At 73.3% G+C, this 57,671-nt stretch carries 23 protein-coding genes (1 of these 23 running past the window's edge); 22 read left to right on the top strand and 1 reads right to left on the bottom strand.

Annotated elements, in window-relative coordinates:
- Window positions 1-120 carry the start of a threonine ammonia-lyase gene (ilvA, locus tag VM242_07270; GenBank protein HVM04953.1) on the bottom strand. 1,080 nt of this gene lie to the left of the window's left edge, so the window shows 120 of its 1,200 coding nt (coding positions 1-120); it begins with the start codon at window positions 118-120; its stop codon lies beyond the left edge, outside the window.
- Window positions 121-234: 114 nt separating this feature from the next.
- On the opposite strand from ilvA, the gene rplM reads away from it, so the two are divergent.
- The 22 genes from rplM (at window position 235) to VM242_07160 (ending at window position 57,653) form a co-directional block, all read left to right on the top strand.
- Complete coding sequence (gene rplM / locus VM242_07265) at window positions 235-696, top strand: 50S ribosomal protein L13 (GenBank protein HVM04952.1); 462 nt, start codon at window positions 235-237, stop codon at window positions 694-696.
- Between the two features lie 9 nt (window positions 697-705).
- A complete protein-coding gene (gene rpsI / locus VM242_07260; protein HVM04951.1) occupies window positions 706-1,098 on the top strand; it encodes a 30S ribosomal protein S9 in 393 nt (130 codons plus the stop codon).
- 6 nt (window positions 1,099-1,104) lie between these two features.
- Window positions 1,105-2,445, top strand: coding sequence for a phosphoglucosamine mutase (gene glmM, locus VM242_07255; GenBank protein HVM04950.1), 1,341 nt, complete (start codon window positions 1,105-1,107; stop codon window positions 2,443-2,445).
- Window positions 2,446-2,460: 15 nt separating this feature from the next.
- Window positions 2,461-5,862, top strand: a complete 3,402-nt coding sequence (locus VM242_07250; protein ID HVM04949.1) for an SIS domain-containing protein — start codon at window positions 2,461-2,463, stop codon at window positions 5,860-5,862.
- Complete coding sequence (locus VM242_07245) at window positions 5,859-6,224, top strand: holo-ACP synthase (protein ID HVM04948.1); 366 nt, start codon at window positions 5,859-5,861, stop codon at window positions 6,222-6,224. Before VM242_07250 ends, VM242_07245 begins: the two co-directional genes overlap by 4 nt.
- Window positions 6,221-7,567 (top strand): NAD(P)H-hydrate dehydratase, encoded by a 1,347-nt coding sequence (locus VM242_07240; protein ID HVM04947.1) that lies wholly within the window; start codon window positions 6,221-6,223, stop codon window positions 7,565-7,567. Before VM242_07245 ends, VM242_07240 begins: the two co-directional genes overlap by 4 nt.
- Window positions 7,568-7,569: 2 nt before the next feature.
- The gene (gene alr / locus VM242_07235; GenBank protein HVM04946.1) at window positions 7,570-8,757 is read left to right on the top strand and encodes an alanine racemase; all 1,188 of its coding nucleotides are present in this window, start codon (window positions 7,570-7,572) and stop codon (window positions 8,755-8,757) included.
- A 331-nt stretch (window positions 8,758-9,088) separates the two neighbouring features.
- Entirely contained in the window at window positions 9,089-46,882 is a 37,794-nt protein-coding gene (locus VM242_07230; GenBank protein ID HVM04945.1) for a Calx-beta domain-containing protein, read from the top strand.
- Window positions 46,883-46,953: 71 nt separating this feature from the next.
- Window positions 46,954-47,520: a uracil-DNA glycosylase gene (locus tag VM242_07225; GenBank protein HVM04944.1), complete on the top strand. Its 567-nt coding sequence runs from the start codon at window positions 46,954-46,956 to the stop codon at window positions 47,518-47,520.
- Window positions 47,517-47,996 (top strand): tRNA (adenosine(37)-N6)-threonylcarbamoyltransferase complex ATPase subunit type 1 TsaE, encoded by a 480-nt coding sequence (tsaE, locus tag VM242_07220; protein HVM04943.1) that lies wholly within the window; start codon window positions 47,517-47,519, stop codon window positions 47,994-47,996. Before VM242_07225 ends, tsaE begins: the two co-directional genes overlap by 4 nt.
- Entirely contained in the window at window positions 47,984-48,691 is a 708-nt protein-coding gene (gene tsaB, locus VM242_07215) for a tRNA (adenosine(37)-N6)-threonylcarbamoyltransferase complex dimerization subunit type 1 TsaB (GenBank protein ID HVM04942.1), read from the top strand. Before tsaE ends, tsaB begins: the two co-directional genes overlap by 13 nt.
- 54 nt (window positions 48,692-48,745) lie before the next feature.
- On the top strand, window positions 48,746-49,324 hold the full coding sequence (gene rimI, locus VM242_07210; protein ID HVM04941.1) for a ribosomal protein S18-alanine N-acetyltransferase: 579 nt from the start codon (window positions 48,746-48,748) through the stop codon (window positions 49,322-49,324).
- Window positions 49,321-50,364: a tRNA (adenosine(37)-N6)-threonylcarbamoyltransferase complex transferase subunit TsaD gene (gene tsaD, locus VM242_07205; protein ID HVM04940.1), complete on the top strand. Its 1,044-nt coding sequence runs from the start codon at window positions 49,321-49,323 to the stop codon at window positions 50,362-50,364. The genes rimI and tsaD overlap by 4 nt, the downstream gene beginning before the upstream one ends.
- 104 nt (window positions 50,365-50,468) lie before the next feature.
- The gene (groES, locus tag VM242_07200; protein HVM04939.1) at window positions 50,469-50,762 is read left to right on the top strand and encodes a co-chaperone GroES; all 294 of its coding nucleotides are present in this window, start codon (window positions 50,469-50,471) and stop codon (window positions 50,760-50,762) included.
- On the top strand, window positions 50,762-52,435 hold the full coding sequence (groL, locus tag VM242_07195) for a chaperonin GroEL (GenBank protein ID HVM04938.1): 1,674 nt from the start codon (window positions 50,762-50,764) through the stop codon (window positions 52,433-52,435). Before groES ends, groL begins: the two co-directional genes overlap by 1 nt.
- Before the next feature lie 4 nt (window positions 52,436-52,439).
- The gene (locus VM242_07190; protein ID HVM04937.1) at window positions 52,440-52,607 is read left to right on the top strand and encodes a hypothetical protein; all 168 of its coding nucleotides are present in this window, start codon (window positions 52,440-52,442) and stop codon (window positions 52,605-52,607) included.
- Between the two features lie 140 nt (window positions 52,608-52,747).
- On the top strand, window positions 52,748-53,260 hold the full coding sequence (locus tag VM242_07185) for a GAF domain-containing protein (GenBank protein HVM04936.1): 513 nt from the start codon (window positions 52,748-52,750) through the stop codon (window positions 53,258-53,260).
- Between the two features lie 41 nt (window positions 53,261-53,301).
- Window positions 53,302-53,838 carry a hypothetical protein gene (locus tag VM242_07180; protein HVM04935.1) on the top strand — a complete coding sequence of 179 codons (537 nt, stop codon included), beginning with the start codon at window positions 53,302-53,304 and terminating at the stop codon, window positions 53,836-53,838.
- Between the two features lie 97 nt (window positions 53,839-53,935).
- Entirely contained in the window at window positions 53,936-55,099 is a 1,164-nt protein-coding gene (locus tag VM242_07175) for a GuaB3 family IMP dehydrogenase-related protein (GenBank protein HVM04934.1), read from the top strand.
- An 8-nt stretch (window positions 55,100-55,107) separates the two neighbouring features.
- Window positions 55,108-56,724 (top strand): glutamine-hydrolyzing GMP synthase, encoded by a 1,617-nt coding sequence (gene guaA / locus VM242_07170; GenBank protein HVM04933.1) that lies wholly within the window; start codon window positions 55,108-55,110, stop codon window positions 56,722-56,724.
- A gap of 53 nt (window positions 56,725-56,777) precedes the next feature.
- Window positions 56,778-57,104 carry a metalloregulator ArsR/SmtB family transcription factor gene (locus VM242_07165; GenBank protein ID HVM04932.1) on the top strand — a complete coding sequence of 109 codons (327 nt, stop codon included), beginning with the start codon at window positions 56,778-56,780 and terminating at the stop codon, window positions 57,102-57,104.
- 75 nt (window positions 57,105-57,179) lie between these two features.
- A complete protein-coding gene (locus VM242_07160; GenBank protein HVM04931.1) occupies window positions 57,180-57,653 on the top strand; it encodes a VOC family protein in 474 nt (157 codons plus the stop codon).
- Window positions 57,654-57,671: the final 18 nt, after the last annotated feature.

The raw sequence follows: 57,671 nt of genomic DNA, 5'->3' as shown, positions 1-57,671 counted from the left end.
CTTGAGGAGCACGGGGCGCCCGGCCAGCCCGGAGAGGGAGGTGGACGGGACCACGGGGGTCGGCCGGATGACGGCGGCGAGGCGGCGGCGGGCCTCCTCCACGTCCGCCAGGCCGATCACGGGCGGAGGCTACCGGGGCGCAATCGGGCGGCGGTTGGCGACGGCCCCGTCGGCGCCCTATCCTTGGATGTTCGCCCGAGCGGCGGTCGACGCCCCGATCCAAAGGCGCTCCAGTTGCGTACGTACTCTCCGAAGCCCTCCGACATCCAGCGCGCCTGGCACGTCGTCGACGCCGACGGCCTGGTCCTCGGCCGCCTGGCCACCGAGGTGGCGCGCCTCCTGCGGGGCAAGCACAAGCCGATCTTCGCCCCCCACCTGGACACGGGCGACCACGTGATCGTGGTGAACGCGGCCAAGATCGTGTTGACGTCCGACAAGGCGTCCACCAAGCAGGTCCACCGCCACACCGGCTACCCCGGCGGCCTCCGCACCAGGAGCGTGCAGGACGTGCTCGACACCCGGCCGGAAGAGGTCGTCCGCCGGGCGGTCAAGGGGATGCTGCCCAAGGGCCCGCTCGGTCGCTCCATGATCAAGAAGCTGAAGATCCACGCCGGACCCACCCACCCGCACTCGGCCCAGCGGCCCCGGCCCGTCGAGTTCGCCTCGGCCCGCCGCGTCGCCGCCGGCGAGAGCTAGGAACGCCCGATGCCGAAGCCGCTCGTCCAGTCCACCGGCCGTCGCAAGCGGGCGGTCGCCCGGGTCCGGGTCCGCCCCGGCACCGGCACCGTCATCATCAACAAGCGCCCGGTGGACCAGTACTTCCCGTCGGCCGTGCAGGTCACCCTGGCCACCGAGCCGCTGCGGGTCACCAACACCGCCGAGGTCTACGACGTGGACGCCACCATCGACGGCGGCGGCACGTCCGGCCAGGCCGGCGCCCTCCGCCTCGGGCTGGCCCGGGCGCTGGCCGAGCTGGACCCCGACCAGCGCACGTCGCTCAAGAAGGCCGGGTTCCTCACCCGCGACGCACGCGAGAAGGAGAGCAAGAAGTACGGGCTGAAGAAGGCCCGCAAGGCGCCGCAGTACTCCAAGCGGTAGCTCCCCGTGCCGCTGGAGTTCGGCACCGACGGCATCCGTGGGCTGGCCAACGACGAGCTGACCCCCGAGCTGGTGCTCGCCCTGGGCCGGGCCGCGGCACGGGTGCTGGGCGGCCCCTTCGTGGTCGGCCGCGACACCCGGCGGTCGGGCCCCATGCTCCAGGCCGCCTTCGCCGCCGGGGTGGCGTCGGAGGGGATGGCCGTGGTCGACCTGGGCGTGATCCCCACGCCGGGCGTGGCCTTCGCCTCGGCCGGCTGGCGGGCGCCCGGCGCCGTCGTCTCGGCGTCGCACAACCCGTTCCCGGACAACGGGGTGAAGCTGTTCGCCCCCGGCGGGCGCAAGCTCACCGACGACGAGGAGGCGACGCTGGAGGCCGAGTTCGCCCGCATCGCCGCCGGCGACCCGTCGGCGCGGCCGACGGGGGCCGGGGTGGGGGCGTTGGAGAGCGACCCGGCGGCCGTGGACGCCTACGCCGCCCACCTCGTGGCGTCGCTGGAGGGGCGCACGCTGGAGGACCTGTTCGTGGTCCTCGACTGCGGCCACGGCGCCGCCTCCGTGGTGGCGCCGGCCGTGGTGCGGGAGACGGGCGCCCGGGTGGAGGTGCTGGGCGACCGCCCGGACGGCACCAACGTGAACGACGGCTGCGGGTCGACCGACCTCACCGCCCTGCGCAAGGCCGTGGCCGAGCACGGCGCCGACGCCGGCCTGGCCTTCGACGGCGACGCCGACCGGGTGCTGGCGGTGGACGGCACCGGCGAGGTCGTCGACGGCGACCACCTCATCGCCCTGTGCGCCCTCGACCTGCGCAGCCGGGGCCGGCTCGACGGCGGCACCGTCGTCGTCACCGTGATGACCAACCTCGGGTTCCGACTGGCCATGGAGGAGGCGGGCATCGCCGTCCACGAGACGCCCGTGGGCGACCGCCACGTGCTGGAGGCGCTGGACGCCAACGGCTGGTCGCTCGGGGGCGAGCAGTCGGGCCACCTGATCTTCCGGCGCCTGGCGACGACGGGCGACGGGATCCTCACCGGGCTCCAGCTCCTCGACCTGATCGCCCGCCGCCGCCGCCCCCTCGCCGACCTGGCGGCCGAGGCCATGACCCGGCTGCCCCAGGTGCTGCGCAACGTCCGCCTGGCGGTGCGCCGGGACGCGGCGGCGGTCAACGACGCGGTGGCGCCGGCGGTGGCGGCCGAGAGCGACCGCCTGGGCGCCCACGGCCGGGTGCTGGTGCGGCCCAGCGGCACCGAGCCCCTGGTCCGGGTGATGGTGGAGGCGCCCACCGAGGCGCAGGCCGACGCCTCCGCCGCCCGGCTGGTGGCGGAGGTGGAGCGGCTCCTCGGCCCGTAGACTGGCGGACGGCCCATGTGCGGAATCGTCGCCATCCTCCGGCGCCCCAGCGGGCGGCCTGCGCCGCCGGCGTCGGAGGTCATCTCCGACCTGGCCGTCGCCTCCGCCGCCCTCGGCTCGACCGCAACCCTGGGGGACGCCGCCGAGGCGCTCGAGCGCGTCCAGCGGGCGCTGAGCGGGACCCCCGGGATCCGGGCCCTCCTCGCCGACGACGGCCTGGTCGCCGCCGTGGCCTCGGGCCTGGCCGAGGTCGACGCCGCCGTCGCCCGGCTGGAGGCCGCCCTCGACGCCGGTGACCTGGCGCTGTCCATCGCCGACCTGGAGGCGGTCAACGCCACGCTCGTGCGGGTGAAGGACGCGTCGTGGTCGGTGGGCCGCGACCGGCTCCCGGCCGCCCGGGCGGTGGCGGCGCTGGCCGGGCCGGGGGCGGGCGAGGCCACCGTCGACGCCTACGCGTCCGTGCACTCGGCCCTGTCGAGCATCGACCGCCTGGAGGTCCGGGGCCGGGACTCCGCCGGCCTCCACCTGCTGGTCACCGGGCACGGGCTCGACCTCGACGACCCGGCGGTACGGGCGCAGCTGGACGAGCGCATGGCCGACCCGCTGTTCACGTCGCTCGCCGTGCGGGTGCCGGGCGGCCACCTGTCGTTCGTGTACAAGGCGGCGGCCGAGATCGGCGAGCTGGGCGACAACACCCGGGCGCTGCGGCGCGCCGTCGCCGACGACGCCCTGCTCCGGCGCGCCCTCGACGCTCCCGGCGCCCGGGCCGCCGTCCTCGGGCACACCCGGTGGGCCAGCGTCGGCATCATCTCCCAGGCCAACGCCCACCCCCTCAACCAGGAGGAGGACGGCGATGCCGGCGGCCCGTACGTGGCGGCCGCCCTCAACGGCGATGTCGACAACTATGCCGACCTCATCGCCGAGGCCGGCCTGCGCATCCCCGCCGCGTTCACCACCGACGCCAAGGTGATCCCCGCCCTGGTGTCCCGCCGTCTCCGCCAGGGCGACGCGGTGAGCGAGGCGTTCCGGGCGACCGTGTCGTCGTTCGAGGGATCGACCGCCGTCGCCGCGGTGGCGGCCGACGCGCCCGACCGCCTGCTCCTCGCCCTGCGGGGGAGCGGCCAGGCCCTCTACGTGGGGCTGGCCGAGGACGCCTTCGTGGTCGCCAGCGAGCCGTACGGGCTGGTGGAGGAGACGAGCCGCTACGTGCGCATGGACGGCGAGACGCCCCCCGACGGCGGGGGTCCCGCCGGCCAGGTGCTGGTGCTGGACGCCGGCGGCGCCGGCACGGTCGACGGCATCGAGCGCCTCTCGTACGGAGGAGCGGTGCTGCCGGTGACGCCCGACGAGGTGCGGCGGGCCGAGATCACCACCCGCGACATCGACCGGGGCGGGTTCGCCCACTTCCTCCTCAAGGAGGTGACGGAGGCGCCGTCGTCGTTCCGCAAGACGCTCCGGGGCAAGATCGCAGGAGAAGGCGGCGACCTGCGGGTCGTCCTGGGCGACGACACCCTGCCCCCGGCGCTGCGGGCCGGGCTGCGCGACGGCGCCATCCGCCGGGTGCGGGTGATCGGGCAGGGGACGGCGGTCGTCGCCGGGCACAGCCTGGCCGCCGCGCTGGCGCCGTGGCTGGCGAGGGCCGGCATCGTGGTCGACGCCCTGCCCGCCACCGAGCTGTCGGGCTTCGGGCTGGACGACGACATGGGGGACACCCTGGTGGTCGCCATCAGCCAGTCGGGCACCACCACGGACACCAACCGCACCGTCGACCTGGTCCGGGCCCGGGGCGCCGCCGTGGTCGCCATCGTGAACCGGCGGGACAGCGACCTCACCCAGCGGGCCGACGGCGTCCTCTACACCTCCGACGGGCGCGACGTGGAGATGGCGGTGCCGTCCACCAAGGCGTTCTACGCCCAGGTGGCGGCCGGCTTCCTGCTCGCCCTCGCCGTGGCCGACGAGGCGGGGTGCGGCGACCGGCGGCGGGCGTCGGAGCTGCTGGCCGGCCTGCGCGACCTGCCGGCGGCCATGGAGGCGGTGCTGGCCCGGCGCCCGGCCATCGCCGCCGCCGCCGCCCGCCACGCGCCCGCCCGCCGCCACTGGGCGATCGTGGGCAACGGGGCCAACCGGGTGGCCGCCGCCGAGGTCCGGATCAAGCTGTCGGAGCTCTGCTACAAGTCGATCGCCTGCGACGCCACGGAGGACAAGAAGCACATCGACCTCTCCTCCGAGCCTCTGATCCTGGTGTGCGCCGCCGGCCTGACCGGCCCCAACGCCGACGACGTGGCCAAGGAGGTGGCGATCTACCGGGCCCACAAGGCGGCGCCGGTGGTGATCGCCACCGAGGGGGCCCGCTACCCGGCCGCCCTCGACGTGCTGGAGGTGCCGCCCGCCCACCCCATGCTGTCGTTCGTGCTGTCGGCCATGGCCGGGCACCTGTTCGGGTACGAGGCCGCCCTCACCATCGACGCCCAGGCGGTGCCGTTCCGCGAGGCGCGGGCAGCCGTCGAGGCGGTGGTGTCGACGGCCGCCGGGCCGGACGAGCTGCTGCCCGCCCTGGCCGCCCGCATCGACGGCCCCGCCTCCCGCTTCCTGGAGGCCCTCCGGGGCGGCGCCTACGACGGCACCCTCGACGCCGGCGCGGCGGTGCGGGTGGCGTCGCTGCTGCGCTACGCCCGGGGGCTGTCCCCCCTCGAGGGGTACGAGCTGGAGTTCGGCAAGGTTGGGACGCCGAGCGTCGTCATCCAGGACCTTACCGACGCCCTCACCCGCGCCATCGAGGCGCTCACCCGCCCGGTGGACGCCATCAAGCACCAGGCCAAGACGGTGACCGTGGGCATCTCCCGCTCCGAGGAGGCGCTGTTCCGGGTGCCGCTGGTGGGCGAGCTGCTCGCCGCGGGCGCCGCGCGCGACCACCTCGGCTACCGCGCCCTGCGCACGCTGGCCGCCCTCGACGCCGCCGTCGAGGAGGTCACCGGGTTCACCCGTTACCGCATCGACGGGTCGGTGGCCGACGGGGCGGCGCGCATCGCGGTGGTCGACCGGGGCGGCGTGGCCCGCCAGCTCACGTCGCGGGCCGACACCGACCCGAGGCTCCTCGGCACCAAGCACCGGGCCGCCACCGAGCGCGAGGTCACCGTGGCCCGGGGCCGGCGCGACGGGCGCACCATCGTCCTCGTCCCCGAGACCAAGGACGCCCAGGTGACCGGGATGACCCTTCTCCACGTCCGCTTCGCCGACCGCCTGGCCCCCGCCGACGCCAAGGCGGTCCTCCAGGGGTACCGGGACCGCTGGGACGCCCTGGTCGACGCCGTCACGGAGACCGAGCCGGTGTTCGGCGAGGACGTGCTGGGCGAGGTCGGCATCGTCGACCTCCTCACCCAGCCCGTCCACGTCCTGGCCGACCGCTGGCGCGGATGATCGGCCTGGGCATCGACGCCGTGGAGGTGGGCCGCTTCCGGCGGGCGCTGGCCCGGACCCCGCGCATGGCCGAGCGGCTGTTCACCGAGGGGGAACTGGCCTACGGGGCCCGCTTCGTCGACCCGGCGCCCCGCCTGGCCGCCCGCTTCGCAGCGAAGGAGGCGACCATGAAGGCGCTCGGCGTCGGGCTCGGCGCCGTCGACTTCCGGGACGTGGAGGTGTGCACGGCGGCCAGCGGTGCGCCGTCGCTGCGGCTGAGCGGCCGGGCCGCCGCCCTCGCCGGGCAGCAGGGCGTCACGACCCTCCACCTCTCCATCACCCACACCGACGCCGTCGCCGAAGCCGTCGTCGCCGCGCTGTGATCCCGGTCCTCGCGCCCGAGGAGATGAAGGCGGTCGACGAGGCGGCGCCGGAGCCCGTCGAGGTGCTGATCGGGCGGGCCGGCGCGGTCGTCGCCCGGGCGGCCGTGCGTTTGATGGGCGGGGCGTACGGCAGGCGGGTGGTGGTCGTGGCCGGGAAGGGGAACAACGGCGCCGACGGGCGGTGGGCGGCGGCCCGCCTCCGGCGGGCCGGCGTGCGCGTCGCCGTCATCGAGGCGGCCGGCGCCCCGGCGTCGCTGCCGGTGTGCGACCTGGTGATCGACGCCGCCTACGGCACCGGCTTCCGCGGCGAGTACCACGCTCCCGCGCCGCCCCTCGGGACGCCGGTGCTGGCCGTGGACATCCCCTCGGGGGTGGACGGGCTCACCGGCGAGGCGGGCGCCGGAGCCGTGCGGGCCGACGCCACCGTCACCTTCGCCGCCCTGAAACCCGGCCTGCTCCTGGGCCAGGGTCGGGAGCGGGCCGGCCGGGTGGAGGTCGCCGACATCGGGCTGGACGTGTCCAGCGCGAGGGTGCACCTGGTCGAGGACGCCGACGTGCGCATCCCGCCCCGCGGGCGGGACGCGCACAAGTGGCAGAGCGCGGTGTTCGTGGCGGCGGGGTCGCCCGGGATGACGGGAGCCGCCGTCCTCGCCGGGCGCTCGGCGCTGCGGGCGGGCGCCGGCAACGTGCGCCTGGGGGTGCCGGGAGCCGACGTGGCGCTCCTGCCGCTGGCCGAGATGGTGGGCATCACCCTGCCCCGTGAAGGGTGGGCCGACGGCGTGCTCGACGCCTCGTCCCGGTGCCGCGCCCTGGTCGTGGGGCCCGGGCTGGGCCGCCACCCGGAGGCGGCGGCCCAGGTGCGCCGGGTGCTGGAAGGGGCCGACCTGCCGGCGGTGGTGGACGCCGACGGCCTGGTGGCCGCCGAGGAAGGCCGAGTGCCCGGTGGCCCCGTCCGCGTCCTCACGCCCCACGATGGCGAGTACGAGCGACTGTGCGGCTCCCGGCCGGGCGCCGACCGGGTCGACGCGGCACGTCGCCTGGCGCGGCGGGCGGGGGCGGTGGTGCTGCTGAAGGGGTCGACCACCGTGGTGGCGTCGCCCGACGGCGCCGTCCGCCTCACGACGTCCGGCAGCTCCCGGCTCGCCACCGCCGGCAGCGGCGACGTCCTCTCCGGCATCATCGGCGCCTTCCTGGCCCGCGGCCTGGGCGGCGCCGACGCCGCCTCGTTCGGGGCCCACGTCCACGGCGCGGCCGCCGCCCTCGGCCCCGCCGAGGGGCTGGTCGCCGGCGACATCGCCGACCTCTACCTGCCGCGCTGGCTGTCGTCCCGGGCCGGCCGCTGACGGTGGCCGGCCCCGTCCAGCCGGCGCTCGGCGGGCCGCCTCCGCCGGCGTGGCGGCCCGCTTGGGCGGAGGTCGACCTGGGCGCCGTCGCCACCAACGTCGCCTTCCTGGCCGAGCGCTCCGCTCCGGCGGCCGTGTGCGCCGTCGTCAAGGCGGACGGCTACGGGCACGGGGCCACGGCCGTGGCCCGCGCCGCCCTCGGCGCCGGCGCCACGTGGCTGGCGGTGGCCCTGGTGGAGGAGGGGCTGGCCCTGCGCGACGACGGGATCGACGCCCCCGTCCTCCTGCTGTCCGAGCCCCCGGCCGGCGCCATGGGCGCGGTCGCCGCCGCCCGGCTGACCCCCACGCTGTACACCGAGGCCGGGGTGGCGGCGGCCGCCGACGCCGTCGGCACGCGACGCGCCCCGATGGGAGCCCACCTCAAGGTCGACACGGGGATGCACCGGGTGGGCGCCGACCCGGGCGACGTGCCGGCGCTGGCCAAGGCCGTCCGCGCCGCGCCGGGGCTGCGCCTGGACGGGTTGTGGACCCACCTGGCGGTGGCCGACGACCCCGGCGAGGATGCCTTCACCACCGCCCAGCTGGCCCGCTTCGAGGAGGTGCGCGACGCCCTGGCCGCCGACGGGTCGGTGCCCGGGCTGCTGCACGCCGCCAACTCGGCCGGCGCCCTGGCCCACCCCGGCGCCCGCTACGACCTCGTCCGCTGCGGCATCGCGGTGTACGGGCACTCGCCCCGGCCGGGCGCCGTCCGGGCCGGTGACCTCCGCCCCGCCCTCAGCCTGCGGGCCCGGGTCAGCCTGGTGCGCACGCTCGACGCCGGGGAGCGGCTGTCGTACGGCCGGCGCTACGCCGTGCCGGCACCGCGCAGCGTCGTGGCCACCGTCCCCCTCGGGTACGCCGACGGCGTCACCCGCCGCCTGGGCGAGCTGGGCGCCGAGGTCCTGGTGGGTGGCCGGCGCCGCCCCGTGGCCGGGACCGTCACCATGGACCAGCTCATGGTCGACTGCGGCCCCGACGCCCCGGTGGCCCCCGGCGACGAGGTGGTGCTCCTCGGCCGCCAGGGCGACGAGGAGATCCGCGCCGACGAGTGGGCCGGCCGCCTCGGCACCATCACGTACGAGGTGCTCTGCGGGATCGGGCCCCGGGTGCCCAGAGTGGTGATACCCGCCTCTGGCGCCGACGCTCCGTAGCGGTCACCGGCGCCGACCCGCAGGTCGAGGTCGAGGGTCCGCCCCGAAAGGCTCGACCGACCGTCGAGATCGGCGCGGCGGCGGGTTCCGGTCATGCTGCCCGGCGCTCATCACGGTGACCAGCCCCGCCGAAGAGGCACGACCAGGCGATTTCGGCAATTTCCACCAAGACCCTTGACATCCCGGGGCCCGCCTGCTGCCTATAAGGGTCGCAGCTCTTGAGGGGGAGGTCCGTGCAGTCCGCTTCGACGACACGCGCCGTGGGCGCTGGGATGCGTCGCGCTGCGCCGGCTGGAGCCGGCACGGCGCGCCCATCCGGGAACGCCGCCGCGTGACGCGGGCCGCGGCTCGACGGTTCGCGCTGGCCCTGGCCCTGGCCGCCAGCGTCGTCCCGCCCGTCGGTCGCGCCCTGCCGGCGACCGCCCAACTGCTCGTGTCGGCCACCGCGCCACCGGCCGCCGCCGACGCCCGCCCACTCACGCAGGCGGCGCTGGACGCCGCCCTGGCCGCCGCCAAGGGCGACTGGCTCTCGGCGAGGCCGGACGCCGACCTGGCGGCGGTCACCGCCACCGTCGCCGACCTGGCCGACGCCGAGCTGGGCCGGTCCACCGGCGCCACCATCACCGTCGATCCCGTGGCCGCCGGCCACGGCTGGTCGGTGATGCACCTCGAGGACGCCGCGTCTCGGATGGACCTCGCCACCGTGCTGCGCCACGAGCTCGGCCACGTCCTCGGCCTGGGCCACGGCGACGGCGTCATGAGCCCGACGCTGGCACCCGGGCACAGCGCCGGCGTGCCACTCGCCGCCGCGCCGACGCCGCCGCCCGGCGAGGTCGTGCCGCTGCCGTCGCCCACCACCACGACCGACCCCACCACGACCGCCCCCACCACGACCGAGCCGGCCCCGAAGCCCACCACGACCGCCGCCGCCCCCACCCCGTCGGCGGCGACCGCCACCACGACCGGCGACCTGGCGACGACCACGTCGACGGAGCCGGCGGCGGTCACCACCGCCGCCACCGCGGACCCCGCCACCAACCCGGGCGCGCCGGCCCCGTGGAACATCACCTTGTCCGACGGCCCGGCCACGCTCGTCTTCTCGGCCGACGGGCACGTGACGATCGGCGGCCGGTCCCGACCGCTGGCCATGGTCTCCGACATACTGGTGAACGGCACCAACGGCGACGACGACCTCGCCGTCGAGGTGGCCGTCGGTGCCGGCACGGTGGGCGTCACCTTCGCCGGCGGCGCGGGCACGGACACCCTCCGGGCCCCGGCCGTCGACAGCACGTGGAGCATCACCGGTCCCGACCGCGGCGCCGTCGGCTTCATCGCCTTCTCCGGCGTCGAGCGCCTGGTCGGGGCGTCCGACACCGAGGACACCTTCGTGGTGGAGGAGGGCGGGTCCCTCACCGGCACCGTCGACGGCGGGGACCGGGGCTTCGACGTGCTCGACGTCCGCGCGCGCCACGAGACCGCCGTCTACCGGGCCACCGGACCGGACTCGGGCGTGGTGACGCTCGACGGCGTGGAGTTCTCCTACGCCGGCCTCGAGCCGGTGATCATCGGCGACGCGACCAACCTGACACTGGTCGGCAGCAGCGGCGACGACGTCGTCGAGCTCAAGGTCAGCGGCACCGATCTGCTCCTCGAGTCGATGAACGACCTGTTCGAGGATCACACCTTCGCCGCACCGAGCGGCTCGCTCACCATCGACCTCGGCTCCGGGGGCGACACGCTCACCGTCAAGGGCGTGGGGACGCTGGCCGTCAAGCTCGTCCTGAAGGGCGGTGCCGACTCGGCCGACGACGACACCGACGCCCTGGTCTTCGACTCCGCGGTCGCCTTCGCCGGCGACGTCGAGGCGCGCGAGTGGGACACGGTGAGCGTGGACGACGGCGTGTCGCTCACCGACGGCGGCGCCACGGTCAAGCTCGACCTGGAGGCCATCCGCACCCTCACCGTCGGCGCGGGCTCCACCCTGAACGTCGACGGCGACCTCCGCCTGGCTGTCGTCAACGTGTACGACCAGCGCCTCACGACCTCCGTCACCGACTTCAGCGGGAGCGACCTGGTGTCGACCCTGGAGGTGAAGGCGGGCGCCACCCTCCACGGCGCCAACGTGGTCCTCCTCGTCGACTCCCAGCTCCACAAGCTGGCGGACATCAACCTGGACGTCATCACCCTCTTCGACGCCGAGGAGGAGGAGAAGGCCACCTTCACCGGCACGGTCGACTTCGTGGACGGCGGCACCGGGGCTGACTCCATCACCCGCGCCTCGGGCAGCTTCGTGGACGACGGGTTCAAGGCGGGCCAGATCGTCCGCATCACCGGGAGCACGGCCAACGACGGCGAGTTCCACGTCCTCACCGTCGAGGCCACCAAGATCACCATCGTCGCCACGGAGACGCTGTCCCCCACCACCGGCGACACCGACGTCACCATCAAGGCCTTCGAGGTCACCGCCCCTCCCATCGTGGCCCTCGACCCCGAGGTGGCGGCCAAGGACTTCAAGAAGCTCACCTTCGCCGCATCCGGGCGCACCATCACCCGCGAGGAGGGCGACTGGACGGCCGAGGGCTTCGCCGCCGGCAACGAGATCTACGTGCTGGGCACCGGCTCCAACAACGGCATGTACCAGATCGACTCGCTCACCGCGACCGTGCTCACCCTCACGACCGAGGCCACCCTGACCGACGAGACCAGCGACCCGTTCGTCGAGGTGCGCAAGGTCCACCGCATCCTCCAGTCGGGCCAGCAGCTCACCACCCTCGACCTGCTGGCGAGCCTCCTCGGGTTCGAGATCCCGAGCCTCGTCGAGTCGGGTCTCGACCTGATCGGCGCCCAGGACCCGCTGCTCGACATCTCCGGCGTGCGGGCCCAAGGCGTGTTCGGCCGCTCGGAGAGCACGCTCACGCTGCGGGACCTGGTGACCATCACCTCGACCGGCGACACCACCATCGAGGCCAAGGCCCTCTCCGACGTCTTCCTCCACACGGTGGCCCTGAAGACCAAGCCGGAGACGCCCAACGCCGGTGACAACTGGAGCGCCGAGGACTACGGCTTCACCGTCGCCGTCTCCAAGGGCACGGCCACGGTGGTGCTCGAGGGCACCGTCACCGTCAACGCCACCGGCGACCTCGCCATCCTGGCCGGGGTCGTCAACGAGCTCGACGCCAAGACGTGGGTGGTCGGCGGCGTCGAGAACCAGAGCACCACGGCCAACGCCTCCGCCCCGAAGAAGCAGGCCAGCGGCCCCTCGCTGGCCGTCACCTACGGACGCCCGGTCTCGAACGCCGACATCGCCATGGCCACGCCCAGCCTCACCGGGCGCAACGTCACCGTGCGGGCGGCGGTCGAGAACACCTTCAAGGTGGCCACCGAGAGCCTGGTCATCAAGCCGACCAGCAGGGGGATCGCCGCCGGCATTGCCATCAGCCAGGCCGACTCCAACGCCCGGGCCGTCCTCGACGGCACCACGTCGTCCACCACGGCGAACCACGGCAAGGTGACGGTGGAGGCCCGCTCGGTGAACAAGGAGAACGAGACCCGGGCCCGCTCGCTGGTGCGGGGCGGTCAGCAGTCGACCCCGGCCAGCCAGAACACCCAGCAGACGTCGCAGGCCCAGGGAACCAACCCCCAGACCGGCGCCAACAACCAGCTCAGCCTGGAGTTCGCCGCCGCGCTGGTGCTGGCCTTCAGCGGCAACTCCGCCGTGGCCGAGATCGCCGACGGCGCCGTGGTGAACGCCGACGTCGTGCTCGTGCTGGCCCGTACCGAGGACACCTTCTCCACCATCGCCATCGGCGGGTCGAGCGCGGGCGGGCAGACCGCCCTGGCCGGCGGCATCGCCTTCGCCACCTACGACAACGACGCCGACGCCTCCATCGGCGCGGCCAGCGTCACCGCGACCAAGGACGTCAACGTGGTGGCCGAGGCCACCATGCCCAAGGCCCTGGCCGTCGACGCCGACCTGGCCAAGTTGCTCGACGTCAGCCTCAACGTCCCCGACATCGACGACGATCCCTGGTACGACGCCATCAAGGACATCTGGGACTTCGTGTCGAAGGACCCGGCCACGGACCTCGAGCAGGACCTGGCCGACACCGTCGCCAAGCTCGACTTCCTCCAGGGCTTCATCGACCGCAACTCGGCGGTGGCGGGCGGCAAGGCCAACACCTACGTGGGGGCCAGTGCCGCCAAGGAGTCGGCCACCACCCAGCAGAGCAACACCGGGACGGGTGGCCAACAGCAGGCGCAGACGAAGTTCGCCTTCGGCGGCAGCTTCCTGTTCCTCACCGTCGCCAACGCCGCCGCCGCCCACGTGGACAGCGGCGCCGACGTCACCGCCGGGCCCGTGGTCCAGAAGACGTTCGCGGGCACCTCGGCGGTCAACGAGACCACCGACGAGCTCACTCTCACGGCCCACGGGTTCGAGACGGGCGACGCGGTGACCTACCGCAAGGACGCGACCACGACCGCCGTCCACGGCCTGGTGGACGGCGAGACCTACTACGTGATCAAGGTGGACGCCGACAAGGTCAAGCTGGCCAGGACCCGCGAGCTCGCCCGGCGCGGCACCGGCCTGGACCTCAAGACGGCCGACCTGCCGGCCGTCGCCGGGACCCATGCCGTGCGCCGGCCGAGCATCCACGTCGACGCCCAGGCTCTCTCCGAGACGGTGGACCTCGGCGGGTTCGCCTCGGTGCTCTCGTTCTTCGGCACGGTCGACAGCGACAAGGACCAGAACACCAAGATCCAGATCAGCGCCAAGAGCGACGGCAGCGCGGTGGGCGTCACCTTCCTCAAGACGTCCAAGGCCAATACGGCCAGCGCCGTCGTCGACGACGGGGCGACGCTCTCCGCTCCCGGCGGCGACGTGCTGGTGAGCGCCGATGCCCGCACGCTCACCGTCACGGTGGCCGAGGCGGGCGCGGCGGCCAAGGACTTCGGCATCGCCGGCACCATCGTCCTCTCCGGCGCCACCAACGCGGCCACCGCGGTGCTGGAGGACGGCGCCACCGTCACCGCCGTGCACCTCACGCTGGACGCCACCAGCGACGTGATCGCCGTCGTGTTCGCCGGCAGCATCCAGAAGGACCCGGCCACCGGCGAGACCAGCCTCGGCGCCGGCATCTCCATCGCCGTCAACGACGTCGACGCGACGGCCAGGGCGATCCGGGGGAACGTCAACGGCGGGGCCACGCCGGCGGGGAACGTCACGACCACGGGTGACGTGGTGATCCTCGCCTCTACCGGCACCCGCCTCTACGCCATCGCCATCGCCGGCGAGGCCCTCGGCGGCCAGGTGAAGCCGGCCGGCACCAACACCGGTGGCACCCAGCAGAACGCCAGCAGCACCAACACCACCCAGCAGGGTGCCAAGAGCGCCGGCGGCATGGACATCTCGGGCGTCGTCTCCTGGAACGACGTGGCCACCGTCACCGACGCCGTCCTCGACGGCGGCGGCACCATCACCATCGGCGGCGACCTGCGCATCAAGGCGGCAGCCAACGGCATGATCGTGGCCATCTCGGCGCCCTACGCCCTCGACCGGGCCAGCACCAAGAACTCCAGCACCACCAGCAGCCAGGGCAACCAGCCGCCCGCCAACCAGTCCAACACCTCGGTGGGCATCGCCGGCAGCTTCACGAACAACGTGGTGAACCAGATCACCACCGCCCGCACCGGCGACGTCACCGTCGCCGACGTGCAGAACGTCAGCATCATCGCCACCACCGACACCCGCCTGATCTCCACGTCGGCCAGCGCGGCGGGCGGCATCCGCGGGCCACCGGCTGGGCAGCAACAGCAACCGTCAAGCGGCACCGCAGCCGTGGCCGGAGCGGTCAACCTCAACCAGGTCACCAACACGACCGAGGCGAGCGTCGGGAGCGCCACGGTCATCACCGACCCCGACAGCATCAGGGTCGAGGCGAAGGACGTCATCCAGCTCACGTCTGACGCCGGCGGCTACGCCCGCCAGACGAAGTTCGGCTTCGGCGCCGGGATCGACGTCAACCTCTTCGACGTCACCGTGCGAGCCTTCGTCGCCGGCACCGTCAACGGCACGGTCCCGGGTGACGTCTCCGTCAAGGCCTCATCCGAGGTGAAGGGAATCTCCGTCGCCGCCGCCTCCGAGAAGGGCGCCGAGGAGTTCGGGCTGGCCGGCTCGGCCGCCGCCGTCTCCCTCACCAAGGTCGTCGAGGTCCGCCTCGACGCCGGGTCGCCGCTCACGATCGGGGGCACGCTCACCGTCGACGCCGCGGACCGCAACGACGTCACGATCATCGCCGGCTCGGCCGCCGGCGGCGTGAAGATCGGCGTGGGCGTGGCCTTCGGCTGGTTCGACGTCGACCGCAGCGTCCTGGCCACGATCGGCGCCCGCACCGTGACCGCCAAGAAGGTCGTGGTCGACGCCACCGCCGACGACAAGGTGCGGCTGGTGGCGGCGGCCGGCGCCAACGTCGACAACACGGCCGCCATCGCCGGCTCCATCACCTGGCTGGACGTGGCCGGCACCATCGAGGCGCTGGTCGACGGGGCCACGATCACCACCGGCGACGGCACCGACCCGGCGGACGTCGCCCTGGACGTGCGGGCCGCCTACGCCTCCGACGCCGACTTCAGCGAGCTGCTGGTGATCGCCGGCGCCTTCGCCGTCAACCTGCGGGACCAGACGCAGCAGAACGGCCAGAACCAGAACCCGGGCCAGGGCGGCGGCGGCGCCAACAGCATCGACGCCTCGGTCGGCGCCTCCGCCGCCATCACCACGCTCTCCCAGACGGTGGTCGCCCACCTCGTGAACACGACGGTCGACGCCGCCGGCGACGTGAAAGTCGTGGCCAGCTCGGCGGCCGAGATCCTGATCATCGCGGTGGCCGGTGCGCTGGTGAACGAGTCGCAGAGCGCCTCCGGCGGCAGCGGCAGCGGCGGCGCCCCGTTCGCCCTGGCCGGGGCGGCGGCCGGCTCGGTGAACCACATCACGTCGGTCGTGAAGGCCGAGGTCGTGGGCGGCGCCGTCACGACGACCGACGGCGGCGGCGTCCTCGTGCGGGCGACCGACTCCTCGGACGTCACCGCCGACAGCGGCGGCGTGTCCATCGCCCGGGTGGCCGGCGGCACCAAGGGCGGGACGTCGCTGTCCTTCGGCATCTCCTTCGCCTTCAACGACATCTCGGCCGCGGTGTCGGCGCTGGTGGACGACACCGACCTCGTCGTCGCCGGCGACCTCGACGTCCAGGCCGTCTCGGACCTCTCGATCTTCGCCCTGACCATCGGCGGGGCGGCGTCGCTGGCCTCGAGCAGCGGCGGCAGCGGCGGCCCGTTCGTCGGCGCCGCGGCCGGCACGTGGTCGCTCAACGAGGTGGTCGCCACCACCACCGCCTCGGTGGGCAACGCCAGCAGCCTGAGGGCGGCCTCGATCACCGTGAAGGCGGACGACACCACCCGTATCGAGGCCATCGCCGGCGCCCTGTCCCTGACCCAGGCCAGCGGCTCGGGGCAGGCGGCCAACGGGTTCAGCCTCGGCGTGGCCCTCGCCTTCAACGACGTCGACAACGTGGTCCGCGCCCTGGTCGAGGCGTCCTCGCTGGCCGCCACCGGGGCCGTCGACGTCCTCGCCACCGAGGACGCCGGGATCTTCGCCCTCACCATCGCCATCGGCGGCGCCCTCTCCTCCGGCGGCGGGGGCAGCAGCGGCGGTGGGTTCAACTTCACCGGTGCGGGCGCCGGGAGCGGCAACTCGATCGCCACCGTGGTGGAGGCCATCGTGCGGACCGGCTCCACGGTGCTCACCGGCGGCACCGGGGACGTCACCGTCCGGGCGTCCGACACCTCCGACATCGACGCCGACGCCGGCGCCGCCGCCCTGGCCCGGACCGGCGGAACGGCCGTGACCCTGGGCGCCTCGGTGGCCATCAACTCCATCGCCAACGACGTGAACGCCCTCGTCGACTCGTCCGACGTGGCCGCCGGCGGCGACGTGCTCGTCGAGGGCCTGGAGTCGGCGACCATCTTCTCCCTCGCCATCGCCGGCGCCGCCACCAACGGGACGCAGAGCTCCAGCGGCGGCGGCTCGATCGCCTTCAACGGCGCCGGGGCCGTCACCAAGAACGAGATCGACAACGACGTGTCCGCCCGGATCACCAACGCGGCCGCCCCGAACGGCGTCTCCGCCGCCGGCCAGGTGAAGGTGTCGGCGTCCGACAGCAGCGAGATCGACGCCATCGCCGGCGTCGCCACCCTCGTGCTGTTCCCGAGCGGCAGCAGCGTGAACGTGGGCGCCGCCATCGCCGTCAACACCACCGACGGCGACGCCGAGGCCACCGTGGTGGGGTCGGACGTCGACGCGGCCGGCGACGTGGTGATCGAGGCCGGCACCGAGGCCGACGTCTACGCCTTGGCCATCGGCCTGGCCGCCACCATCTCCGGGAGCCAGCAGCGCAGCGGCGGCACGCCCTGGAGCTTCGACCTGGCCGGCAGCGTGGTCTTCAACGGCGTGGCCAACACCGCCCGCGCCGGGCTCGACGGCTCGGACGTGAGCGCCGGCGGTTCGGTCACCGTCGCCGCCTCCGACGCCACCGTGGTCACGGCCGACGCCGGTGCCGCCGCCGTGGCCGTCACAAGCGGCAACACGCTGGCCTTCGGCGCCTCCGTCGCCATCAACGACGTGGCCAACACCGTCGAGGCGCTGGTGGACGACTCCACGGTGACGGCAGCCCAGGACGTCGCCATCTCGGCTACCTCCTCCTCCACCATCGACGCCCTGGCGGTGGCCGGGGCGGGTGCCGTGCAGACCAACAGCAGCGGCTCGGGCAACGGCCGGTTCTCGGCCGTGGGCGCCGGCGCCGTCACCGTCAACAGCGTCGCCAACGTCGTGCGGGCCGCCGTGCGGGGCACGTCGTCGGTCACGGCCACCGCCGGCTCGGTGTCCATCACGGCCACCGACACCTCCACGATCGACGCCGACACGGCGGCCGCCGCGGTCGCCGTTAAGACGTCGGGCAGCGGCAACAGCCTCACCGTGGCGGCCGGCCTCGGCTTCAACGACGTGGCCAACGACGTCTTCGCCTCCATCGAGCCGGGCACCTCGGTCCTGGCCGGTTCGCTGGTGTCGGTGCAGGCGTCCTCCCTGGCCGCCATCGCCGTGCTGGCCCTCGGCATCGCCGGCAGCGCTTCGACCGGCGGCGGCAGCGGCGGCGGTGGCAGCGGCGGCGTTTCGTTCGCCGGTGCCGGCAGCGGCGGCGCCAACGGCATCGCCAACCGCACCAAGGCGTCCGTCTCGGGGGCCACGGTGGTCGCCGGCGGGGACCTGTCGGTGACGGCCGTGAACGACGCGTCGATCAAGGTCGACGCCGGCGCCGTCGCCGTGGTGCTGAACAAGGGCCCACCCGGCGCCGTCGCCCTCGGTGCGTCCATCGCGTTCAACGGCGTCGACACCGAGACCACGGCGACCGTCGAGTCGAGCACCGTCACCGCCGCCGGGGCCACCGTCTCGGCCACGGCCAACGCCACCATCGACGCCCTCACGTTCGCCGGCGGGCTCACGGCGACGCATGGCGGCAGCGGCGGCGGGTCCGGGTTCTCCCTGGCCGGCGCCGGCGCCGCCTCCAAGAACACGGTCGACAGCGACGTCGAGGCCGCCGTCCGCACGGGTGCCGTCGTGAACGTCACCGGCGACGCCGCCGTGTCGGCCTCCGACACCTCCACGATCAACGCCGACGCCGGCGGGGCCGCCGTCGGGCTGTCATCCCGCCAGAGCGGTGGCGCCGACGTCACGGTCGGTGCCGCGCTCGCCGTCAACGAGATCAACGCCGACGTGCTCGCCACCGTCGCCTCGGCGTCGGTCACCGTCGGCGGGAACCTCACGGTCTCCGCCACGTCCGACGCCACCATCGACGCCTTCACCTTCGGCATCGCCGGCACCGTCACCAGCACCAGCCAGGGCGGCGGGATCAACTTCACCGGTGCCGGCTCCGGCTCGGGCAACACCGTCACCGGCTCCACCGTCGCCCTCGTCACGGCCACCCCGGTGCTCAGCGTGGGCGGCGCGCTCGCCATCACCGCCCTCGACGAGTCGACCATCACGGCCGACGCCGGCGCCGCCACGCTGGCCGTGAGCAAGAGCCAGGGCGGCGTGTTCAACGTATCGGTCGCCATCTCGGCCTCGTCGAACTCGATCACCCGCACGGTGCAGGCGGCCATCACCTCGGTGCCCGCCGTCCAGGCCCAGTCGGTCACCGTGACGGCGACGGCCCGCGCCACCGTCGACGCCCTGAGCCTGGCCGGTACGGGCAGCTTCTCGCAGAGCCAGCAGGGCGGCATCGGGGGCACCGGCGCCGGGGCCGGCTCCGGCAACACCGTCCGCCTGACCGTCGAGGCTCTGATCACCGACTCGCCCGTCACCACCACCGGCGGGGCGGTCACCGTCGCCGCCGTCGACGAGTCCGACATCGACGCCGACGCCGGCGGGCTGGCCGCCTCGCTGAACGTCACCGGCAGCGGCTTCGGCGGGTCGGTCACCGTCGGTGCCGCCGTGGTGGTCAACGACGTGGCCGATGTCGTCACCGCCGCCGTCACCGACTCGCCCGTCACGGCCGCCGCCGGCGTGTCGGTCACCTCGTCCTCCACCGCCACCGTGTCGGCCGTCGCCATCGGCATCGCCGGCTCGGTGAGCACGGGCCAGGGCTCCACGGCCGGCCTGGCCGGTGCCGGCTCGGGCATCTCGAACACGGTCGCCAACACCACCACGGCCGTCATCCAGTCCGGTGCCATCACCACGGCGGGCCCCGTGACCGTCGCCGCTTCCGACGCCTCCTCGACCAGCGCCACAGCCGGGGCGATCGCCATCCAGATCGCCAACGGCGGCCAGGGCTTCGGCGGCGGCGCCGCCATCGGCGCCGGGGTCGTCGTCGCCTCCGTCACCAACACCGTCCGGGCCATCGTCGACGCCTCGCCCCTCGGGACGACGGCGGCGAAGACGGGCTCCGTGTCGGTGACGGCCACGTCCGGCGCCACCGTCTCCAGCACCGCCTTCGCCGGTGCCGTGGGTGCCTCGAACAGCGGCGGCGGTGGCTCGCTGGCCTTCGGCCTGGCCGCCGCCGTGGCCGTCAACACGGTGGCCAACACGGTCGAGGCCCTGGTCCGGGACAACAGCTCGATCGCCTCCGCCGGCGCCGTCACCGTCGCCGCCTCGGACACCTCGGACATCGACGCCGTCATGGTGGCGGGCGCCCTGGTCGGCTCCAACGGCTCCGACGTCAGCGCCTCGGTGGCCGGCTCGGCCGGCGTCGGCTCCAACACCATCGCCAACACCGTCACGGCGTCGGTGGCCGTCCCGTCGGTCGTGGCCGGCGCCGGCGGGGTCAGCGTGACCGCCACCTCCACCTCGTCGATCACCGCCTCGGCCGTCTCCATCGGCGGCGCCCTGTCCAGCGGCACCACCGCCGGCTTCGCCCTGGCCGGCAGCGGCGCGGTGGCCATCAACAAGGTCGACAACACCGTCTCGGCCTCGATCACCGGCACCACGGCGGTCACTCCCGGCGGCGTCACCGTCTCCGCCTCGGACGGCTCCACCATCTCGGCCACCGTCACCGCCGTGGCCCTCGCCCTCGCCACCGGCGACGTGGGCGTGGCCGGTGCCGTCGGCGCCTCGGTGGCGATCGACGACATCACCAACTCCGTGTCCGCCACCGTCACCGGCTCGACCATCACGGCCGGCGGCGCCGTCGCCGTCACCGCCTCGGAGACGGCGAACATCGACTCGGTCGCCGTGGGCGTGGCCGTGTCGGGCGCCTGGTCGCAGAACGGCGCCAGCGCCGGCGTCGCCCTGGGCGGCGCGTTCGCCCGCAACACGATCGACGACACCGTCTCGGCCCTCGTCACCGGCAGCTCGGTGTCGGGGTCGACGGTGACGGTCTCGGCGACCGACGGCTCGTTCATCGACGCCACGCCGGTGGCCGCCAGCCTCGCCGTGTCGGTCGGCAGCACGGCGGTCGGCCTGGCCATCAGCGGCGCCGTGGCCGTCAACGAGATCGCCAACACGGTCAGCGCCGTCGTCGACGGGTCGACCGTGAACGCCGGCGGCGACGTGGCGGTGTCGGCCACCGAGGCGGCGGCCATCACCGCCACGCCGACGGCGGCGTCGGTGGCGGTGGGCGTCGGCCTCCAGGTCGCCGCCGTCACGGTCTCCGCCGCCGTTCCCGTCGCCACCAACACGATCGGCAACACCGTCGAGGCGCGGGTGCGCAACGCCAGCACGGTCACGGGGGCGGACGTGGCCGTCACGGCCACCGACTCGGCGAAGATCACCGCCACCGCGGTGGGCGTGGCCGTCTCGGCGTCGGTCGCGCCCTCCGGCCTGGCCTTCGCCGCCGCCGCCGCGGTGTCCGTGGCCGTCAACGAGATCACCGACTCGGTCACCGCCGCCGTCCAGTCCTCCACCGTCACGGCCACCGGTGCGGTCACCGTCTCCGCCTCGAGCACCGCCGAGGTCGTCGCCACCGCCGTCGGCGTGGCCATCGCCATCGCCGGCTCGGGCAGCGGCGGTGCCGGTGCCCTGGCCCTCGGCGGCGCGGCGACCACGAACACCGTCACCATGACGGTCGCCGCCCTGGTGAACCCGAGCACGATCACGGCGGCGTCCATCACCGTCAGCGCCACGGACACCTCCACGATCACCGCGACGCCCACCGTCGCCAGCCTCAGCGTGGCGATCGGCGACGTCGCCGTGGCCATCAGCCTCGGGGCGGCGGTGGCGGTCAACACCGTCGCCAACACGGTCAGCGCGCTGGTCGCCGGCTCGACGCTCACGTCCACCACCGGCAGCGTCACCGTCAGCGCCTCCGAGTCCTCGACGATCACGGCCACCGCCACGGCGGCCTCGGTGAGCGTGGCCGCCGGCATCTCCGCCGCCTCGGTGGCGCTGTCCGGTGCCGCCACCTCGGCCACCAACACCACCACCACCGCGGTGTCCGCCACGGCCGTCGACTCCACGATCCTCTCCGCCGACGACGTGACGGTGTCCGCCACCGACTCCGCCACCATCAACGCCGTGACCGTGGCGGTGTCGGTCTCGGCCTCGGCCGCTCCCGGCTTCGCCCTGGCCGGCTCGCTCGCCGTGTCGGTGGCGGTCAACGCCATCAGCGACACCGTCGGCGCCGAGGTCGAGCGCACCAAGGTGACCGCCACCGACGCCGTCACCGTGTCGGCATCGACGACGCCGACGATCACCGCCACTCCGGTCGGCGTCGCCGTCGCCGTGGCCGGCTCGGGCGGCGTCACCGGCGCCGTGGCCCTGGGCGGGGCCGTCGCCACCAACACCATGGCCACCACCGCCTCGGCGTCCGTCGTCGACAGCACGGTGGCCGACGGCCGGGGCGTCAGCGCCGGCAGCGACGTCTCGGTCACGGCCACCGACGCCGCCACCATCACCGCCACGCCGACGGTCGCCAGCCTGAGCGCGGCCATCGGCGGGGGCGGCGCCGTCGCCGTGAGCCTCGGCGCGGCGGTGGCCGTCAACGACGTCTCGAGCGCCGTGGGCGCCCTGGTCTCCGACGCCACGGTCACCTCCACCGGCGCCGACGTGGTGGTGGAGGCTGACGAGTCGTCCGCCATCACCGCCACCGCCACGGCGGCGTCGATCGGCGTGGCCGCCGACGTGGCCGCCGTCTCGGTGGCGCTGTCGGTGGCGGCCACCGCGGCGACCAACACCACCAGCACGGCCGTCTCCGCCGTCGTCGCCGACGCCACCGTGTCGGGTACCGACGTGACCGTCGAGGCCACCGACTCGGCCACGATCACCGCCACGACGGTCGCCGTCTCGGTGGCGGCCTCGGCCAGCCCCGGCTTCGCCCTGGGCGGCACGGTGGCCGTGTCCGTCGCCGTCAACGAGATCAGCGACACGGTCAGCGCCCGCGTCGAGCGCTCCAAGGTCACCGCCGCCGACGCCGTCGTCGTGTCGGCCTCCACCACACCGACCATCACGGCCACCCCCGTCGGCGTGGCCGTGGCCGTGGCCGGCTCGGGCGGCGCGGCGGGCGCCGTGGCCCTGGGCGGGGCGGCGGCCACCAACACCATCTCGACGTCGGCCTCGGCGTCGATCCTCGACAGCGCCGTGGCCGACGGCCGCGGCGTGGTCGCCGGTGGCGACGTCTCGGTCACCGCCACCGATTCGGCCACCATCACCGCCACGCCGACCGTGGCCAGCCTCAGCGTCGCGGTGAGCGGCGGGCCCGGCGTGGCCGTCTCGCTGGGCGGCGCCGTGGCCGTCAACACGATCACCGACACGGCGACGGCCACCATCGACGGCTCCAGCGTCACGGCCACGGGCGACGACGTGTTCGTCACCGCCACCGAGACGTCGTCCATCCTCGCCACGCCGGTCGCCGCCTCGATCAGCGTGGCCGTGTCCGCCCTCTCGGTCGCCGCCGCCGGTGCCGGCACCGTGGCCACCAACACCATCGACAACATGGTCTCGGCCACCATCGCCGGCGGCAGCTTCGTGAGCGCCGGCAACGTGTCGGTGTCGGGCAGCGACACCTCCACCATCGAGACGGCGGCCGTGGCCGTCACCGTTTCGGTGGCCGCCGGTGCCAGCTTCAGCCTGGGCGTGTCCGTCAGCGCGTCGGTGGCCGTCAACACCGTCACCGGGTCGGTCACCGCCGCCATCGACGACGCCACCGTCAACGCGTCCGGCTCCGTCACCGTCTCGGCGTCCACCACCCCCACCATCACCGCCCTCGCCGTGGGCGTGGCCGTGGCCATCGCCGCCGACGCCACCTTCGCCGGGGCCGCCGCCCTGGGCGGGGCCGCCACCACCAACACCATCGGGACCACCGCCGAGGCGCTGGTGCGCAACGGCTCGTCGGTGACGGCGTCCGGCCCCGTGTCGGTGACCGCCACCGACACCGCCACCATCACCTCCAACCCGGTGGTGGCCAGCCTCAGCGTCGCCCTCAGCGGCGGTGCCGGCGTGGCCGTGTCGCTGGGCGGCGCGGTGGCCGTGAACACGGTCACCAACACGGCCAGGGCGTCGGTCGACGGCTCCGCGGTCACCTCGACGGGAGGCAACGTCACCGTCACCGCCACCGAGAGCTCGACCATCATGGCGACGCCGGTGTCCGCCTCGATCAGCGTGGCCGTCTCCGCCATCTCGGTGTCGGTGGCCGGCGCCGTCTCGTCGGCCACGAACACCGTGGCCGACACGGCCGAGGCGTCGGTCGTCGGCGCCAGCACGGTCAGCGGCGCCGACGTCTCGGTCACCGCCACCGACACCGCCACCATCAAGACCGTCGCCACCGCCGTCACCGTGTCGGTGGCCGCCGCCGCCGCCTTCGCCGGCGGTGTGAGTCTCAGCGCCGCAGTGGCCGTCAACGACGTCGACGACCGGGCCACGGCCAAGGTCGACGGCTCGACGGTGACGGCCACCGGAGGCGTCACCGTGTCGGCGAGCACCACGCCCACCATCACGGCCACCACGGTCGGCGTGGCCGTGGCCGTGGCCGCCGGCGCCGTGGCGGGCGCCGTCGCCCTGGGCGGAGCCGCGACCACGAACGCCGTCAACACCACGGCGGAAGCCCTGGTGCAGGGCGTCTCGACTCTCACCGCCACGGGCAGCGGCAACGTCCTCGTCTCCGCCGCCGACGGCTCGGTCATCACCTCCAACCCGATCGTGGCCAGCATCAGCGTGGGCGTCGACCTCGGTGGCGGCGCCGGCGTCGCCGTCTCGCTGGGTGGCGCGGTCGCCGTCAACACCGTGGGCAACACGGTCAGGGCCAAGGTCGCCTACTCGTCCGTGACCTCGGACAGCGGCGACGTCGGCGTCACCGGCACGGAGAGCTCGACCATCACGGCGACCCCCGTGGCGGCGTCCATCGCGGCGGCCGTGAGCGTGACCGCCGTGTCCATCGCGGTGGCGGGCGCCGCGTCGGTGGGGACCAACACCATCTCGAACGCGGTCGAGGCGTCGGTCGTCGGCGCCACCTCGGTGGTCGACGGCGACAACGTGAGCGTCACGGCCGCCGACACGGCGAAGATCAAGACGACGGCCACCGCAGTGAGCGTCGCCGTCTCCGTCGCCCCCGGCTTCTCGGGCGGCGCAGCGGTCAGCGCCTCCATCGCCACCAACACCGTCACCGACACCGTGACGGCGAAGATCGACGACGCCACGGTCACCGCCTCGGGCACGGTGACGGTGGACGCCGACACGACCCAGACCATCACCGCCACCACGGTCGGCATCGCCGTCGCCGTCGCGGCCTCCGCGGCGGTGGCCGGTGCGGTCGCCCTCGGGGGCGCCGCCACCACCAATACGATCGGGACGACGGCTCAGGCGCTCGTGCAGAACAACGCCACGGTCACCGCCGGCGGGGCGGTGACGGTCGGTGCCAGCGACCTCGCCACCATCACGTCCACCCCGATCGTGGCCAGCCTCAGCGTGGGCGTCGGCGGCGCGGCCGGCGTCGCCGTCGCCATCGGTGGGGCCGTCGCCGTCAACAACATCACCAGCGCCACGGCGGCGAAGATCCTGGGGTCGACCGTCACCTCGACGGGCGGAGACGTCTCCGTCGGGGCGTCGGAGACCTCGTCGATCACGGCCACGCCGGTGTCGGCCTCGATCAGCGTGGCCGTCAGCGCCATCTCGATCAGCGTGGCCGGCGCGGTGGCCGTGGCGACCAACACCACCGACGCCGTGGTCACCGCCTCCATCGCCGGCGGCTCGACCGTCTCGGGCGGCGACGTCACCGTCACGGCCTCCGACACCGCCACCGACACCACCACCGTGACCGCCGTGTCCCTGGCCATCTCCGCCGCCGCGGGCTTCGCCGGCGGCGTGGCCGTGTCGGACTCCGTGTCCACCAACGACATCGGCGACGTCGTCCTGGCCACCGTCGACAGCTCCAAGGTGACCGCCACCGGCGCTGTCACCGTGTCGGCCTCCACCACACCGACGATCAGCACGACCGCCACCGGCATCGGCGTGGCCGTCGCCGTGGGCGCGGCCGCGGCCGGCGCGGCCGCCCTGGCCGGCGCCCAGACGATCAACACCATCTCCACCAGCGCCACGGCGTCGATCGCCAACAGCCTGGCGTCGGCCGGCCGGGGCGTCACCGCCGCGAGCGACGTCTCCGTCACAGCCACCGACACCGCCACCATCACCTCCAACGCCATCGCCGCCGCCCTCACCGTGTCGGTGTCGCTGGGCGGCAGCGGGGCGGCCTCCCTCGGCTCGGCCACCGCCCTCAACGACGTCACCAGCGCGACCACCGCCGCCATCGACGGCTCCACCGTCACCTCGACGGGTGGGAAGGTGGCGGTCACCACCACCGAGTCGTCCACCATCACGGCCACGCCGGTGGCCGCCGCCCTCAGCATCTCGGTGTCGCCGGCCTCGATCTCGGCCGCCGCCAGCGCCGCCGTGGCCACCAACACCATCGCGACCAACGCCACGGCCCGCGTCTCCGCCGGCAGCACGGTGACGGCGGCCACGACCGTCGACGTGACGGCGACCGACACCTCGTCCATCACGGCCACCGTCGTGGCCGTGGCGTTCAGCGTCGGCTTCGTCGGCGTGGCCGCCGGCGTCTCCTACACCGACAACCAGATCACCAGCACCACGTCGGCCTCCGTCACCGGGTCCACGGCCACGGCCAACGGAGGCGGCATCACCATCGAGGCCACCTCCACCCAGTCGCCCACTGCCACCGCAGTGGCCGTGGCCGTGAGCGTGGCGCCGGTCGGCTTCTCCGGGGCCGGCGCCAGCTCCACCACCGACATCGCCAGCACCACCCAGGCCTACGCCGGCAGCTCCGCCCTCACCGCCGCGGGCGCCGTGAAGGTCCACGCCATCTCCACGCTCACCGCCACCGCCTCCGGCGACGGCGCCGCCGTGGGCACAGCCGTGGGCGTGGCCGTCATGTTCGCCGACGCCTCGGTGGGCGGCAGCACGCTGGCCTACGTGAGCGGCGGCACGACGTCCGTCACCGCCCCCAGCCTCCAGGTGAAGGCCGAGGGCTACCACACCACCGACGCCTCGGTGGTGAGCGTGGGCTTCGGCCTCGGCGGCGGCGGCGCCGCCGGTGGGACCGAGAGCACCATCTCGCGGGTCACCGAGGCCTTCGTCGGCGCCCGGGCCGGCGCCGTGCCCTCCGGCACCACCTCGCTCGCCTTCACGGGCACGGTCGACATCGACGCCGTCTCCACCTCCACCGCCGACTCCAGCGCCAAGGGCGGCGCCATCGGCGGCGTGTCGATCGCCGCCTTCACCTCGGACGCCGCGATCACCCAGGCGACGCTGGCCTACGTGGGCGAGGGCGCCACGGTGACGGCCACCACCCTCGACGTGACGGCCACCGCCACCGAGACCGCCACCAGCGAGGTCACGCCCATCGGCGTCGGCGCCATCACGGGCACCGGCGGCACGTCCGAGGCCAGCGCGTCGGGCGACACGGAGGCGTTCGTGGGCGCCCGCACCGGCAACGTGCCGGCGGCGACGCCGACCACCACGGTCACCCTCACCGGCGCCGCCACCCTCACCGCCACCTCGACGGCCACGGCGAACTCCGACATGTTGAGCGTCGGCGTCGGCGCCCTCGCCGTCTCGGTCGTGCTCGTCGAGGCCACGGTCGGCGCCGCTGCCCGCGCCTACCTCGGCGGCGGGGCGAAGCTGACCGCGACCAGCCTGACCGGCTCCGCCACGTCGAACCGCGACGCCGACGCCGACGCCGACGTGGTCGGGGTCGGCGCGGTGACCGGCGCCGGCGCCAGCTCCAAGGCGTCGACCAACGGCGCGGCGTCCGCCTTCATGGCCGCCGGCAGCGAGGCGACCCTGACCGGCGCCGCCTCGTTCACCGCCACCACGCCGGTCAATGACGCCACGAGCACGCTCCTCGGCGTCAGCGTGACGGCGGTGGGCGGCTCGGTGGTCCTGAGCGAGGCCGACGCCGCCGGCACCACGGAGGCCTACGTGGCCGGCACGCTGGGCGCCACCACCCTCGGGCTCACGGCGACGTCCACCAACACCGCCACGCCGGAGTCCACCACCGTGGCCGTGGCCGCCGGCACCTTCACCGTCTCCACCACCGAGGCCAAGATCAGCCAGACCACCGACGCCGGGCTGCGCAGCGGCGCCGTCGTGACGCTCAGCGGCGCCGCCACCTTCACCGCCACCTCCACCTCCACGCCGACGGCCGACACCACCGGGGTGAACGTGGGTGTGGTGGCGGGCGCCGCCCAGTTCGTGAAGTCGACGCTGGGCGGCACCACCAAGGTGGGCAGCACCTCGGGCACCAGCCTCACCGCCTCCTCGCTCACGGCCACCGCCACGTCGAACAACAGCTCGGCCGGCCACGTGGACGCCTCCGCCACCTTCGTGGGCGTCACCCTCCTCGGCGGCAACGGCGCCGTCATCGCGGCCAACGTCACCCAGACGACGCAGGCCACGATCGCCGGCACCACCACCCTCACGGGGGCGGCCTCGCTGACCGCCACCTCGAACACGTGGGCGACCGCCGAGAACGCCAACGTCTCGGTGAGCGGGCTGAGCATCACCGTGATGGACGTCAAGGCCACCCTGGGCGGGACCACGATCGCCGGGGTGGCCGACGGTGGCTCGCTCTCCGCCGGGTCGCTCACCGCCAACGCCACCGGGAACGCCACGTCGAGGGCGGAGACCAACTTCGTCGGCGTCTCCCTCGCCGGCGGCAGCGGCTCCCAGACGACCGCCACGCTGACCCAGACGACCAGCGCCGTCGTGGGCGACAACGCCACCGTGTCGCTCGGCGGGGGCGCGGCCAGCCTCAACGCCACCGGTGTGGCGACGTCGACGGCGACGACGGCGGCCGTCAGCGTCGGCGGCGTCCAGGTCAACCTCATGGCGGTGGCGGCGAGCACGGCCGGCTCCGTCAACGCCTCCGTCGGGGACGGGTCCACCGTCACCGCCGGCTCGCTGTCGCTCGTGGCCAACGGGACCCAGACGCCGACGGCCACCTCGTCCTTCGTCGGCGTGAGCGGCCTGAGCATCGGCGGCAGCACGGTCTCCTCCTCCGATACCACCGCCACCGTCACCCGGGTCGGCTCCGAGGCGGGCGGGGCGAACGCCGCCAGCGTCACAACCACGGGTGCGTCCGGCGTCGTCGCCACGGCCACGACCCTCTCGCGGGTCTCGGCCACGGCCGACTTCGTGAGCGTCGGCATCCTCGGCGACGCGGCCAAGGTGACGACGACCGCCACCGCGTCGCCTCAGACGAAGTCCTACGTCGGGAACAAGGCCAGCGTGGCGACGGGCTCGTTCGACGCCGCCTTCACCGCCATCTCCCGTGCCGCGGCCAAGGCCTTCGGCAGCGGGGTCAGCGCCGGCGGTCTGTTCGCCGCCGGGTCGGCGGGGGCCACCGCCACGCTGTCGCCCACCGTGTCGGCGTTCACGACCGGCACGGGCTCGCTCACCGGCCGCCACGTGACGTTCCGCTCGCGGCTGAACACCGACTCGGCCGGCAACCCCGACCTGCCGCCCGGGTACACCGAGCAGGCGTCCTCGGGCGTCAAGCTCGGGTCCGGCTCGCTCGTCGCCGGCGTGGCGGGCGGCGTCGTGACCTCGACCGACTCGTCCACCGTCACGACCAGCGTCGGCGGCAAGACGGTCAACGTCACCGGCAACCTGGTGATCGAGAGCCTCGTGCACCAGCGGGCCTTCGCCGACGGCTTCGCGGTGGGCCTGGGCCTGGTGGCCGGCGTCGGCGTGATCGACGGGACCGCCACGGTCGGCGGCTCGACGACCACGTCGATGACGGGCACCGTCTCGAACGCCGCCTCGATCACCATCCGCAGCCGGGTCCGCTCCTCCTCCAAGTCCGACGTGGCCGGCGTGGCCGCCGCGCTGGGCGGCGGCGGCGCCGACGTCGAGTCGACCGCCACCACCTCGCCCACCGTGACCACCACCGTCTCCGGGTCGGTCACCGCCTCCGGCAACGTCGTGGTCGAGTCCGACGTCCACACCAGCGTCGAGGCCCTGGCGTCGGGGTCGTCGGTCGCCGGCATCGTGGCGGTCGGCATCGTGAAGGCGAAGGCGGAGGCCAAGCCCAGGATCACCACGAGCGTCACCGGCTCGTCCTGGATCACCAGCTCGACCGGGAACGTCCGCATCAGCACCTGGCACAACACCAACAGCGGCACGCTGCTCGACTCGAACATCGTCAAGGCCGGCGTCGAGTCCCTGTCCGCCTCGCTCCTGGTCTCGGCCTCGAAGGCGGAGGTGACCGCCAACGCCTCGGCCACGGTCACGACCTCCACCGGCGCCAGCACCACGCTGGCCGCGCCCAACGGCACCGTGACCGTCGAGGCCAAGTCGGCCGACGTCTCGCTCGCCCGGGCCAAGACGGTGGGCGGCGCCCTCATCCAGGTCTCGACCAACATCGACCCGGCCGCCACCACGGCCGGCACCACCAAGGCCGAGGCGCTCGGCCACGTCCGCCAGGGAACGTCGGGGAGCGGCGCGCTGACCTACGTGGTCACCGCCGAGGGCGTCGACTTCGCCTCCTCGGTGCTGGACACCGGAACGGGCGGGGCCATCAACATCTCCACCGGCTCGGCGTCTCAGGCCACGGTCGACTCCACCGTCGAGGCCGTCCTCGGCCAGAGCGGCGCCGTGATCGTCGCCGGCAGCGCGGTGACCGTGCGGGCCAAGGGGATCAGCGACGGTGACGCCACGACTCGGTCCGGCTCGGGCGGGGCCATCAACGTCACGGGGTTCGGCGCCACGGTCAGCACGTCGCCCGAGGTGAAGGTGTCGGTCGGCGGCGGCGCCACCATCACGGCGCCGACGGTCACCATCGACGCCACCCACAACACCAACCCGCCGGTGTACAGCAACGGCCTGTTCAGCGCCGTGGGCGACGTCACCCTGGCCGACGACATCGCCGGCAACCGGATCACGTTCTCCGCCGTCCACGGCCTCAGCACCGGCCAGTCGGTGACCTACCGCGACAACGGCGGCACGACCATCGGCGGCCTCACCGACAACCGCCGGTACGCGGTCATCATCCCCTCGGGCCCGGGTGTGGACTCCACCAAGTCGCTCCAGCTGGGTGTGGTGTTCACCGGCAACGAGGTCAACGTGCCGCCGGGCCAGCCGGCCGGCGACGTCGACGTCGAGACCGACGAGATCCGCTTCGACGGCCGCCACGGGCTGGTGGACGGCGACCTGGTCTGGTACTTCGCCCCCACCGGCAGCACGGCCGTCGGCGGGCTGGTGCACGGCAAGCTCTACCGGGTCGAGAAGGTCGACGAGTTCACCATCAAGCTCGCCGATCCCCTGGTGGTGCGCGACACCGAGTCGGTGAACGCCTCGGCCGTGGGCAGCGACGTCACGGGCGGCTACGTCGACACCGCCCACAACTTCCAGCTCAACGACCCCGTGACGTACCGGGCGTTCGCTACCCACACGTTCAACAGCCAGGTCGTCGATCTGATGATGGCCAGCTCCACGAAGCCCCAGGTGACCAACAACGCCCTGGTCTACGACAACAACCAGAACACGATCTTCCTGGGCACCAACTTCAACAACGACGGCGACGCCCAGACCGGGCACAACTTCAACACCGGCGACCGGATCTTCTACCAGGTGACCAACGGGTCGCCCCTGGGCGGGCTCTCCAACAACACCTTCTACTGGGTCCGCCGGGTCGACGGGTTCCGTATCCAGCTGGCCACGACGAAGTGCGGCGCCACCGGCCTGGACGCCGACTGCCCGGGCAGCGGCGACCCCGGTCCCAGCGTTATCGCCATCAGCGGCGACCGCTCGGCGGCCGGCGTGAAGGCCGTCCACAAGCTGTACAAGGAGAACGACGCCCCCCTGTCGGGCCTCACCGACGGCGCCGTCTACTTCGCGATCCCGGTGAGCGCGACGCGGTTCCGGCTGTCCGACACCTTCGGCGGCTCGGCCATCTCGTTCAGCAACGGCGGCCGCACCGGCGGGCCCCACCAGTTCAAGGTCGAGGGCGTCAACATCACGTCGCCGGGCAACAGCATCCAGCACCTGGTGTTCGACCTCGCCTCCCTCGGCACCGGCACCCACGCGCTCGAGGGCGTGGGCGGCAGCGGCGTGCTGGCCGGGGCGCCGTCGGGCGACCAGACGGCCACCGCCTCCTCGTCGGGCTCGAGCGGCGGCGCCATCGACATCGCCAACGCCAACGCCAGCGCAACGGCCGATACGACGGTGTCCAACACCATCGGCGCCAACGCCGTCATCACGGCGACCACCATCAACGTCACCATCGACAACCGGGCCCTGGCCGGCGCCAACACCACCAACAGCGGCGGCGGCCTGGTGTCGGTCGGCGACGCCAACGCCACGGCGACGGCCAACACCACCACCACGCTCACGATCAACTCGGGCGCCCAGCTCACGGCCACGACCATCAACGTCAACGCCGGCGCCACCCACGACGCCACCGCCACCTCGGCGGGCGGCGCCGGCGGCCTCGGGGCCGGCGTGGACACCACCGCCACGGTCAACCTCAAGCACACGACCAAGACGATCGTGAACGGCACGCTCACCGCCAAGGACACGATCAACGTGGGCGCGACCGCCAGCCTCGACGCCGAAGCAGACGCCGAGAGCGACGGCGGCGGCCTGGGCGTCGACAGCGAGGCGACCGCCAAGGTCCACATCGATGCCAACTCCCTCACCTGGTCCGAGATCGGTGGCTCGGCCCGCCTGCTGGCCGACTTCGTCAACCTCGACGCCCGGGTCACCCGCGTCCACCTGCGGGCCACGGCCGACTCCGACGCCGACGCCTTCGCCGCCGACTCCGACGCCGATGCCGAGATCAACGTGGGCGGCGACACCAGGGTCTGGCTGAGGCCTGCCAACTCCACCACGGAGATCCAGATCACCGGGAACGAGCGGATCGACATCGAGGCCGTCTACGACGACATCGACGTCGACGCCAGCTCCGACGCCTCCTGCGACTGCGCCTTCGGCGACGCCGACGCGACGACGAACCTGACGCTCACCACCCAGGCCCGGGTCTCCGGGGACAACGACTCCAGGCTGAAGACGGCGTACCTCTTCGTGGCCGCGCACCAGTTCGTCACCCGGTACGACGCCCACCGCAACCCGCACGGGGGCGCGTTCGTCAGCCACGACCCGCATGGCGACAGCGACCCCCGCGAGCCCCTCCGGCGCATCTACTGGGAGTCCACCGTCTACTTCCTGGGCGAGCCGAACCCGCTCCTGATCGTCGACCAGACCGGCAAGATCACGTCCAAGACGAGCAACGTCTACGTGCGGGCCTACAACCCGGCGACCAACACCTACTCGGGTCTCCTCGATGTGGGCGACACCATCCTGAGCGGGCAGTGGATCGTCGTCGGCGACCTGATCTACGACCGCAGCGGCTTCGCCCGGTTCGAGGCCAACGACATCACCGGGCCCGACTCGGTGATCTACGGCAACGCCGGCGAGTTCTACGTCCAGGACACCTGGGACGGCGTGACCATCCTCAACTACTCGGACCGCAAGCTGGTCACGAACGACATCGACGTCACCAGCAGCGCCAACGACCCGCTCATCGAGATCGCCGTCCAGGTCCTTCCCGATCCCACCGATCCCACCGGTCACGCCTCCATCGCCGAGACGATCGACCCCTACTCGGCCGGCTCCACCTTCGAGTTCGACCTCATCCACGCCGTGCCCATGACCGGCGTGCAGATCCGCAACCTGCACCCGGCCGGCACCACGGTGGGCCGTTCCGACATCGTGCTCGACGGGGCCATCGAGAACCCGATCGGGACCACCATCATCGAGAACGTCCGCGGCGACATCCTCTCCGACAACGACCTCGACCTGGAGGGGATCGAGAGCACCGGCGTGGACGCCAACCTGGTGGCCATCTTCGCCATCCCGGGCAGCGACACCGACGTGGAGCTGGTCCGCACCAACGTCCTGGAGATCGACGCCGGCACGGGCAGCATCGGGCGCCAGACGGGGCCGCGCGTGCCGGTGGCGGTCGAGCTCATCCGGTTCAACTACCTCGACGCCGCCCTGCGCGACTTCGAGATCCGGGCCAAGGCGGCCGGCGACGTGGTGCTCGACCTCACCGCGGTGCGGCGGGACAACACCACGTTCGGCGACCCCTTCACGGTCCGGATCGACACCATCGCGGCCGGCCAGGACGTGGATGTGGTCATCCACGACAGCGTGGAGGGCAACCAGCTCGGCACGGTGCTGGACACGACGGTCAACGTCTACCCGGCGCCGTTCCCGCTGAGCACCACGCTCCGGGTCCCGCCCAGCGGCACCTACGTCCAGCACTTCTGGCCCGATCCCGACCCGGCCGCCCAGCAGCCGCCCACCCTCATCCACGTCCTGCGGGCCTTCGGCACCGACCGGAACCTGGTCGACAGCCACTACGTCTTCGGCGACAACGGCAGCACCTACGGCGACCTGCGGGCCGGCGACGACATCCACGTCCGCCACGACGAGACCGGCACGGTTCTCGACATCACCGCCTTCACCGACGTGGCCTCCACCCTGCTGCCCTACACCCCGCTCACCGAGGCCGCAGACGACGGCCTGCCGGCCAACGTCTCCCAGATCTTCCTGCGCACCAACGGCTTCATCGTCGACAACGAGCTGTACGGCGACCTCACCGCCGGCCACGTCCACTCCACCGGCGACGACGTCACCCTCTTCTCGCCCCGCCGGATCGTCGACGCCGACGGCCAGCCCACCATCGACGTCACCGGCGTCAACATCACCATGGTGGCCGGCTCCCTGGTGGATGCCGACGGCGTCACCCTGCCCGACGTGGGCCGCGGCCTGGTGGGTGGCATCGGCCTCGCCGCCGACTTCCTGGAGACCAATGTCGACGTGCTGAACGGCAAGACCGGCGCCGTCGTCGCCCTCGACGTGCAGGCGCCTTCCACCACCGGCATCTACCTCGACGAGCTCATCGGCGACCTCCGGGTCGATCTGGTGCAGACCCGGGCCGACGTCTCCCTGCGCACGGTCGGCGGCTCCATCCTCGACCGGGAGCAGGGCGTCGACACGGGTGAGGACGACGCCGACGTGATCGGCCAGGAGATCGACCTCGACGCCAACGGCGCGGGCGCCGACATCGGCGACACCGACGGGACGAACGACCTCGACATCGACTCCTCGTGCGCCGTCAGCCCGAGCTGCGGCACCGGCGACGTGGCCCTGGAGGCCACCGACGGCATCTACCTCACCGAGACCGACGCGACGCTGCGCCTGGCCCTGGCCCACACCTACGACGGCGACATCCGTCTGACGGTGCGGGAGACCACGCCCGACCTCGACGAGGACCTGGTGCTCCTCGGCTGCACCGTGGCCTCGTCGTGCTCGGCCCGCTTCGCCGAGAGCGGCACCCGGCTCCCGGGCAACGACCCCGACGCCCCCCGCCTCATCACCCGGGCCCGCATCTTCGCCGAGAAGGGCTCAGTGCTCCTGCGGGTGGGCGACGACGTCGACCTGCACCAGAACAGCGAGGTCCTGGCCGCCCGCGGCATCGACATCTACATCGACGCGGCCAGCGCCGCCCACGACCCGCTGACCGATCTCGACGAGCACTTCGGCGCCACCGCCGTGCTGCGGGGCCGCATCATCGCCGACTGCGTGCTGACCACGGGCGACCCCATGGGTTCGTGCCAGCCGTCCACGGTGAACCCGGTGACGGGCCAGACCACCAACATCTGGGGCCACACCGACGCCGACACCTTCCAGTTCGGCGACACCGGCGGCGACCCGGCCCTGGCCGGCGGCGGCCTGGAGACCCACGGCGCCAGCGGCTACGTGTTCATCGGCTCGAAGACCGACGTCCACGGCAGCCAGGACCTCGACTCCGCCGGCGACGACGGCGAGGACCGCTTCCTCGTCTACTTCCTCCAGACGGCCGACGTGAAGGGCTCGCCCGCCTACCCGAACGGCGCCGGCCATGCCCTGACCCTCGACGGCCAGGCCGACACCGACTTCTACGAGATCTGGACCACCGGCAGCCAGGGCCCGGACCGCAACTACGTGATCAACGTGCTCGACACCGGCGCACCCGACGACGGCGTCGACGAGCTGGCCATGTACGGGAGGAACTCGACGCTCAACGGCAACGACCCGTCGCAGCTGCCCATGGTGACCAAGTACCCGACGGACGACGTCTTCCTGCTGCGCCGGGTGACCTGCATCGACACCGAGAGCCCGTACGCCCTGGACGCCGCCTACGGCTGCACCTCACCCACGGCGGCGGACGCCGACCGGCCCGGGTTCGTCGTCCTGCTCCACGGCCCGCTGGAGGAGCACCGCTTCGACGGGCCGAGCGACGTCGACGCCCCCAACCCCTTCGTCCAGCGGGTCAACTACGACACGGGCCTGAACGGGCGCCTCAGCGTGTTCGGCCGCGGCGGCAACGACGCCTTCTTCTCCGACGACACGAGCGTGATCGTCACCCTCGACGGCGGCGCCGGCTTCGACACCTTCCAGATCGGCCAGATCTTCGGCACCAAGCGGGACAACCCGATCGGCGTCCTGGTGCCGAACGACACGTTCCCCGAGCTCATCCCGACCACCCGAGGCTGGCTCAGCCCCGGCATCTCGGCCCCGATGGTCGTCCAGGGCGGAACCGGCAACGACGAGTTCACCGTGTACTCGAACCAGGCCGAGCTACGCCTGGAGGGCGACGACGACAACGACCTGTTCGTGGTGCGGGCCTTCGCCATCGCCGCCGTGTGCGACACCGACACCGACGGCGACGGGGTGTGCGGCCTCTCCGACGTCACCCTCGAGGCCGACCTGGTCACCGGCCGCTTCCCGCTGGTGAACGGCTCCAAGACGGTGAACGGGGTTCCCACGCCGGCCTGTATCAACGGCGACGGCACCTTCCGGCTCGACAACAACGGCGACGGCACCTGCAACAACGCCGACGCCGACCTCGCCTCCAAGCCGTGGCAGGCCGAGGTCATCCCGCTGGACGCCGACAACGTGGCCCGGCCCGTGATCGGCAGCGGCTTCTCCACCGACCGCCCGCTCGACATCCGCACCGGCGGCGGCGAGGACGAGGTCCAGTACAACGTCAACGCTCCGGTCTCGGTCGACGGCGGCACCGGCATCGACAAGCTGATCGTCCTCGGCACCGAGTTCGCCGACGACATCGTGATCACCCAGTCGGGGATCTTCGGCGCCGGCCTCAACGTGCGCTACGCCAACCTGGAGATCGTCGAGGTCGACGGCCTGGAGGGCGACGACGAGTTCTTCGTGCAGTCCACCGCCTTCGGCGTGGCCTACCGGGTGATCGGCGGCCTGGGCAGCGACACCATCAACGTCACCGGCGACATCACCGAGGACATCATCACCCGCGAGCTCGAGGGCATCAGCGGCGCCGTCGACCACTGGGTCACCTCCGGCGACCCGGGCTACGACGGCCTGCCCACCGACGGCATCGAGACCAACGTGTCGGTCCCGGCGGTGGGCGCCATCATCGTCGAGGAGACCGGCTCGGGCACCACGGTCCGGGAGAACGGCCCGGCCCCGACCTTCGGCGGTTCCTCGCCCACGGCCGACGTGTACTCGGTGCGCATCAACGCCCTGGCCGCGGCGGCCATGGCCGGCCCCGTCCACGTCACCGTCTCGGCCGCCCGTTCGCCCCAGGAGGAGGCCGACGACCTCCTCGTCAACCCGTTCCCGCTCACCGGCGGCCCCGGCGACACCCTGTGGCTGTGCACGTCGAGCACCCTCGGGGGCACCGGCTGCGACGAGCTGGACGAGTTCCGGCGCTTCGCGTGGATCGACGGCCAGTTCGTCGACGTCGACCAGCGGGCCCTGGTGCTCACCTTCGCCCCGGGCGACACGGCGCCGCAGTACGTCTACGTGTACGCCGTCGACGACACCCGCTCCGAGGGCGACCGGGTGGTCGTGGTCCAGCACAGCGTCATCGCCCCGGACGACCCCGAGCTGGACGCCTACCTCGTCCGCAACGTCGAGGTGACCCTGCGCGACAACGACACGCCGGGGATCTACGTCACCGAGATCACCCCCGGCTCCTGCTCGCTGCCCTCCGGGTGTGAGGAGGACCGCCGCACCATCGTGATCGAGCCGGGCACGTTCAACGGCAACTACACCGGCTTGGACGACGAGATCCTGGTCGAGCTGGCCAAGGAGGTCCCGGCCGGGGAGACCGTGGTGGTCGAGATCGTGCTGGACGCCGCCGGCGCCCAGGCCGCCCGCCTGTCGTCCACCGACCCCCGGTTCTCCATCGTCGGCGGCGTGGCCCGCATCACCTTCGACTCGACCAACTGGAACGTCCCGGTCCTCGTCAAGGTGCAGGCAGGCGACGACTTCCGGGCCGAGGACCCGCAGATCGCCGCCCTCGCCTTCGTGCGCCACGCCTCCACCACCGACGCCGGCTACATCTTCCCGAACCTGCGCTCCGGCACCGGGCTGCTCGACGTCGAGGTGATCGACGACGACACGCCGGGCGTGGTCCCGATCGAGAGCGGCACCGGCACGCTGATCGAGCTGGGCGGCGCCGACGACGACTACACGATCCGCCTCACCCAGCGGCCCACGGCGGACGTGAACGTGGCCGTGCTCACCGACGGGACCACCGACGTCACGAAGATCGACGGCGTCGCCGTCACCCTCAGCGAGATCGGCCGCTATGTGCCGGCCCGGCTGTTCCTGGGCTTCCTGACGGTGAGCGGCAACACCATCACCCGGGCCAACGGCAGCGACCTCGGCACCTTCATGGAGGAGGGCTTCAAGGTCGGCCAGCTCATCCGGCTCAACTACGGCGCCAGCACCTACGACCGCACCATCGGGGCCATCAGCGCCGACGGGAAGTCGATGACGGTCGACGGTGCCCCGCTGGCCGCCGCCGCCGGCGTGGCCGACGCCACCATCAGCCGCCTCACCCGCCTCGGTCGCTGGGAGGGCCCGGGCGCCACTGCCGCCCGGGTGGCGAACGACGACAGCGTGGACGTCTACCGCTTCACCCGCCCGGTCTCCGGCGTCGACTCGACCGAGCCGGGCTGGCTGTCCGACGGCTTCCTGGAGGGCCAGCGGGTGCGGGTGTGCGCCCTCGACGCCAATGGCGTGCGGACGGCGTGCAAGGACTTCAAGATCGCCGTCATCCGGGGCGTCAACAAGACCCGCGACAACGTCCTGGAGTTCACCGCCGAGGGCGGCGTGGACGCCGCCTGGGAGACGGCGGTCGACGGCGCCGCCCGCGTACTCGTCGTGCGCCTGGGCGCCGTCGTCACCTTCACGCCGACCGACTGGTACGAGCAGCGCACGGTCACCCTGCACGCCGACCCGTTCTACGAGGTGCCGATCACCCGCCAGGGCGTCAAGGTCTTCCCGGTCTCGACCCACCTGGTGTCGAAGCTGCGGGGCCCGCTGTCGGTCGAGGGCGGCGTCACGGGCGCCGACCGCTCGCTCAAGAACGGGATCAAGCTGCCGGGCGAGGCCGACGGCCCCCTGTTCAACGTCGGCGCCCAGCCGCCCGAGAGCCAGCAGATCGACGTGCTCAACATCTTCAACGACTCCAGCCAGCAGGACCTGTACGGCGTGATGACGTCCACCACGCTGAAGGGCCTGGGCACGGCGGGCGACCTGGCGTTCGGCAACGCCGCCACCGACACGTTCGGCGACCCGCCCACCTTCCCCGGCGGCATCAGCTTCGGGAACATCGCCCTGGTCGACGGCAAGTTCCGGACCGACGGGGCCAAGAGCACCATCGAGGTCGTCAACCTCCTGGGCGGCAAGGGCAACGACACCATCGACGTCCAGGGCACCCTCGACCCGGCCTCCCCCGTGTCGATGACCGGCACCATCGCCATCACCGGCGGCGCCACCGGCGGCAGCCTCACCAAGGCCGGCTTCGACTGGAAGGCCCAGGGCTTCCTGGTCGGCCAGCTGGTGACGATCTCCGGCGTCGCCGGCCAGTGGGCGGTCACCGGGTTCTCCCAGGACCGCACCACCATGCTCATCGGGAACGGGCCAGCCCTGGCCGGCGTCGCCTCGATGGTCAAGACGGTCACCGGCACGGACAAGACGGTGCTGGCCGAGATCCCGGTCACGGTCGCCCACACTGCCATCGGGATCACCCTGACCCGGAGCAGCGGCTCGTGGATCGCCGACGGCTTCCTCGAGGGCCACCTCGTCCTGGTCGGCGGCACGGAGCCCGAGCGCTGGCGGGTCGTCGACCTCACGGCCACCACCATGGTCCTGCGGGGCAGCACCAGCGTGGCCGCCGGCACCTCGACCAGGAAGGTGTACGTGGCCGGCTTCCACGGCGGCCTCACCGTGATCCACGGCGGCGGCAACCGCCTGCTGAACATCGCCGGCTCCACCACCGCCGCCAACGGTGCCCCGTCCGGATCGCCGACGGGCACCACCTCCTCGCTCACCCGCAACGACGGCCTCGACTGGCGCGACGACGGCTACGCCGTGGGCCAGGTCGTCCAGGTCAGCGGAGAGACGGGCACCCGGACCATCCTCGGGTTGGGGAACTTCACCTGCCCCCCGCCGCCGCCGAACACCACCGGCTTCGGCTCGTGCGGCACGGGCAGCGTCATGTTCCTCGGCCCCACCACCGCTCCGGGCGAGGCGACGGCCGGTACCCTCACGCCGGGCACCGCCACCCGCACGGTCCACGTCTCCGACCCGAAGAAGGAGATCTTCACCGGTCCCACTCAGATCACCACGCACTCCGTGATCCGCACCGACGGCGGCAGCTTCGTGGCCGACGGCTTCAAGGTCGGCCAGATGGTGTGGATATCGGGCATCGCCGGCCCGTGGACGATCTCGGCGCTCACCCCGACGCAGATGACGCTGGCCGGCTCCGCCCTGACGCCGGCCACCTACGCCTCCCTCACCGTCTTCGGCTACGACCCGACGATCGACGGCGGCGGCGGCCCGCGGGTGGGCGGCGACACGCTCACCGCCTGCAACCCGGCGATCGCCACGCCGTGCGGCTCCGTCCTCGGCGGCCCCAACTCGCCGCTCGTGCTCTACGGCGACACGTCGCAGGACGGCGTGTGGTACTCGGGTCACAGCTTCGACGTGCTCGGCTACGAGTTCGGGCCCAAGCCGTTCGACCCGTTCCCCCGCCTGTCCGACGGCGACAACGAGGACGACGAGTGGATCTTCCCGCTGGCCGACCCGTACCCCTACGCCGGCCACGACGTCATCAACGCCTCGAACCTGTTCGCCACCGTGCCGTGCACCCTCGCCTCGTGCACCCTGCCCACCATCGGCGTCACCGCCTACGGCGGCGAGGGGAACGACACCATCACCGGCAGCCAGGCCGGCGACCACCTGGCCGGCGGCTCCGGCGACGACGTCATCCTCGGCCTGCGGGGCGTGGACCACGTGTACGGCGACTCGGGGATCAACGTCAACATCCTCGACCGGGCCCTGTACATCCCGGTGGCCAACGCCAGCCCGCTGCCCACCATCACCGGCGTCGGCTTCCAGAACAACGGCACGACCATCGAGCCCTCCCCGTCCCCGGTGGCCGACTCGCTGGACGCCGGCCGTGATCGGGTCGAGGGCAACGGGCCCGGCACCATCCTCGGCGGCCCGGAGCGGGTGTACATCGACGTGGTGTTCGGCGACCACGGCGTCGTGCTCATGGACGTCATCGACCCGAACCTGCCCGACCCCCGCCTCCAGCGGATCCAGACCACGCAGGCGGACCTGATCGTCGCCGTGTGCTCGGCCCGCTACCAGAACGGCGGCGACGACGTGATCTTCGGCGGCTCGGGGCCCGAGATCCTCATCGGCGGCGCCGGCCACGACATGATCGACGGCGGCGGGGCGGACGACCTGATCTTCGGCGACAACGTCAAGTGCCTGCTGAAGGACGACTTCTTCAGCCCGCGGTTCCAGACCCTCGCCGGCACCCTGCTCTACAGCCGCTCCGACCGGGCGCCCTTCCCGAGCGCCGATGCCAGCGGCCAGCTCCTCACCGACGGCACCGAGCGCCACTACCGCGATCCCGACGGGGCGCCCTGGTGGGCCGAGTACGAGATCGACTTCGCCGAGTTCCACACCTTCGCCATCGAGAACGGCACGGAGGCGGCGGGCAGCTTCGGCAACGACTACATCGCCGGCGGCCCGGCCCACGACATGATCTTCGGCCAGCTGGGCCACGACATCATCCAGGGCGACGGCAGCATCGCCTCGGCCTTCGCCGGTACGTCGCACGTGGGCGCCTCCCGCACGCCCGACGGCTGCGTGGGCACGGTGTGCGACGTGGTGGGCGACCTCGACCTGGTGCCGTCGTTCGAGGCCGTCACCGACGGCGAGGACTACATCGAGGGCAACGGCGGCAACGACGTCATCTTCGGCGGCCTGCGCCAGGACGACATCGTCGGCGGCAGCAGCGACTTCTTCAGCCTCGACGACGCCTACGCCGCCCTCCTCGGCGCCGCCCTGGGCACGAGCAAGGTGGGGGCGGCGGCCCAGCTCAGCGGCGGGGCGCTCCTGCGGCCGGACGGCGCCGACATCATCTTCGGCGGTGCGGGCACCCAGGCCGATCGCAACGACCAGGACCTCACGCTGGCTACCGTCGACGCCTCCCGCCACGCCCGCGACGCCGACACCATCGTGGGCGACAACGGCCGCATCATCCGCATCGTGGGCGTCAACGGCATCGACATCAACCCGACCGGCGACCCGTCGCTGCCCGCCTACGTCACCTTCAACTACGACAACTACGGGCCCGAGAAGATCGTGGTCCGCGGCGTGTACCTCCTCGACTACACCGTGGGCGGTCCTGACTACGACCCGTCGGCCTTCGGCCTCGCCGCCCCGGGCGCCGGCCCGTGCAGCACCGCCGGCTCCGAAACCATGAGCACCTGCTCGAACGTGCTCGCCCTCCAGGACCCGGCCGGCCGCAACAGCTGGCTGCGGGACATCGGCGGCAACGACGAGATCCACGGCGAGGCGGGCGACGACACCGGGTACGGCGGCGTGGGCCACGACGTGCTGTTCGGCGACGCCGACGACGACGACCTCGTCGGCGGCTGGGGCGCCGACTGGTTCTCGGGCGGCACCGGCTCGGACGGCATCCTGGGCGACGACGGCCGCATCCTCACCAGCCGCAACACCGGGTGCACCCAGGCCAACAACCAGCCCGACTGCTGGACCACCCAGCTCTCGGAGCCCCTCTACGGCGTGTACCGGTTCCGCATCGGCGATCCCGACACACGGGTGACCGACGGCTACGTGCTCGACGAGCTCATCTACACGCCGGGCCACATCCAGGAGGCCACCATCAACGTGGGCGGCGCCCTGGCCAAGGCCTTCGACATCACGCCGTTCAACCACACGCCCACCGGGGCGGCCGACGACTCGCTGTTCGACGCCAACAACTCCGACGACGTGATCTTCGGCGGCCTCGGCGGCGACTTCCTGCACGGCGGCTCGGGCGACGACGCCATGTCCGGCGCCGAGGCCATGGACGCCAACTACACCCAACGCCTCGACGGCGCCGGCGTCATCCGCTCGGACTGGACCCGCCCGTACAACCGGGGCAACGCCCTCGACTTCGGCGCCGACAACGACGCCTGGCACACCAGCAACCAGAACGAGGACCGCGTCGGCGAGTTCGCCCTCTACGACGAGTACGACCCGCGCCGGGCCATCGCCCTGAACGACAACGGCACGGCGGCGAAGAACACCTCGGGCTGGAACTGGTTCCTCAACTGGAGCACCACCGAGGGGCCGCTGGTGAACGGGTGCGTGCTGTTCTCGCCCAACGGCGCCTGCCTGGCCATGAACTCGGTGGCCACCGACGGCGACGACGTCATCTTCGGCGACCTGGGCAACGACTGGATCGTGGGCGGCACCGGCAAGGACACGCTGTGGGGCGGCTGGGGCAACGACCTGCTCAACGCCGACGACGTGGTCGCCTGGGCCGACGACCCGAACTACCCGGACCCGAAGCACCCGAAGAAGATCCAGCCCAGCCCGAACGACACGCCGGACACCCATCCGAGCTACGAGGACCGGGCGGTGGGCGGCGCCGGCCTCGACGTCCTCATCGGCAACACCGGCGGCGACCGGCTCATCGACTGGATCGGCGAGTTCAACTCCTACATCGTCCCCTTCGCCCCCTTCGGCATCGCCACCGTCAGCCGCCAGGTGCCGCCCCAGCTGTTCGAGTTCCTCTACGAGCTGTCCCGCAGCCAGGGCGCCGACCCCACCCGCGCCGCCGACCAGACGGCCGACGACCCCGAGCTCATCGCCCGCCACGGCGAGCCCTACGGCGAGATCGGCCTCGTCATCCAGCAGGACCACGGGCTGTGGCAGGACCAGGCCGGCGGCCCGACCGACCCCCAGGCCGGGAACATCCCGGGCGGCCACCGCGACGTCCTGCGCTCGGCCGACTTCAACGACGGCACCTTCTCCTCCTTCGCCCCCGACAGCGGCACGTGGAGCGTCTCGGGCGGCACGCTCCAGGTGTCGTCGAACACGACCACGGGCGACGCGGTGGCGGTGTTCAACCACGACCAGTACCTGCCCGTGTACTACGAGATCCGGGCGTCGGTGAAGTCGGTGAAGCCCACCGGCGGCTTCAACGCCAACGCCTACGTGATCTTCGACTACTTCAGCCCCACCGACTTCAAGTTCGCCGGCATCAACATCTCGACCGACAAGTTCGAGATGGGCTACCGGGACGCCACCGGGTGGCACGTGGTGGCGCAGCAGCCGGTGCAGATCAAGCCCGACACCTACTACCAGATGCTCGTCGCCGTGAACGGCACGAACGTGACGGTCACCGTCGACGGCACGGCCTACTTCACGTACACCTTCCCCACCCGGACGCTGTTCGGCATGCCGGTCGGCCTCAACAAGGGCATGATCGGCATCGGCTCGAACGGGGCGCGGGGCACGTTCGACAACGTGGCGGTCCAGGTTCTGCCGCCGGCGACCACGCTGGACGCCGAGGAGACGTTCGACGGTGGCACGCTGGTGTTCGCCGCCAACCCCGACTGGGCGACGGTCTCGGGCCGCCTCGAGGGCACGGCGCCGGCCGGCGTGTCGGAGCTGGCCCTGGCCACGTACGGTACCGTCACCAATTTGGAGCCCAACGCCTTCCTGGAGCTCACCGCCGTCGTCCGCACCGGCGGGACCGGCGGCATCGTCTTCGACCAGTACGACGTCGACGACTTCAAGTTCGTGGTGCTGGACGTGCCGGGGCAGCAGGTCCTCATCGGGCACCACGCGCCCAACGGCGGGTGGACGATCGACAAGGTCACCCCGTGGGTGCTGGCGGCGGGCGCCGACCACACCGTGCAGCTCATGATCAAGGGCGCCTCGGTCAGCGTCGTGGTGAACGGGTCCTTCGCCGGCAGCCACGGCTACAACGCGGCGGTGGCCGACGGGCGCTTCGGCCTCCTCGCCCGCGGCGGGACGGCGTCGGCCGACCGCTGGCGCATTCGCACCAACGACCCGCAGTTCGAGGCCAGCCAGCCCCCGCCCCCGCCCCCGCCGCCCCCGCCGGTGACGCCGACGGTCACCGTCACGACCACCGACGACGTGGCCTCCGAGCTGGGCCAGGCCCCCGGCACCTACGAGCTGCGCCGCGACGGCGACCTGTCGGTGCTGCTCCAGGTGAACGTCGTCTGGAGCGGGACGGCCACGTTCGGCACCGACTACACGGTGTCCGCCGCCGGCGGCACGATCAGCGCCGACGGCCTGGTGGCGACGTTCTCGGCCGGCTCCACCACGATGACGCTCGTCGTCACGCCGAAGACCGACGCCACCGCCGAGCCCACCGAGACGGTGACCGTCACTCTCGGTCCGAGCACCCTGCCCGGCCCGAGCTACGTGGTGGGCACGCCGGCGGCGGCCTCGCTCAACCTGCTCGACAACCCGCCGCCGGCCACCCTCCCCGCCGTCAGCGTCGCCGACGCCACGGTGACCGAGGGGGACCGCAACACCAAGGACGTGACCATCACGGTCACTCTGTCGGCGGCGTCGACCTCGACGGTGACCGTCACGCTGTCGACCGCCGACGGCTCGGCCGTCGCGGCGTCGGACTACGGCGCCGTCACCAAGGTGCTCACCTTCGCCCCGGGCGTGACCAGCCTCACCTTCACCATCCCGGTCATCGGCGACCGGGTGAAGGAGGACACCGAGACGTTCTCCGTGAACGTCACGTCCTTCACCAACGCCACCGTGGGCGACGGCTCGGCCACCGTGACCATCCTCGACAACGAGCGGGCGCTGACGGCGGCGGAGCCGGCGGGGCCGGGGACGACGGCGCGCGTGCTGTCCGCGGCCGACGCCGAGCCGGTGCTGGCGCTGGCGGTGCAGGAGTGGGTGGCCGCCGGCGCCGACGCCGGGCTGCTCTCGGGCGTGCGGGTCGAGGTCGCCGACCTCCAGGCCGGCAAGGTGGCCGAGGTCATCGGGACGACCGTGCTGCTCGACGCCGACGCCGCCGGATGGGGGTGGCACCTCGACCCGTTGTCGCCCGTGCCCGCCGGCCGGATGGACCTCCTCAGCGTGCTCGTGCACGAGCTCGGCCACGTCCTCGGGTACGAGCACGACGACGGCCCAGCCGTGATGGCCGGCGAGCTGGCGCCCGGTACGCGGCTCGTGCTCCCCGGGCCCGTTGCCGCCGGTCCGGGGCCCGCGGGCGAGCTGCCGGCGCTCGCGCCGGTCCCGCTGGTCCCGGGCGGCGACCGCCCGATCGATGCGCGGCCCGCCGGAGGCCGTTCGACCGCCGGCCGGGACGCCCCCCGGTCGGTCGTCCCGCTGGTCGGCGGAGCTGCCGTCGGGGTCGCGACCGCGCCGGCGCCCCACGCCCCCACGGCCGGCGCGCGGAGCAGCCTGGTCGGCGCCGGGCGACGCCCGGCCCCGTCCGCCGGCCCGCCGACCCCCGTCGACGGAGGCGGCGCCGACGGGCGCTCGCCGCTCGACCGGGTCCGGGTGCCGTGGCGGGGCGGCGGGTGGTCCCGGGAAGCCCTCACGACCCGCGCCGGCTGCGGCGGGCCGACGCCGGCCCCCCTTTCCTCTGCGCCGTGCCCGACCCGCCCGACCGGGCTGTTCGGCGGCGACGCCCGGGCGGCCATGGTGGCCCGCCGGTTCCTCTTCGCGCCCTGAGCGGGCCTCAGCCCCGTTCGTCGCCCCGATCCGGCCGTCCGCACCCCGGCTCGCCACTACCATTCGCGGTCGTGCTCGCCCTGGCGGAGCTGGAACGCGAGGCCCTGTCCTGCACCCGGTGCCCGCTGGCCGGCGGGCGGACCACCGTGGTGTTCGGCGTGGGCGACCCCTCGGCGGACCTGATGTTCGTGGGCGAGGGCCCGGGGCACGAGGAGGACCTCAAGGGCGAGCCCTTCGTGGGCCGGTCGGGGCAGCTGCTGGACCGCCTCCTGCGGGAGGAGCTGGGCGTCGGCCGGGACAGCGTCTACATCGCCAACGTGGTGAAGTGCCGCCCGCCCGGGAACCGCGACCCCCTCCCCGAGGAGGTGGCGTCGTGCCGTCCGTACCTCGAGCGCCAGATCGAGCTGATCGCCCCCCGGGTGATCGTGACCCTCGGGAACTTCGCCGCTCGACTGCTTCTCGGCGCCTCGGCCGGCATCAAGGCCCTGCGGGGCCGCGCCTACCGGTACCGGGACGCCGTCGTCGTGCCCACCTACCACCCGTCGTTCGTCCTGCGCAGCGGATCGGCGGGCGAGGCCATGGCAGGCATCCGGGCCGACCTGGTGCGGGCCAAGGAGCACCTGGCGGTGCCGGTGTGATCAGCGTCCTCACCAAGTCGGCGGAGGACACCCGGGAGCTGGGCGCCGCCCTGTCCACCGTGGCCCGGGCGGGCGACGTCGTCCTCCTGTCCGGGGACCTGGGGGCGGGCAAGACGACCCTGGTGCAGGGCTTCGCCCGCGGCCTCGGCGTCACCGAGCCGGTGGTGAGCCCCACGTTCATCCTGGTGCGCACCTACCACGGCCGGCTCACCCTGGTGCACGCCGACGCCTACCGGATGGACAACCTCCGGGAGGTCACCGACCTGGACCTGCCCGAGCTGCTGGACGACGGGGGCGTGGCCCTCGTGGAGTGGGGGGACGTCATCGCGCCCGTGCTGCCGGCCGACTACCTGGAGATCCGCCTCGAGTTCGGCGAGGGGGACGACGACCGCCACATCTCGGCGCGTGTCGTCGGCCCCGCGTGGGCGCCGCGGGCAGGCGCCCTGCGGGGCGCCCTGGACCGGTGGTCGGCGTGATCATCCTCGGCATCGAGACGGCCACCATGCAGGTGGGATGCGCCCTCGGCGGCGTGGAGGGCGCCCTCGCGTCGTTCACGGCGGCACGGGGCCGCCGGCACGCCGAGACGCTGGTCCCGGCGGTCCAGTTCGTCTGCGAGCAGGCGCGGGTCCAGCTCGGTGAGGTCAGCGTCGTGGCCGTCGACGTGGGCCCCGGGCTGTTCACCGGCCTGCGGGTCGGCGTGGCGACGGCCAAGGCGCTGGCCCACGCCCTGCGGGTGCCGATGCTCGGCCTGTCCAGCCTCGACCTGCTCGCCTTCGCCCTCCATCACACCGAGGGCCTGATCGCCACGGTGGTCGACGCCCGCCGCGGCGAGGTGTTCGCCGCCCTGTACCGGCCCGTCCCCGGCGGCGTCCAACGGGTGGCGAACCCGCGGGTGTGCGCGCCGGCCGAGCTGGCCTCGGAGCTGATGGCGATGGGGGAGGACTGCCTGCTGGTGGGCGACGGTGCCGTCCGCTACGGCCGCGCCTTCGACGACGCCCGCCACCTCTCCATCGCCGACGGCGCGTTCGCCTACCCCTCGCCGGCCGCCCTGGTGCAGCTCGCCCACGCCAAGGCCCTGCGCGAGGAGTTCGTGCAGCCGTCGGAGCTGGAGCCGATGTACCTCCGGAAGGCCGACGCCGAGATCAACTGGGAACGCCGCCAGAGTGCCTGACGACGGCGACCCCGGCGTCCCCCGGGAGGCCGGGCCGGGCGGCGGGAGGGCGTAGTGGCGGCCCGGGTCCCCGAGCCCGTGGGGCCGCCGGACGTCGTCCTCACGCCCATGCGCCGGCGCCACCTGCGGGGCGTGCTGAGGATCGAGGCGCAGGTCTATCCGCGGCCGTGGTCGTTGCGTCTGTTCATGAGCGAGCTGGCCCTGCGCAGCACCCGCGCCTACTCCGTCGCCCTGGTCGACGGCATGGTCGCCGGGTACTCGGGGCTCATGCTGAGCGGCGAGGACGGCCACGTCACCACCCTCGCCGTGGACCCGCGGTGGCAACGCCACGGGATCGGCTCGCGGCTCCTGCTCCGGATGGCCCGCACGGCCCTGGAACGGGGCGCCCGCCACCTGACCCTCGAGGTACGCGTCACCAACGACGGGGCGCAGTCGTTGTACCGCCGGTTCGGCTTCGCCCCCGCCGGCGTGCGCAAGAACTACTACGTGGAGACGAACGAGGACGCCCTCGTGATGTGGGCCAACGACATCGACGGCGTGGACTACCGTCGCCGGCTGTCCGGCATCGAGGCCCGGCTGGACGCGGCCGGCGGCGCCGCCACCGAGATCGACCCCGAACAGGAAGCCCGATGACCGACACCGCGACTCCGACCGCCACACCTCCCCCGCTCAAGGTCCTGGGGATCGAGACGTCGTGCGACGAGACGGCGGCCGCCGTGGTGGTCGACGGGCACCAGGTGCTGTCGTCGGTCGTCAGCAGCCAGGTCGACCTGCACGCCGCCTTCGGCGGGGTGGTGCCGGAGCTGGCCAGCCGCGCCCACGTCGAGCTGCTCACGCCGGTGGTGGCCGAGGCCCTGGTGGAGGCGGGCATCGACGGCGACGGGGTGGGGGCGGTGGCCGCCACCGTCGGGCCGGGCCTGGTCGGGTCCCTCCTCGTCGGCCTCAGCGCGGCGAAGGCGCTGGCCCTGGTGTGGGGCGTGCCCTTCGTCGGCGTCAACCACCTGGAGGCGCACATCTACGCCGCCTTCCTGGAGGAGCCGGACCTCCAGCCGCCCCTGGTCGTCCTCATCGTCTCCGGCGGGCACACCCTGCTCGTCTCGATGGAGGGCCACGGCCGCTACCGGCTGCTCGGTTCCACCATCGACGACGCCGCCGGCGAGGCGTACGACAAGGTCGCCCGCTTCCTGGGCCTGGGGTACCCGGGTGGCCCGGCCATCGACCGCCTGGCCATGCAAGGCGACCCCAAGGCGATCGAGTTCCCCCGTGGCCTGCTGCGCGAGGGCTACGACTTCTCGTTCAGCGGCATCAAGACGTCGGTCGTCAACTACGTCCGCAAGCACCCCGACGTGCCGGTGGCCGACGTGGCGGCGTCGTTCCAGGAGGCGGTGGTGGACGTCCTGGTCACCAAGGCCCAGCGGGCGGCGGCCGAGGTCGGCGCCACCGGCATCGTCCTGGGCGGCGGCGTGGCGGCGAACACCCGCCTGCGCGAGCGGGTTCTCGACGCGTGCATCGCCGACGGCCTGCGCGGCTTCCTTCCCAGCCGCGACCTGTGCACCGACAACGCGGCCATGGTCGCCGCCGCCGGGTACTTCCGGCTCCTGTCGGACGGGCCCACGCCCCTCAATGTGGGCGCCGACCCGAACCTCGGGCTGCCCGTCGTGGTCGGGTCGTAGCGACGCGCCCCGGGCGCCGTGCGCGCTTGCCGTAGCGCCCGGCCGCGCCTATCGTTAGCACTCGACAGGCGAGAGTGCTAACGACAGTCCCGGAGGACGAAGCTATGAACCTGCAACCGCTCGATGACCGCATCGTGGTCCGTCCCAGCGAGTCGGAGGAGAAGACCGCATCGGGCCTCGTCATCCCCGACACGGCCAAGGAGAAGCCCCAGCAGGGCGAGGTGCTCGCCGTCGGCCCCGGCCGCCGGGCCGACACCACCGGAGAGGTCATCCCGCTGGACCTGAAGGTCGGCGACAAGGTCGTGTACTCCAAGTACGGCGGCACCGAGATCACCATCGACGGCGAGGACCTGCTGATCCTCACCGGCCGCGACGTGCTCGCCAAGGTGACCAAGTAGTGCCGAAGCAGATCAGGTTCGACCAGCAGGCCCGCCGGAGCCTCGAGAGCGGGGTGAACCGCCTGGCCAACGCCGTGAAGGTCACCCTGGGGCCGCGCGGGCGCAACGTGGTGCTCGAGAAGAAGTTCGGCGTCCCCACCATCACCAACGACGGCGTCACCATCGCCCGCGAGATCAAGCTGGACGACACCTTCGAGGACATGGGCGCCCAGCTGGTGAAGGAGGTCGCCACCAAGACCAACGACATCGCCGGAGACGGAACCACCACGGCCACCGTCCTGGCCCAGGCGCTCATCCACGAGGGCCTGCGCAACGTGGCCGCCGGCGCCAACCCCATGTCGCTCAAGCGGGGCATCGAGAAGGCGACCGCCGTCGCCGTCGAGGCCATCCGGGCCCAGGCCAAGGACGTGGACGACCGGAGCGAGATCGCCCAGGTCGCCTCCATCTCGGCTGCCGACCCGAGCATCGGAGAGGTCCTGGCCGACGCCATCGACCGCGTGGGCAAGGACGGCTCGGTCACCATCGAGGAGTCCAACCTCTTCGGCATGGAGGTCGAGTTCACCGAGGGCATGCAGTTCGACAAGGGCTACCTCTCGCCTCACCTGGTCACCGACCAGGAGCGGCAGGAGGCGGTGCTCGACAACCCGCTGATCCTCTTCGCCAACCAGAAGGTCTCGGCCGTCCACGAGCTGGTGCCGCTGCTCGAGCGGGTCATGCAGGCGAGCCGGCCCCTGCTGATCATCGCCGAGGACGTCGAGGGCGAGGCCCTGGCCACCCTGGTGGTCAACAAGATCCGGGGCACGTTCAACTCGACGGCCGTGAAGGCCCCCGCCTTCGGCGACCGCCGCAAGCAGATGCTCCAGGACGCCGCCATCCTGTGCGGCGGGCAGATCGTCTCGTCCGAGCTGGGCGTGAAGCTGGAGAACGTCACGCTCGAGATGCTCGGCTCGGCACGACGGGCGATCGTCACCAAGGACCACTGCACGATCGTGGACGGCGGCGGCGACCCCGACGCCATCAAGGAGCGGGCCCACGCCATCCGCAGGGAGATCGACGAGGCCACCTCCGACTGGGACCGCGAGAAGCTGACCGAGCGGCTGGCCAAGCTGGCCGGCGGCGTCGCGATCGTGAAGGTCGGCGCCGCCACCGAGGTGGAGCTCAAGGAGAAGAAGCACCGCATCGAGGACGCCCTCTCCGCCACCCGGGCCGCCATCGAGGAGGGCATCGTCCCCGGCGGGGGGGTCGCCCTGGTCCGGGCCCGCCCCGCCGTCGACGAGCTCATCGCCACCCTCACCGGTGACGAGGCCACCGGGGCCAGGGCCGTCCGCCGGGCGCTCGAGGAGCCCCTCAAGTGGATCGCCTACAACGCCGGCCTGGAGGGCCCGATGATGGTCCAGCAGACCGAGCGGGAGAGCGGGAGCATCGGCCTCAACGCGGCGACCGGGCAGTTCGAGGACCTGTTCAAGGCCGGGATCATCGACCCCGCCAAGGTCACCCGCTCGGCCCTCCAGAACGCCTCCTCCATCGCGGCCATGCTCCTCACCACCGAGTGCCTCGTGGCGGACAAGCCCGAGCACGAGCCCGAGGTCAACGTCGCCGGCGCGCGCGCCTACCAGCGTGAGTACGCGTCGGGGAACGCCTTCTCGGGGCTGCCGACCGCGGGGCTGATGTAGCTCGGTGGCCGACATCCCGCCGCCCGACCCCGAGAAGCTCCTCGCCTCCTGGATGCAGTGGGAGCGGGGCGACCTCCCGCCCGGGCGGGTGATGGCCGACCTCAAGAAGGGCGGGCTCCGGGAGCTGCTGGAGTCCACCGTGCAGGCCCATCGGGAGATCGTGGCGGGCTGACGCCCTCCGTCCTCGTCCTGAGCCGCCCCCGCCGTGTACGCCGCGGCGGGGGCGTGGCGCGTCCATACCTGTCGCCGCGCACAGTGCGGACGCGCCTTACTAGGTCTGCCACTAGGGGCTACCGTGTGTCCGATATGGCGGTGGCGAGCGTTCCCGACGGCGACGGCCTGCGCCTCGTCGTCGAGGAGGTCCGCTCGTCGGTGCCGGGGTGCGGGGCGGCCGTGGTGAGCGTCGTCCGGGGCGACGACCCGGTCACCGTCGTGGGGACCAGCCTGCTCGGGTGCCAGCTGGAGCAGGCGCAGTGGACGGCGCAGCGGGGCCCGGCCGTCGACGCCTTCCGCCAGCTGCAGGTGTTCAACGTCTCCTGCCTGTCGACCGCCCGGTCGTGGCCCGAGTTCACCCACGTCGCCCTCGGTCGTGGCGTCCGCAGCACGCTCGCCGTGCCGGTCACCGCCCGCGGGCGGGCGCTCGGCGTGCTCAATCTCTACTCGAGCGAGCGCGACGCGTTCGCCGGCCGGGAGTCGGTGGCCGTACGCTACGCGTCGCAGGCGGCGGCCCTCCTGGCCGGCGTGGAGTGGACGCCGGCCGTCTCCGGGCCCTCACCCGCCGGGCCGCCGGCGGGCGGCCCCGACGTGGTGCCCGCCATCTCCTGACGGCGGGCCCGACAGAGGAGGAGCACATGCGAGGTTTCCGGTTGTCGCGTCCCTCGGACGGCGGCGGGCCGCGGCGGTCGGTCCGCGAGGACGCCGAGGCGGAGGCGGCGGCGGAGCTGCGCCGCGTCCTGGAGGGCGCCGGCCTGCCACCCGAGGAGACCACCGAGGTGCTGGAGCGCACCGCCGCCCGCCGCGCCGGCGGGAAGGGGGTGGCCGCTCGGGGCCCGGCGCCCCCGGCGTCCACGGCGCCCGAGCCGGCGCCGGACGAGCCGCGGGAGGCCGGCCAGCCCCCGCCCGAGGCGGCGCGGGGCGGGCCCCCGGCGGCCGAGCCCGAGCTCGAGGTGGAGCGGGGCGGGCCCCGGGCGGCCGACCAGCCGGCGGCCGGCCAGCCCACGCCCGGGCCCCGGGCGGCCGACCAGCCGGCGGCCGACTCAGCGGCGGGGCCCGCCGCCGCGCCGCCGACCCGGCGGGTGCGCAAGTCGCCACCCGGTGCCGTCCGGCCGCCGGCGGGCCCCGGCGCCGCGGCCTCACCGCCGCCCGCCGCGGCCGGGCGGGCGTCGAGGTCCGGGCGCCGGTGACGGAGCCACCGGGCCGAACCGGGGACGGGCCGCCGGTTCCCGGCTTCCCAGCCTCCCGGGCGTAGAATCCCTCTTTCGGGAGCGAACGGGAGGGGTCGTGGCTGAGGTCGAGATCGGCATCGGCAAGTCGGGGCGCAGGGCGTACGGGTTCGACGACATCGCCATCGTCCCCAGCCGCCGGACCCGGGACCCCGAGGACGTGGACATCGCCTGGGAGATCGACGCCTTCCGCTTCGAGCTGCCCCTGATGGCGTCGGCCATGGACGGGGTGGTCAGCCCGGCCACCGCCATCGAGGTGGGGCGGCTGGGGGGCGTCGGCGTGCTGAACCTGGAGGGCCTGTGGACCCGCTACGAGGACCCCGAGCCGCTCTTCGAGGAGATCGCCCGTCTCGACGACGCCAAGGCCACCGCCCGCATGCAGCAGATCTACTCCGAGCCGGTGAAGCTGGAGCTGATCACCCGGCGCATCAAGGACATCCGGGAGACCGGCGTGGTGGCCTGCGCCTCGGTCACGCCGCAGCGGGCCCAGCAGTACGCCAAGGCCGTCCTCGACGCCGAGCTCGACCTCCTGGTCATCCAGGGCACGGTGGTGTCGGCCGAGCACGTCTCCAAGACGGTCGAGCCGCTCAACCTCAAGCAGTTCATCCGCCAGCTGGAGGTCCCCGTGATCGTCGGCGGGTGCGCCTCGTACCACGCCGCCCTCCACCTCATGCGCACGGGAGCCGTCGGCGTGCTGGTCGGCGTCGGCCCCGGCAACGCCTGCACCACCCGGGGCGTCCTCGGGCTGGGCGTCCCCCAGGCGACGGCCATCGCCGACGCCGCGGGGGCCCGCATGCGCCACCTCGACGAGACGGGCGTGTACGTCCAGGTCATCGCCGACGGGGGCATCAGCCGGGGCGGCGACATCGCCAAGGCCATCGCCTGCGGGGCCGACGCCGTGATGATGGGCTCGCCGCTGGCCGCCGCCCACGAGGCGCCCGGCCGGGGCTTCCACTGGGGCATGGCGACGTTCCACCCCACGCTGCCCCGGGGCACCCGGGTGCGCACCAAGGCCCGCGGGAGCCTCAAGGAGATCCTGGTCGGCCCCGCCCACGAGAACGACGGCCGGCTCAACCTGTTCGGCGCCCTGCGCACCTCGATGGCGACATGCGGGTACCAGTCGGTGAAGGAGTTCCAGAAGGCCGAGGTCATGGTGGCGCCCGCGCTGCAGACCGAGGGCAAGGACCTCCAGCGCTCGCAGCACGTCGGCATGGGGCAGTAGGCCGGCGGATGAGCGGTACGGCGCCGAGCGGGCCTGGGGCCGCCGTTCACTTCGCGATCGCGCGCCACCCCCTGGCGCGCGATCGCGCAACGGGCCCGAGCTTCGACACCGTCCTGGTCGTCGACTTCGGCGCGCAGTACGCCCAGCTGATCGCCCGGCGGGTGCGCGAGGCGCACGTCTACTCCGAGATCGTCCCCCACACCATGCCGGCGGCCGAGATGATGGCCCGCCGGCCGGCGGCGGTGATCTTCAGCGGCGGCCCGAAGTCGGTGCACGTCGAGGGCGCGCCGTCGGTCGACCCCACCCTGTACGACACCGGCGTGCCCGTGCTCGGCATCTGCTACGGCGCCCAGCTCCTGGCCCAGCAGCTCGGGGGCGAGGTGGGCCGCACCGGCAGGGGCGAGTACGGGCGGACGGCCATGACGGTGGTGGACGGCTCCGCCCTCTTCGCCGACCTGCCGCTCGAGCAGGACGTGTGGATGAGCCACTTCGACTCCATCGCCGTGCCGCCCGCCGGCTTCCGCGTCGTGGCCACCACGCCCGACGCGGTGGCCGCCATCGAGGACCCCGACCGGCGCCTGTTCGGCGTGCAGTTCCACCCCGAGGTGGTGCACACCACCCGCGGCCAGGAGGTGCTCAAGCACTTCCTGTACGAGGTCGCCGGCTGCCGCCCGTCGTGGACGATGACCTCGGTCATCGAGCAGCAGGTGTCCGACATCCGGGCCCAGGTGGGCGACGAGAAGGTCATCTGCGGGCTGTCCGGGGGCGTCGACTCGGCGGTGGCGGCGGCCATCGTGCACAAGGCGGTGGGCGACAACCTCACCTGCGTGTTCGTCGACACGGGCCTGATGCGGGCGGGCGAGGCCGAGCAGGTGGAGGACACCTTCCGGCGCCAGTTCGGGGTGGACCTGGTCCACGTGAAGGCGGCCGACCGGTTCGTCGAGGCGCTGAACGACGTCATCGACCCCGAGCGCAAGCGGAAGATCATCGGGGAGACCTTCATCCGGGTGTTCGAGGAGGTGGCCAAGGACCTCCAGGACGCCCGCTTCCTCGTCCAGGGGACGCTCTACCCCGACATCATCGAGTCGGGCACCAAGGACGCCGCCCGCATCAAGAGCCACCACAACGTGGGCGGCCTCCCCGACGACATGAACTTCGAGCTGGTGGAGCCCCTCCGCAACCTGTTCAAGGACGAGGTGCGGGCGGTGGGCGAGGAGCTCGGCCTCCCCGAGGAGATCGTGTGGCGCCAGCCCTTCCCGGGGCCGGGCCTGGCCGTGCGCATCGTGGGCACCGTCACCCCCGAGCGCCTGGAGATCCTGCGGGCGGCCGACGCCATCGTGCTCCAGGAGATGCGGCGGGCCGGTCTGGAGCGCCAGGTGTGGCAGAGCTTCGCCGTCCTCCTGGCCGTGCGGACGGTGGGCGTGATGGGCGACGAGCGCACCTACGCCCATCCCGTCGTCATCCGGGCCGTCACCTCGGACGACGCCATGACGGCCGACTGGGCCCGCATCCCCTACGACGTGCTCGAGCGCATGTCGAGCCGCATCATCAACGAGGTCCCGGGCGTGAACCGGGTGGCGTTCGACATCACGTCGAAGCCGCCCGGCACCATCGAGTGGGAGTAGCCGGCACGCCCGGGGCTCTTGACCGCCGGCCGGGGCTCTGCGACGCTCGCCCGGTGGTCGACGTCGACGTGCAGGCCGTGCTGCGGGCCCTGGCCGACCCCAAGCGGTTCCGGCTCCTCGGGGCGCTGCGGGAGCGGGAGCGGTGCGTGCGGGACCTGGTCGACGGCGAGTCGCTGCCCCAGCCCCTGGTGAGCCACCACCTCGGCGTGCTGGTGCGCTCGGGGCTGGTGCGCAGCCGGCGGGCCGACGGGTTCACGCTGTACGCCGTCGACCCGGACGGGTTCGCCGCCGCCCGCTCCGCCCTCGGCGACCTCCTCGACCCCGAGGCGCTCACCCCCGTCGCCCTGCCGGGCGGCAACTCCAGCTGCTGCGCCGGCTGAGGTGCCCGCCCCCTTGCCCGAGCCGCCCTTCCGGGCTAGGCTCGGCGAACGTACGTTCGACAGAAGGAGGACCCCATGGGCAGTGTGAAGCCGATCCCCGACGGGTACCCGGCCGTCTCCCCGTACCTTCCGATCGACGGGGCGGACGCCGCCATCGAGTTCTATGCGAACGTCTTCGGTGCCAAGGAGCGGATGCGGATGCCGGCGCCCGGGGGCAAGATCGGCCACGCCGAGCTCCAGCTGGGCGACTCGGTGATCATGCTCTCCGACGCCTTCCCGGAGATGGGGCACCGCACGGCCAAGGAGCTCGGCGGCTCCCCGGTGAGCATCGCCGTGTACGTGGACGACGTCGACGCCGTGTTCGAGCGCGCCGTGGCCGCCGGCGCCACGGTGTTCCGTCCCGTGGAGGACCAGTTCTACGGCGACCGGGCCGGTGCGTTCGACGATCCGTGGGGCCATCGCTGGAGCGTCGCCACCCACGTCGAGGACGTGGCGCCCGACGAGATGGCCCGTCGCGCCGCGCAGATGATGGCGGGCGGCGGGAGCTGACGGGGGGCGGCCCGGGCG

It is taken from the genome of Acidimicrobiales bacterium (assembly GCA_035540975.1).
In the GTDB taxonomy this organism is placed as follows: Bacteria; Actinomycetota; Acidimicrobiia; order Acidimicrobiales.
This window is presented reverse-complemented; position numbering and strand designations above follow the sequence as displayed.

Bases quoted from the DNA above. Each gene is read 5' to 3' on its own strand.
- tsaD (HVM04940.1), top strand. From the start codon at position 49,321: ATGACCGACACCGCGACTCCGACCGCCACACCTCCCCCGCTCAAGGTC.
- groES (HVM04939.1), top strand. From the start codon at position 50,469: ATGAACCTGCAACCGCTCGATGACCGCATCGTGGTCCGTCCCAGCGAG.
- VM242_07250 (HVM04949.1), top strand. From the start codon at position 2,461: ATGTGCGGAATCGTCGCCATCCTCCGGCGCCCCAGCGGGCGGCCTGCG.
- rpsI (HVM04951.1), top strand. From the start codon at position 706: ATGCCGAAGCCGCTCGTCCAGTCCACCGGCCGTCGCAAGCGGGCGGTC.
- guaA (HVM04933.1), top strand. From the start codon at position 55,108: ATGAGCGGTACGGCGCCGAGCGGGCCTGGGGCCGCCGTTCACTTCGCG.
- VM242_07160 (HVM04931.1), top strand. From the start codon at position 57,180: ATGGGCAGTGTGAAGCCGATCCCCGACGGGTACCCGGCCGTCTCCCCG.
- VM242_07245 (HVM04948.1), top strand. From the start codon at position 5,859: ATGATCGGCCTGGGCATCGACGCCGTGGAGGTGGGCCGCTTCCGGCGG.